The following is a 56,468-nucleotide window of genomic DNA, read 5'->3' as shown; positions in this document are numbered from 1 at the left end:
GGTGCGGTTGCTGCGAGCCGCTCCTTGAACCACGCCTCGACCTCGGCCAGCAGCTCGGCCTTTCGTGGTTCCGGGAGGAAAGCCGAACGGACGGAGTTGGACGCCAGCCGAGACAGCGTGGGGGAATCCAGGTCGAAGGTCGACGTCACACGATCCAGGTTGTCATCCAGGTAACCACCGAAATACGACGGGTCATCCGAGTGGATCGAGACGTTCAGCCCGGCCTCGAGCATCCGGGGCAGGGGGTGGGCGGCAAGGACGTCAACGGCCCGCAAGCGGACGTTGGAGAGCGGGCAGACGGTCATCGGGATCTGTTCGTCGACGAGGCGTCGGACCAGCTCGGGATCTTCCATGGCCCGGATGCCGTGGTCGATGCGGGCGACCTGGAGAACGTCCAGGGCCTCGCGGATGTAGCTGGGTGGGCCCTCTTCGCCCGCGTGTGCCACGCACTCCAGTCCGGCTGCACGGGCACGGTCGAAGACTGCGGCGAACTTCGCCGGCGGGTAGCCGACCTCGGCCGAATCGAGGCCGATGCCGATGATGGGCGCCCGCATGTCGATGAGATCCTCGAGTACGGACAGCGCCTCGTCCGCGGGCTGGTCCCGCAGGAACGCGGCGATCAAGGAGGTGGAGATGCCGAAATCGTCGAGGCTGGTCGCCAACGCTCGGGCCACACCCCCAATGCTGGTGGACAGGTCCACCCCGCGGGCCAGATGTGCCTGCGGGTCGATGAAGATCTCCGCGTGGCGGACGCCCGCAACTGCAGCGCGACGCAGGTAGGCGGTCGTCATCGCGGCGAAGTCGTCCTCGGTGACCAGCACTGCCATGTTGGCGTAGTACAGGTCCAGGAAGGACTGTAGGTCGGTGAACTCGTACCGGGCCCCCAGGTCCTCCACGTCGCGGTAGGGCAGGTCGATGCCGTTGCGCTCCGCCAGTTCGAAGATCAACTCCGGTTCCAGCGTCCCCTCGATGTGCAGGTGCAGCTCCGCCACCGGCAGCCGGGAGGACGAGGGCGACGGGACAGGTGAACCAGGCATGGGGGATCGGCCTTTCAGACGGGAAAAAGTCCTCCCATGATGCCAGAAGCCGGCGGGGCCCCACGCCCCGCCGGCTTCCCGGGAGGGGACGCCTACACCCGTTCGGTGGCTCCAAGGGCGTCCAGCGCGAAGGCGTAGTCCCAGGCGCGGTCCTTCCACGCCTCGTAGCGGCCCGAGGCCCCGCCGTGTCCGCCATCCATCTCGATCTTCAGCAGGATCGGTTCGGTTCCTGTGCTGACCTGGCGCAGCCGTTGGACCCATTTGGCCGGTTCGACGTAGAGCACGCGGGTGTCGTTCAGGCTCGTGACCGCGGCAATCCGCGGGTACGGAACCGCAGCGATGTTCTCGTACGGGGTGTAGGACTTCATGTATTCGTAGACGTCGGCGTCGGTGATCGGGTTGCCCCATTCCTCCCATTCCAGGGCCGACAGCGGCAGATCCGGGTCCAGGATGCTGGTCAGCGCGTCGACGAACGGCACCTGGGCGATGATCGCCGTGTAGAGCTGCGGGGCCAGGTTGGCGACGGCGCCCATGAGCAGGCCGCCTGCTGATCCGCCCATGGCAACCACGCGCTGCGGATCGGCCCACCCGGTGGTGACGACGTGTTCCGTAGCCGAGACGAAATCACTGAAGGAATTCTTCTTGGCCAGCTTCTTGCCGTCGTCGTACCAGTGGCGTCCGAGCTCCCCGCCGCCGCGCACATGCGCGATGACGAAGACGACGCCGCGGTCCAGCAGCGACAAGCGCGGGATCGAGAAGCCGGGGTCCATGCTCATCTCGTAGCTGCCGTACCCGTAGACGAGTGCCGGGTTGGAACCATCGCGTTCGACGCCGCGGCGGCGGATCACCGAGAGCGGGACGCGGGTGCCGTCGGCAGCGGTGGCCCACTCGCGCTCGGCCAGGTAGGCACCGGCGTCGTACCCTCCCTTGACCGGGGTCTCCTTGCGCAGCGACAGCTCGCCGGAGGCCAGCGTGTAGTCGTAGACGCGCGGGGGGATGAGGAAGCTGGTGTAGGCCAGCCGGATGACGGGGGAATCGTATTCGGCGCCGGCGAGCGAGCAGGTGTAGAGCTCCTCCTCGAAGACCGGTTCGGCGGCAGGTGCCTGGGCGTCGGTGCCCAGGCCCGCCAGCGGCAGGATCTGGATGCGCTCGATGGTGTCCTGGCGGACGGAGACCACGGCGTGCGTGGAGGTGACCGCGGTGCCCTCGATCTTCACGTCGTCCCGGTGGGGGAGGACCGTGGCCCAGTGCTGGTCGGCGAGCGGCTTGGTGAATTCGTCGGCGCGGACCAGGGAGACCATGTTGTTCACGGCGTCGCGGTTGTGGGTGAGCAGGTAGGCGCGCTCGCCGTCGACGGTGACCGGATCCATGCCATGCAGCAGGTGTGCCTCGCGGCCCAAAAGGAGCCGGGGTGCGGCCAGGGGGTCGATGAGATCCAGCGTGTGGGTCTCGGCGAACTCGGAGTTGCCGATGGAGATCATCAGTTCGCGGCGGTCCGGGGAGAGCTCGAAGCCCATCCACATGCCCGGATCGTCCTCCTGGAGGACGACGGCGTCCTGCGCCGGATCCTGCCCCAGGGTGTGGGACTTGATCTGGTTCGGACGCCAGGAATCGTCGACGACCGTGTAGAAGATGCGGGTGCCGTCGGGGGAGAAGGCCAATCCGTAGAAGACGTTCTCGATGACGTCCGGCAGTAGTTCGCCGGTCCGCAGGTCCTTGATGCGCAGGGTGAAGCGCTCGTCGCCGGCATTGTCCACGGCGTACGCGAGCAGGTTGCCATCCTCGGTGACGGCCATGCCGCCGACCGAGTAGAAGGGCTGGCCCTCGGCCTCGACGTTGCCGTCCAGCAGGACCTGTTCACCATCGAACGGCTTCCCGGGCTCGATGACCGGTGGCGTCCAATCGGCGACGAGGTCGCCCGTATCGCTGGCGGCGACCCGGCACTGGATGGGATATTGCTGGCCCTCGGCGGTGCGGGCGAAATACCACCAGCCGCGCTTGCGGGCGGGAACGGAGAGGTCGGTCTCCTCGGTGCGTTCCTTGATCTCGGCGAAGATCGTCTCCCGCAGTTCCTGCTGGTCGGCGGTCACGGCCTCGGTGTAGGAGTTCTCCGCCTCGAGGTGGGCGATGACCTCCGGGTTCTCCTTTTCGCGGAGCCACTCGTAGTCATCGACGAAGGTGTCGCCGTGGTGCGTTCGCTCCACGGGGCGCTGGGCGGCGACGGGCGGCTGCTGACGTGTGGGGGTTTGGCTCATGGGCACCATTCAACGCCATGTTCGTGCGGTGCCGGGCGGTGTTCGCCAGCGGCGTGTTGGGGGTGCGGTCAAGCGAGCGCCAGTCGGACCAGACTGACGACAGTGACCACGACCGCCCATGCACCGATGGCGTAGCCGATCGACAGCGCGGCCCGGGCCAGGCCGTGACCCCGTCCACCCCGCTCGCGCAACTGGCCGAGGGCGATGTGACCGGCACCCACCGCGAAAACCGCGAAAACGGAAACGCCGGTGAAGACCAATGCCGCGAGGCAGACGGCGGCCAGCACGGCCGAGGCCACCGCCCACTTGTTGACGGCCGTCGTCACCTGCGACGGTTCCTGCGAGACATGTGCGACCACGTGAATTCCCCCGATTGCCGTGTGCTCCCCGGAGCCTATCCGAGCCTTCAGGGCATGGCTAGGACGTCTGGAGCCCGCCATTGCTGTGCAGGAGCTGGCCATTGATCCATGAACCCGCGTCGGAGAACAGGAAGCGGACCAGATCCGCGGTGTCCTGCGGCTGGCCGAGCCGGCCGGCCGGGGTGGCCCGGGACATCTCCTCGCGGAGCCCAGCGTCCATCCACCCGGTGTCGATGGGACCCGGGTTGATGAGGTTGGAGCGGACGCCCCGGCCGGCAAGCTCGATGGCCGCGGCGATCACCAGCCGGTCCAACGCCCCCTTGCTGGCACCGTAGGGCAGGTTCTCCGCCGTGTGGTCGCTGGTCAACGCGACGATCCTGCCGTTGACCGTCCCGGTTGGGGCCGACTCGGGAAGTTGCTCGGCGAACGCTTTGATGAGCAGCCATGAGGCGCGGGCGTTGACGGCGAAATGCCGGTCCCAGCTCGCCACATCCGTAGTGAGGATCGAGCTGTCCACCGACTCGCAGTGGGAGAGCACCAGGCCCTCGACCCTGCGGCCGGCGGCGGTGGCCAGGAGTTGGCCGGGAACTGCTGGGTCGCTGAGGTCCCCGGGCGCCACCGTGACGTCGGCGCCCACGGCGCGGCATTCGTCGGCAATGGATCCGGGGTCGTCCGCACCACGATCGAGATCGAGCCGCTCGTCGTAGGGCTGCCAATGGTTCAGCACCAGATCCCAACCATCCTGGGCAAGCCCGGTCGCGATGCTGGCCGCGATGGAACGCTTCCGTCCGGCACCGGTGATGAGGACCAGGGGCTTGCTCGGGGAGGGTGACATGTGATTGAGGCTAGCCAATCAGAGTCGTGGCGTCACGCTTCGCCGTGCGAAGCTCCCTACCGCTGCGGCGTCAGCGTCCTGCTGTACTGCACCTTGCCGTTGGCGTTGATGAGTTTGACCGTGAACTCCGAGCCGTCGCCGGCGACATCGACATGGCCAAAGTACTGGTGCTCACCCGAACGCGGGGACCCCAGCGGCGGGCCGGCCTGCTGGAAGTCGACCTTCGGGCCAAACGTCAGGTCCAGCTCGTTCGGTCCGAACGACCCGGCGTTGATGGGACCGGCCACGAACTCCCAGAAGGGATTGAAATCGCGGAAGGCGGCGCGGTCGGGGGAGTAGTGGTGGGCGGCGCAATAGTGCACGTCCCCGGTCAGGAACACCACGTTCTTGATCCGGTGCTTCTTGATCGCCGAGAGCAGCCGGGCAAGTTCGAGCTCGCGGCCCAGCGGCTTGCCGTGATCGGCATTGGCGATCGACTCCTGCCCCTCGCCATCGGGCACGATCAACCCCAACGGCAGGTCGTTGCCGATGACCTTCCACGTGGCGCGCGAGGAGCGCAGCGAGCGGATCAGCCACTGCAGCTGCTCCTCGCCCAGGATGCGGGTCTGCTCCGCTTCCTTGCCGTCGGTGTTCGGCGACTTGTGCGAGCGCATGTCCAGCGCGAACAGGTCAAGATGCGGGCCGCGCTCGACGTGCCGGTAGATCCGGGTCGGCTCGAACCCGGTGCCCGGGCGCAGTGCCCGGCGATCGGCGATCGGCATGTATTCCTGCCAGGCGCGGCGTCCGCGGGCTGCGAGGGTGTCGACGTCGCGCACCGTGTACTGCGGGTCATCAAGGATCTCGCCGGGGTACCAGTTGTTGACGGTCTCGTGGTCATCCCACTGGGCGATCACCGGGACCTCGGCGTACATCGCCCGCAGGTTCGCATCCATCATGTTGTAGCGGTGGCGTCCCCGGTATTCGTTGAGGGTCTCGGCGACCTTGGAGACCTCCTCGGTGACGACATTGCGCCAGATGGTGCCGTCCGGCTCCTTCATCTGCGCGGAGATCGGCCCGTCGGCATAGATCGTGTCGCCCGAATGCAGGAAGAAATCGGGCCGCGTCGCGTGCATGGCGGCATAGCCACGCATCCCGCCGATCTCCTCGTTGATGCCGTACCCCTGCCCGGCGGTGTCGGCGGTCCACACGAAGCTCTGCGGCCCGGAATCGTCCCAGCGCCCATGCCCGCGCCCATGCCCGCGCGCCGGGGCCGTGCTGAAGGCCCCCCGCCCGATCTCGCTGCGGCGCCCGTGCTCATCCTCGAAATGGAGTTCGACGGCCAAGCGGGCTCCCGCTGGCAACCTCCGCGCGTCGATCTTGGCGGTGAAGTCCGTGGCTGCACTGGCCCGTGAACCGCGCAGGTGCAGGGTGCGTCCGTGGCGTCCGCGCAGTTCCCGGCCATCGGCATCGAGCAGCCGCAGCGCTGCGTGCAGCCGCCCCGGCCCCGAGGCGCGAGACCACAGCACTGCGGAGTCGCTGGAGACATCGCCCATCGAGATCCCCGAGGGCAGGGTCAACCGGCGGGCCGCCAACGGCACCGCGGCCGGGCGTCCCACAGCCAGGGCAGAAGGTGCGGACAGGGAGGTGGCAGCCAGCGCCGAGACGGCAGCCGCCCCCTTGAGCAGGGTGCGGCGAGCGGGCTGGGTGCTGTTCTGGTCCATGGTCAACAGCCAAGCGCACGCGGGCAACGGGCACGTGGCGGGCAGATGAACCGGGGCCGAACGGCCGCCGGGTGGCAGGATGGGCCCATGGCCACCGATGATGCTGACTTCGCCCCTGCCCACTCCGCCCATCCCGCGATCGCCGCCTGGACATCGGTCCTCGCGTACGCCCCGCGTTTCCTGGAGCACTTGCGCGGCGTCGAACGCCAGCCGGGATTCCAGGTCGCCGTTTCCGTGGACGGAACCCTCATCGGCACGTGCAGCGGCGGATTCTCCGACGTTGCCGCCCGCACCCCTATGGACGATGGCCACCAGTTCCGCATCGCCTCCCACTCCAAGATGTTCACCGCCACCGCCATCCTGCAGCTGGCCGAAGCCGGGCGGCTGACCCTCGAAGACGCGCTCGCCGACCACTTGCCCGACCTCGCAGGGACCGACGCTGCCGACGTCACGGTCGGGGAGCTGCTCTCCCATTCCTCGGGGCTGACCCGCGATGGCGACGACTCCGACTTCTGGGTCCTGGGCCGCCCCTTCCCCCACCGGGCCACCCTGCTGGAGACCGCTGCCCACGGGAAGGTCATCTCCCGGCACGAGCATTTCAAATACACGAACATCGGATATGGCCTGCTCGGCCTGGTCATCGAGGCAGCCAGTGGGCAGGATTACCGCGACTATGCCCGGGAGCACCTGGTCCAGCCGCTGGGACTCCAGGACACCGGGCCGGACCTGGAACCCGGCGCCGACCGGTTGGCCACCGGATACGGATCGATCGCCGTCGCCGGGGAGCCCTACACCCTGGAACGCCGCACGGTGATCGACCACATCGACACCGCGGCGTTGAGCTCGGCCACCGGCTTCTACTCCACGGCGACCGACGTGGTCCGCTTCCTGTCGGCGCTGCTCCCCGAAACCCACGATCGTCCGGCGGACGGCTCCCTGGTGGGTGAACATTCCAAACGCCGCATGCAGCGCCAGGTGGAGTCCGCCGGCGTGCCCGGACGGCACTACGGACTGGGCCTGATTCTGCAGGACGTGCACGGCCAGGCGACCTTCGGCCACAGCGGTGGCTACCCGGGGCACATCACCCGCAGCTGGGCGCTACCCGAAACCGGCGTGGCACTGAGCGTCCTGACCAATGCCATCGACGGCCCGGCGACCTCCTGGGGCGAGCAGCTCATCGGGCTGGCGACCCTGGCCGCCCGGGAGGCACCGGCGTCGTACTCCGGCCTGACACCGCAGGACCTGGCGCGGTACACCGGGCGGTTCGCGGGGCTGTGGGGCGTGCAGGACATCGTCGAACTCGGCGGCAAGCTGTACTCGTTCCAGCTGGGAAGCCCTCCGGACCCGGCGACGACCGAGCCGCTGGAAGTGCTCGACTCCTCGCGGCTGCGCTCGGGCGACCCCAACGGATTCTCCGGTTATGGCGAGGAACTCGTCTTCGAATTCGACGACGCCGGTGCTGCCGCGGTGCGCGGACCCGGGGGGATGCGCTTCGTGCGGCAGGCCGACTACGTGGTGCCGGCCCGACTGTCCCACCCAGCCAGCTGACACCGCCGGCAGCCCGCCAACGGGGGAGCAGGGCCGGATCTAACACGCGCGGCTGAACACTTCCTGTGAGCCGGGCCACGATGCTCTATTGTCTAAGGAAGTCAAAGTCCCGTAAACACGGGCCGCACCACCAGGGAATGGGGTATCGACCTTGCGTCACCAACAGAGAGCGGCCACTCCGGGCCGTCGCCGGACCGGGGCGGTGGTCGCGGCATTCCTGGCCGTGGCAGCCCTGCTGTTCGGTGCCTCCGGAGCCGCCGCCGACACTGCGTCATCCAGTTCGGCCGTCGAGGGCAAGACCTTCGTCATCGGTACCGACACCACGTTTGCACCTTTTGAATTCCGCGATTCCTCCGGTGAATTGACCGGTATCGACATGGATATCCTGCGGGCCATCGCCAAGGACCAGGGCTTCAAGGTGGAGATCCGCTCGCTCGGCTTCAACGCCGCCTTGCAGGCCCTGACCTCCGACCAGGTGGACGGCGTCATCGCCGGCATGTCCATCACGGACGAACGCAAGCAGGTCTACGACTTCTCCGAGCCCTACTTCGAATCCGGCGTCCAGATGGCCGTCGCGAAGAACGACGACGCCGTCAAGGGCTACGAGGACCTCAAGGGCAAGACCGTCACCGCCAAGACCGGCGCGGAGGGCGAGACCTACGCCAAATCCATCGCCAAGAAGTACGGTTTCACGGTCAAGTCGCTGGACCAGTCGGCCAGCATGTACGAACTGGTGAAGTCGGGCAACGCCGTCGCCGTGTTCGACGACTACCCGGTGCTGGCCTACGGCATTGCGCAGAACAACGGCCTGAAGACGGTCACCGACAAGGTGCCCGGCGGTTCCTACGGCTTCGCCGTGAACAAGGGCAAGAACGCTGATCTGCTGGCCGCCTTCAACGACGGCCTGGCCAAGATCAAGGCCAACGGCGACTACGACAAGATCGTCAACGGCTACCTCGCCGATCCGGCAGCCGCCCAGCCGACCACGTTCTGGCAACTGCTGGGACAGTCGCTGCCCGCACTGCTCAAGGGCCTGCAGAACACGCTGGTCGTCACGGGCATCTCCTTCGTCGTCGCCATGGTCATCGGACTGGCCGCGGGGTTCATGAAGATCGCCCGCAACATCGTCGTCCGGGGAATCTCCACCACCTTCGTGAACATCTTCCGCGGCACCCCGCTGCTGCTGTGGGCGTTCATGTTCTACTTCGGCATCCCCCAGTTGACGGGGTTGCCCATCAACATCTGGGTGGCCGCGGTCCTGACCCTGTCGCTGAACTCCGGTGCCTATGTCGCCGAGATCGTGCGCGGCGGCATCCAGTCGGTGGATCCGGGCCAGATGGAAGCCAGCCGGTCGCTGGGCCTGGGCTACGGCAAGTCCATGCAAAAGGTCGTCGTCCCCCAGGCGTTCAAGATCATGACCCCATCGCTGATCAACCAGCTGATCATCATGCTCAAGGATTCCTCGCTGCTGCTGGCCATCGGCTTCGCCGAACTGCTCTACCAGGGCCAGCAGATCTACGCGGCGAACTTCCGCGTCACCGAGACGCTGCTGATCGTCGGCGTCATCTACTTCGTCGCCGTCATGCTGCTGACGAAGCTCGCCAACTTCGCTGACCGGAGGTTCAACAAGTGAGCACATCGACTACGGAAACGGCCCGCAAGCCGATGATCGAGGTGAAGGGCCTGCGCAAGTCCTTCGGCTCCAACGAGGTCCTGCAGGGCATCGACGCCCAGGTCGCCGAGGGCGAAGTCGTCTGCGTCATCGGGCCCTCGGGCTCGGGCAAGTCGACCTTCCTGCGCTGCCTGAACAAGCTGGAGGACATCTCCGGCGGCACGGTGGTGGTCGACGGGTTCGACCTGACCGATCCCAAGGTGGACATCAACGAGGTCCGCCGCCACATCGGCATGGTGTTCCAGCACTTCAACCTCTTCCCCCACATGTCGGTGGTGGAGAACGTGATGCTGGCTCCCGTCGAGTCGAAGAAGGCCTCCAAGGCGGAGGCCCGGAAGAAGGCCATCGAGCTGCTGACCCGGGTGGGGCTGGCCGAGAAGGCCAACGCCCGCCCGGCGGCCCTGTCCGGTGGGCAGAAGCAGCGCGTCGCGATCGCCCGTGCGCTGGCCATGAACCCCGGCATCATGCTCTTCGACGAGGCCACCAGCGCCCTGGACCCGGAGATGGTCGGCGAGGTGTTGCAGGTCATCCGCGACCTGGCCACCTCCGGCATGACCCTGGTGCTGGTCACCCACGAGATGGGCTTTGCCCGCGAGGTGGGGGACCGGGTGATCTTCATGGCCGACGGCGTCGTCTGCGAGGAGGGCACCCCGGACCAGCTCTTCGGCAACCCGCAGCAGGAACGCACCCAGGAGTTCCTCTCCAAGGTCCTGTAGCGGACGGGGAGGCCTCCCCGGGCACGACGGCGGGAATCCGGTGATGCCGGATTCCCGCCGTCGTGTCATGTCAGGACCCCGGGCCCCTTGTCGCGGACGCGGCTGCGTGCCTACGGTGAATACGGAACCGTCCCTGCTTCCGCCGGGGGCGTCCGCGACGGCCTGCGCCGTCGTATCCAGGTACCGACCGAAGGAGCAACGCATGAGTTCCGCAGCCCCAGACCGCGACCCCGCCATGGAGCCGGTGCCCGACGCCGAATACGGACTTGATCCCGAGGAATCCAGCGGCGACCCGCTCGAGCCCGAGCCCCTGGACGGCCGGGACTCCCAGCCGGCGGAGGGCTCCTCCGACGACGCGGTGACCATGGCCGTCGACGACCCGCTGCGCGAGCCGGTCTTTATCGAGGAAGAGGACTCCGCCTACGTCGACGACGAGGTGGACCTGCTCGAGGACGAGGGGATGTTGAACGATCCCGAAGCCGACGCGCTGGCCAACGAGTCGATCGACGGCGGCCCGTCCGAGGGGCTGGGCGAGGACCCTGACTCCGCCGCCACCTAGGCGGACCCCGGGCCGCGGGTCAGCGGATGACGGCCTCGCCGATCACGCAGGCCACGGCGAACCCGGGCATCAGCAGATACGGGACCACACCCATCGCCCGGTGGATCCAGCCGGGACGCCGGGAGTCCGGCTGGCTGGGATCGACGATGTCATCCGGCCCATCCCGCAGGGCGTCGATGAGGGCCCACGCGCTGGCCGCCACCAGGACCGCGCCCGAGATGTCCGCCGCCCACCACGGGTTCCAGCTGGCCAGCGTGGCATGGCCGCGTTCCGGCGCGAAGAGCGCGCTGCACGTGGCGGCGAGGATCGACAGCACGAAGACGACGGCAAAGATCCAGGGGCGGGAGACCGCCGCGTTGAAATACGCCGGCAGCCCCACGACCGCGGCGACCGGGACCAGGAAGAGCAGCAGCTGCGGTAGGGAGATTTCCGCCGCGGTGCCGGCGAACACGGATTGGACGGCCGGGACGAACACCAGCAGTGCCAGCAGGGACACCGCCATTCCCATGATCGAGGGGTCCCCGGCGCGGAGCCGGGCAACGGTGGGCAGTTCGAGTTGTGCCGCGTAGCTACGCGGGTCACCGAACGCTTCCGTGGCGGTTTCGCCGGAATCGGCGAGGTGCTCGCGGACGACGGCGACCGCATCACCGATGGCATCTCCACGCACCGCGCGCAGCCGCAGGGCCAGGGTGAAATCGTCGATCCACGTGTCGTTGGTTCGTGTGGCGCTCATGATGCTGCTCCCTGGGTGTGGAGGGGGGATGGTCCGGTGGGTTGTCCTGGGTCCGGGGGCTGCTCGGGGGAATCCCCCAGATGGGCGCGGGTGGCCCCGGTGAAGTGGCCCCACGCCGTCCGCTGCTCGTCGAGCGCCCTCCGGCCGGCCGGGGTCAGTGAAAAGTACTTGCGTCCGGGCCCGGAGGTTCCGGCCCGCCATTCGGTGGTGACCCACCCCGCCGACTCGTAGCGGGTCAGCAGTGGATACAGCGTTCCGCCCTTGACCGTTCCGAGTCCCGACCGCTCCAGCTCGGCGATGATCGCATAGCCATAGGACGCGCCGGCCTCGAGCACCCTCAAGGTGCACAAGCCCAGCACGGCCCGCATCCAATCGGTCGGCCAGCCCTCATCCGGGGTGTCCTCGTGGCATCCTGCTGCTTCTTCCTGCATAGCTAGATTGTGAGTCTAACTAGATCGCCTGTCAAGCAATGCACTGTCTGCGGCAGACCTGTTGGCGCCGTGGGGCAATTGACGAATGGGTGATGGGCCACATATCCTGAACGAACGGTCAGTAATTCGAAACTTGTCACAGTGAGGTGAGCCCCATGGCTGCACGGAACGACCCGAAAGGGCCTTTGTCCGCGGTGTTGACGCCCGAGGAAGAGGCAGCGCAGGAGCACTTCGACGCGGTCATCGCCGATGACTCGCGCATCGAGCCCCGCGACTGGATGCCGGAGGGGTACCGCAAGACCCTCACCCGGCAGATCTCCCAGCACGCCCATTCCGAGATCATCGGCATGCAGCCCGAGGCCAACTGGATCACCCGGGCGCCGAGCCTGAAGCGCAAGTCCATCCTGATGGCCAAGGTCCAGGACGAGGCGGGCCACGGGCTCTACCTCTACTCCGCGGCCGAGACGCTGGGCACCCCGCGCCACGTGCTCAACGACCAGCTGCTCACCGGCAAAGCGAAGTACTCCTCGATCTTCAACTACCCGGCCCGCTCCTGGGCCGACATGGGCGCCATCGGCTGGCTCGTCGACGGTGCGGCGATCGTGAACCAGGTGCCGCTGTGCCGTGCCTCGTTCGGCCCCTACGGCCGCGCCATGGTCCGCGTGTGCAAGGAGGAGTCCTTCCACCAGCGCCAGGGCTTCGAGATCCTCATGGAACTGGCGGCCGGCACCGAGGCCCAGAAGCAGATGGCCCAGGACGCCATCAACCGCTTCTACGAGCCCTCGCTGATGATGTTCGGCCCGCCGGACGGCGATTCGCCCAACTCCCAGCAGTCCATGAAGTGGAAGATCAAGCGCTTCACCAACGACGATCTGCGCCAGCGCTTCGTCGGCATGATCGCCGAACAGGTCAAGGTCCTGGGCCTGACCCTGCCCGATCCGGAGCTGCGCTTCGACGAGGAAACCGGGAAGTGGCTCCACAAGGACCTGAACTGGGATGAGTTCAAGGCAGTGATCTCCGGCAACGGACCCTGCAATTCCCAGCGCCTGCAGCGCCGCCGCGATGCCCACGCCGACGGCGCCTGGGTCCGCGAAGCCGCAGCAGCCTATGCCGAGAAGATGGAACAGAAAGCCGAGGTGGCCTAGGTGGCCCAGGAAACCAACCAGCACGACGCCGGTACCCCCGCCACGCGCGAATGGCCCCTCTGGGAGGTCTTCGTCCGTTCCTCACGTGGACTCTCCCACGTGCACGCCGGATCCCTGCATGCCCCCGACGCCGAGATGGCCGTGCGCAATGCCCGCGACCTCTACACCCGCCGCAACGAAGGCGTGTCCCTGTGGGTCGTGGCTTCCGAGGACATCGTCACCTCCGACCCGGATGCCAAGGGCCAGTTCTTCGAGTCGCCGCAGGGCAAGGACTACCGCCACGCCACGTACTACAAGAAGAGCGAAGGCGTGAAGCACCTGTGAGCCACACCGAGACCCACGAAGCCGACAGCTACGGCGATTCCACCGCCTCGGCCACGCGCATCACCCCGGGCAACGCCCTGCGCCCGGAGGACATCCAGTTGCAAAAGGATGCCCCCTCCGAGCCGGTCGCCCAATATGCGCTGCGCCTGGGCGACGACTCCCTGATCCTGGCCCAGCGGTTGTCCCATTGGATCTCCCGCGGACCGGAGATCGAGGAGGACATTGCCCTGGGCAACATCGCCCTGGACGAGCTCGGCCACGCACGGTCCTTCCTCTCCTACGCAGGACTGGCGTGGGGCAAGAGCGAGGACGACCTGGCCTACTGGCGCGAGGAGTCCGAGTTCCGTTCGCTGCACCTCTTCGAACAGCCCAACGGCGACTTCGGCGTCACGATCGTGCGCCAGCTGGCCGTGGCCATCTACCAGCACCTGCTCTACACGGCGCTGCTGGACTCCTCCGATGCGACCATCGCGGCGATCAGCGCCAAGGCGGTCAAGGAGGTCGACTACCACCGCGACCACGCCATCATGTGGACGCGCCGGCTGGGCATCGGCACCGACGAATCCGCAGCCCGGATGCGCCACGCCCTGGAGGTCATCTGGCCCTACGTCGACGAGCTGTTCCTCGATGAGGACCTGCACGACGAGCTCGGCGACGCCGGCGTGCGCCCCTCCACCCTGCGCGAGCCGTGGCTGGCCGAATTCACCGCCGTCCTGGAATCCGCCGAGCTCGAGGTCCCGACCGTGCCCTTCGCGATGTGCAACGGCCGCGGCGGCGAGCATTCGGAGCACCTGGGCTATGTGCTGGCGGAGATGCAGGTGTTGGCCCGCCAACATCCCGGCGCCAGCTGGTAAGGAGCAACCCATGAGCAGCACCATGACCGATCTGCAGGCCATCGCGGCCCGCGTGACCGACCCGGAAATCCCGGTGTTGACCATCGAGGACCTGGGCATCCTGCGCGGTGTCCACCTCGATGACGACGGCGGGGTGCGGGTGGTCATCACCCCCACCTATTCGGGCTGCCCGGCCATGGATGCCATCCGCGAGGACCTCCAGCTGGCCTTCCGTGCCGAGGGCTACCGGGACGTCTCCGTGGACCTGGTGCTCTCACCTGCCTGGAGCACCGACTGGATGACCGAGGCCGGCAAGGCCAAGCTCGAGGAGTACGGGATCGCCCCGCCCACCGGAACCGGCCACCGCGGCACGGTGACATTGGGGATGGCGGTCAAGTGCCCGCGCTGCCACAGCCTGAAAACCAAGGAACTCTCCCGTTTCGGGTCCACCTCCTGCAAGGCGCTGTACCAGTGCCGGGAGTGCCTGGAACCCTTCGACTACTTCAAGGTGCTTTCATGACAGAGACGACCCAGACCCCCGATAGCGATGCCACGGGAGTTGCGCCCCGCCGTCGTGCCTCGTTCCACACGCTCACCGTCGGCGAGGTCCGCCGCCTGACCGCCGCGGCCATCGAGGTCACCTTCGAGGTGCCCGACGAGCTGATCGAGGACTACGATTACCTCCCGGGCCAATACGTGGCCCTGCGCAAGGAGTTGGAGGACGCGGACGGGAACGTGGCCGAGGTGCGCCGCAGCTACTCGATCTGCGCGGAGCCGAAACCGGGCGAAATCCGGGTGGCCATCAAGCGCGACCTGGGCGGCTTGTTCTCCACCTGGGCCAACGAGTCGCTGCAGGCCGGGGACACCATGGACGTGATGAGCCCCTCCGGTGCCTTCATCTCCAAGCACCAGATGACCGGGATGAACAACCCGGAGTCGATCGACACCACTACCAGCCACAACTTCGTGGCCGTCGCCGCCGGATCCGGCATCACCCCGGTCATGGCGATCGCCCGGACGGTGCTGGCCGCCAACCAGAACGTGCACTTCGACCTGGTCTACGCCAACCGCGCGGCCATGGACGTGATGTTCCTGGAGGAACTGGCCGACCTGAAGGACCGCTACCCCTCGCGCTTCGCGCTGCACCATGTGCTTTCGCGTGAACAGCGCATCTCCCCGCTGCTTTCGGGGCGGATCGACTCCGAGAAGCTCACCACGCTGCTCGGGTCGGTGATCCGCACCGACCAGATCGACGAGTGGTTCCTGTGTGGGCCGTTCGAGCTGGTCCAGCTGGTCCGCGACCACCTCGCCGAGCAGGGCGTTCCTGCCGAGAAGGTCAGGTACGAGCTTTTCACCACCGGCCAGCCGACCCGACCCGAGGGCCATAGCGGGCGCCCCGTCGTCGAAGACGAATCCGGGGACAACTACGAGATCGAGTTCAAGCTCGACGGGCTCCAGGGGCAGGTCAAGTCCCCGATGTCGGCGCGCGAGACGATCCTCAACGCCGCCCTGCGGGTCCGCCCCGACGTCCCCTTTGCATGCGCCGGCGGGGTCTGCGGTACCTGCCGCGCCAAGCTGGTAACGGGTACGGTCCAGATGGAGGAGAACTACGCGCTGGAGCCCGAGGAGATCGACGCCGGCTACGTGCTGACCTGCCAATCGCACCCGACCTCGGACGCCGTGTCCGTGGACTTCGACTCCTAGGAGCCACACCATGATCGACCTGCAGATCGCCGACGGCGTCGCCGAAGTCGTCCTGAACGCGCCGCAGAAGATGAACGCGCTGGACGCCGACGCGCTGCGTGAGCTGTCCCGGGTGTATGAGAACGCGGCGCACGCCGTGTCCACCGGCGAGGTCCGGGCCCTGCTGCTGCGCGGGGAGGGGCGGGGCTTCTGCGCCGGTCGCGACATCTCCGGGGTGGTTCCCGCGGAGGACGACGTCCAGGGCTACCTGGGTGGGCTGGTGGAACCCCTGATGCGCCAGATGGCCGACTTCCCGGCGCCCACCTTCGCCGCCGTGCAGGGTGCGTGCCTGGGCGTCGGCCTGGGCCTGGCGATTGCCACCGATGTGGTCTACGTGGCCGAGAACGCCAAGATCGGTTCCCCGTTCGCCAACCTGGGCGCCACCCTGGATTCCGGGGGGCACTGGCTGTTCACCGAACGCCTCGGCGCCCACCGCACCCTGGACATGGTCTACACCGCCGAGCTGATCTCCGGTGCCGAGGCCGTGCGCTCCGGGTTGTTCAGCCGCGCCATGCCTGCGGAGGAGCTGCAGGAAACCACCCGGGGGATTGTCGGCAAGGTCGCCCACGGGGCCACGCAGGCGTTCGTCGCCTCCAAGCAGCTGGTCGCCGAGGTCCGCGACCAGCGGCTGGGACTCTGGGAGTCCATGGCCAACGAGAACCGCGCGCAGGACGCGCTGTGTGCCACGGACGACTACGCCGAGGGGTTCAAGGCCTTCCAGGAGAAGCGCAAGCCCCAGTTCAAGGGCTGAAGCGCGAGACGGTCGCCCACTGGCTATTCGTTTCGAGGCGATCCGCATGAACAGCGCCGGGCCGTTCCAGCCCACTATGTCGCCGGGAGGGATCCGAACCTCCCGACCGGGGCCGCGGTGTAGTTACTCAGAAGAACCCAGGCGGAAATTATGAGTAACTCTCTCAGTCCTAAAGTCGGGATGGGCACTCCACGCGCACACTGCGGGATATGTTCCGGCGCAGCGCTGAGATCTTGGATTCCACCGGTCGTTTTGCCCAACGCGCCGGTCGATGGCAGAAGACCTAATCAGGCATCTTCACCGATTGCCAGGCAGCCCGCACTCCGGTGCAGACCAGCGGCAGCCCATCCAGCCTGGTCGGAGCGGCTACCGCGGGTCCTTTTCGCGGCCGTCCTGTTTCGTGGACGTCTCCCGGAACCGTTCCCACGCCGACTGGCGTGACATGCCGAGCGACTCCCCAATAGCCGCCCAGCTGATACCTCGCCGTCGTGCGGCATTCACCCACGTGCGCAGATGATGTTCGACGTCGTCCCGTGCGTGGGCGACCCGGGGGAGCTGGGCCAGCAGCTCGCGTTCGGTGAGTCGATCCCAGGGTGCCCCGGGGAAGTCCACTGGTTCCGGGGGTGCCGACCGGAGAAGTTCGAGGGCCGACTCCGAGCAGGAACGGCAAATGGACGCTGAGGGTGCGCCCACCAGCCAGCCGGTCTCGTCGCGCGGGCGGAGACAAAAGGAGCACATGAAGGGGTGGTCGGTATCGGCCGCGTCTTCAATCTGCATGTTTCCGCCTTTCCATGGAGCCAGCCTACGTTCTCTTGTTATGTCAGGGTTAACCTGACAGTCTGCCAGGAAATACCTGACACGATTTTGAGGATGATGATGACCGCCAAGGACTTGGAAGCCCACCGGACAACGCGCGGCACGGCTTTTTCCTTTCGCTATCTTCTGGCAACAGGAGCCGCCGAAGACTTTGGCGACACTTTGACCCGCACCATCCTGCCCATCCTGGCGGTCGCGGCGCTGGGCGCAGGAGCCGGGTTCGTCGGCGTGCTCAACGCCATCGGCCTGGGTGCCTTCTTGCTTGTGGGCATGCCGGTCGGACGGTTCGTCGACTCCCGCAGGGATCGACGCGAGGTCATGGCCTCGGCGACGTTGGTTCGTTGTTGCGTACTGGTGACATTGGCCCTGGCTTTTATGGGTGATTGGATCTCCACGCCTGTGCTGGCGGGAGGGGCGGTGCTCGTCGGGCTCGCCGACGTCGTCTTCACCACAGCGCACGGCACGGTGGTCCCCGCGCTGGTCCACCCCGAAGGACTCAAGGGCGCCTACGCGAGATTGGCCGTCGTTGGACAATGCACATCCATTGCAGCGGTGGTGGCTGGAAGTGCACTCTTGGCATCACCCGGGATCTTGGGGGTACTGGTCGTGGCGGCAAGTGCCTATGCGGCATCGGTTCTCTTGCAGAGGGGGATTGCGGTGGTCCCGGATGTCGTCGCTTCGAACCAGGTAGGGCGGCGACGGGCACGTCTGGTCGATGGGTTGCTCACACTTCGTCGTCTACCGGCACTGTGGAGGCTGACGCTTTCCGGAAGTCTGACAAACGCCGGGGCGATGGTTGGCAATACGGTCATGCCGGTCTTCGTCATGCGGGATTTGTCCATCGCCCCGGCGATGTTCGCCGCCTTGGGAATGGTCTCGGCCGTCGGGGCGATTGTCGGGGCGGCGGCCGGACCGCGGCTCACGAAGAAACTGGGGCTGCGTCGACTGCGGCTGGGGGCCGCCGCGCTGTCGATGCCCGTGGTTGCCGTGGCAGTGTTCTGTCAGCAGCTCGCCGGCCCGGATCTACTCTGGCTGGCGGTCGAATCCTTGGGCTGGGCGTTTCTGGTGTCCGCCGCCGCCGTCGCGGGAGCAGATGTCCTTCCGCGCAGCGTTGATCCATCCGAGCTGGCCTCGGTGGGGTCGGCCCAGCGCACGATGACACTCGGCGTCATGCCGGTCGCGGCACTGGCGGGCGGGGCAGCAGCGACCCTGGTGGGAAGCGTCCCGGTGCTCTGCCTCTGGGTTCTCTTGGCGGGTGCGGCGGCGATTCCCCTGCTGCGACGGGATTCCCTGGGTTCATTCTGACGGCCAACGGGCCGGTTCCGTGGGCCCGGATTGGGCAGGGTGGTTCGGCCTCGACGTTGGAGTTCAGCCGTTGGCTGGGTGCTGCGCTGCGGCGGGAGTTCGCAGGCGTCGAGCCGCGGATGCCATCGTGACGGTGAGGACGACGACGAGGGCCACGCACACCAGGATGCTGACGGCATCAGTTTGTACTGCGGAGCGAGGCGTGAAGATGAATCCGACGAAGTCGAATGTCGCGTGCAGGAGAATGGCTGGAAGGATACTGGCGGTCCAGGTCGTCATGAGCGCCGCGGCCACTCCGAACGCGAAGGCGAATACAACCGTCCGCGCGACCGTCGCCGCATTGGCATCGGGCGAGATTGCCGTGACGGTGTGGGCGAGGGCGAATGCGACCGCGGTTACCACCGTTGCTGGCACGACCCCTGACGGGGCGAATGCCCGGAGGAGGACTCCGCGGAAAAGGGTCTCCTCCACAAAGCCAACGAGGATGGCGAGGATCGCAAAGCCGATGATGGCGAAGGGGGAGATCTGCACTCCGGAGGACAAGGCGATTCCCCCTAGCGGAAGTAGCGCTGCCAGGACGATTGCACCCCAGGAGAGGGGGCGTCGGGGGGCGGTGAGCCCCAGTGCTGCCCAGCTGTGACGCACCGAAAGCGCTATTGCCAGCGCCGCCGCGATGGGCGCGAACGCGAGTCCGAGGGGCGCATAACCGGTGAGCCCTGCAAGATAGGCCACGGTGCCGGTGAGGCCCGTAACCACGATGAGCCCGAAAGTGATTCCCACCAGTAGTAGGTACCGGGTTGACGGACTTGTGCGGCCAAACCTCTTCATGACATCCTCAGTTCTGAATACGAGCGTATTCTCACTTTGGAGAATACGCTCGTATTCGGGAGTGTCAAGGGAGTAGTCGAGAGGGGCGAGGAGCGTAGATGTCTCGAGAGGATCGGGTGAGCGAGTTCGCCGACGCCGCCCTGCGCATCGTGGGGCGAGATGGGATGGTGGCCCTGTCCTTCCGTGCCGTCGCGGCAGAGGCCGGCTGGTCGCTGGGGGCGGTGCAGAAGGCCTTCGCCACAAAACAGGAGCTTCTCCTGGCGGCACTGGAGCGCGCGCAGGTCGCTGTCGTGAGTGAGGTGACCAGCCGGCCCGCCCGGCCCGATCTGCGCACCTGGCTCGGCGATCTGATCATGGAGACTCTTCCTTTCGACGACGCGCGGCGCGCCGCAGTCGTCGTGGGCATCGCCTTCTCGGACCGGGCACCTTTCGATGCGGAAATCGCGGCGATCCTTCAAGGGCAGTCCGCCGGGGTTCGCGAACAGCTGGTTCGACTGCTCGAGTGGCGTCGGGCCGACGGGGAACTTCGAGCAGCGCTCGACGATGCCGCCATTGCGCGCGCACTGCTCGCCTTTGCCGGCGGGCTGGCCGCTGAGCTGATCTACACGCCCGCTGATCCCGGCAGTATCGACAAGCTGGTGAGGGATACCGTCGACGCGCTCCTCAGGCCCTGACGGCATCGATAACGGGTTGCCAGCGACCCGGCACAGCCCGCGTGGGCAAAGCGGTGGTGCCCACAGGGCCCCGCTCGCACTGTCCGTGTCCTGTTGACGGGCTTCTTTCGGGGCGGAATGGTGCGCGATGCCGTGCCGCGTGCGTACTGCTTCACGTGGCTTGGCTGACGGCCCCAGACTGGTGGATGGACAGGATCATTCCAGAAGGGTGACCCTGCAGGAGGACTTCGGCCTCCTCAGCGGGTGTCGACATCCTCGAAGATCAGGAACGTCTGGGTGTCCAGGACGCCGGGCATCGACTGGATGTTCTCGAAGACCACCCGGCGCAGGTCCACGTTGTCCTTGGCGCGAACCAGCAGGATGACGTCGAAGTTCCCGCCGACGAGTCCGATGTGGTGCACCTCGGGCAGGGAGGCCAGTCGTTCGCGGAGCTCCCGCCACGAGTGTTGGCGCAGTTTCAGGGTCACGTAAGCCGAGGAACGCAGCCCGGCCTTCACGGGATCGACCACTGCCATGTAGCGGGTGATGACTCCCTCGTCTTGCAGCCGGTTGATCCGTGAGTAGGCATGGGCGCGGGAGACGTGGACGTTCTGCGCCACCGTCGTGACGGACTGCCGGCCGTCACGGGTCAACTCCGCCAGGATGCGGTGGTCGACATCGTCCAGCCGCACGGGGATCGAGTCCATGGGGTCCTCCCAGATCCGGGCGTCCACGGATCTTCGTGTAACGCCACTCACATTGACAATATGTCTTTGAGAATACGCTCCTTGTTCGCAATATTCCAAGCATTTTTGAGCAAGTGGATACGATCCGTTCGCAGTTCGCATACTTGAGTCACGAAGTGCTTTCGACGATGCATGCCTTCATGCGGTTCGTCGAGCGTCCGGGAGACTACAAAGGAGTACATCATGAGCGCCGAGCCGGGTGGGCATCACGCCGCCGAAGCCGCCGACCTCGACACCGTTTGCCGCCACTTCGGCATTTCCGTCGAGGACTACCTGCTGCCTTCGCGCGGCCAGATCCAGATCGTCGACGAGACCGGCAAGCTGCGTCCCCTGGAGGACCAGGGGACCGAACCGGGGCACGAGTATCCGCTCCCCGATGACGAAACCCTGATGAAGGCCTACGAGCAGCTGGTCATCGGCCGGCGCGTGAACGACCAGAACTCGGCGTTGGTGCGCCAGGGCCGCATGGCCGTCTACCCCTCCAGTCACGGGCAGGAAGCCTGCCAGGTGGCAGCCGCCCTCTGCCTGGGCGCGGACGACTGGATGTTCCCCACCTACCGGGATTCGGTGGCCGTCATGGCCAAGGGTGTGGATCCACTGGAAACGATGATCCTCTTCCGTGGCGACTGGCACGCGGGCTACGATCCCCGCCAGTACAAGGTCGGCATTCAGTCCACCCCGTTGACCACCCAGTTGCTCCACGCCGTCGGTGTGGCCCATGCGGCCAAGCTGCGCGGCGAGGACACCGTGGTGTTGGCCATGTGCGGCGACGGTGCCACCAGCGAGGGCGACTTCCACGAGGCGCTGAACTTCGCCGCAGTGTTCAACCTGCCGGTGATCTTCTTCGTGCAGAACAACCAGTACGCCATCTCCGTGCCGCTGGCCCAGCAGTCGGTCGCCCCGTCGTTGGCCCACAAGGCCGTCGGATACGGCATGGCCGGTGAGCGCGTGGACGGCAATGACCTGGTCGCACTCATGGCCGTCCTGGGACGGGCGGTTGAGCTGGCCCGCACCGGATCCGGCCCGCTGCTGGTGGAGGCGCACACCTACCGCATGCAGGCCCACACGAACGCCGACGACGCGACCCGGTACCGCCAGGACGCGGAAGTCCAGGCCTGGCAGGCGAAGGACCCGTTGAACCGGATGACGACCTACCTGCAGGACAAGGGGCTGCTCGACGACGCCGTCTCCGAACGCATCGCCGCCCACGCCGAGAACACCGCGAAGGCCCTGCGCGACGGATTGAACCAGGACCCCGAGGTCGACCCCCTCGAGTTGTTCGCCCACGTCTACGCCCACCAGACCCCGCAGCTCGCCGAACAGGCGGCGCTGCTGGCCGATGAACTCTCCCGGGAAGGAGACGCCAAGTGAGCCCGCACATCACCACCTCCTCCGAGGCCAACGGCAACGTCAGCGCCGCCACGGCCCAGGCCACCGTCCGCGCCGCCGAACGCGCCGAGGCCTCCGGGCCGAAGCCGGTCACGTTCGCCAAGGCCCTCAATACGGCACTGGCCGATGCCCTGGAAGCAGACAACGCCGTCGTGCTCTTCGGCGAGGACATAGGCACCCTCGGTGGGGTCTTCCGCATCACCGACGGACTGGCCGCGCGTTTTGGCGGGCAGCGCTGCTTCGACACCCCACTGGCCGAATCCGGCATCGCGGGCATGGCGATCGGCATGGCCATCAACGGGATGCGCCCGGTGATCGAGATGCAGTTCGATGCGTTCGCGTACCCGGCGTTCGAGCAGATCGCCTCGCACCTGGCCAAGATGCGCAACCGCACCCGCGGCGCCCTGGACATGCCAGTGGTCATCCGCATCCCGTATGCCGGGGGCATTGGCGGCGTGGAGCACCACTGCGATTCCTCCGAGGCGTACTACGCCCACACCCCGGGGCTGAAGGTCATGACGCCCTCGACGGTGGCCGATGCCTACACGATGATGCGTGAGGCGATCGACTCCGACGACCCGGTGGTTTTCCTGGAGCCGAAGAAGCTCTACTTCTCCAAGGAGCCGGTGGATCTGGATGCGCTGCGCACTGCGTATGACGCCGCGGTCTCCGCCGGCGAGCACCCGACCGAAGGGAAGGCCGCCATTGCCCGCCCGGGCACGGATGCGACGCTGATTGCCTACGGGCCGTCGGTCTCCACCGCGTTGGCCGCCGCCGAGGCCGCCGCGCAGGAGGGCCGCTCCCTGGAGGTCATCGATGTGCGCTCCATCGTCCCCTTCGACGACGAGACCGTCTGCGCCTCGGTGCGCAAGACCGGCCGTGCCGTGGTCATCGCCGAAGCGCCCGGGTTCGCCTCGGTGGCCTCGGAGATCACCGCCCGCGTGCAGGAACGCTGCTTCCACTCGCTGGCGGCCCCGGTATTGCGCGTGACCGGATTCGATGTCCCGTTCCCGTCGCCGAAGCTGGAACACTACTTCCTGCCCAGCGTCGACCGCATCCTGGACACCGTCGACCTGCTGCAGTGGGAGGACTAGACATGGCCATCAAGGTATTCCTGCTGCCCGACCTGGGTGAGGGCCTGACCGAGGCCGACCTGGTCAACTGGCTCGTGGCCGAAGGCGACTCCGTGGCCGTCGACCAGCCGATCGCCGAGGTTGAGACCGCCAAGTCCCTCGTCGAGGTGCCCAGCCCCTTCGCCGGAACCGTGCACCAGTTGCACGGAGCACCCGGTGACACGATGGACGTCGGCAAGCCGCTGGTTTCCGTGGAGGACGGCGCCGCTACTGCGTCGGCACCCGCAGCTCCAGCACCCGCCGAAGAGCGGGCCCAGTCCTACCGCGAGGAGGAGAAAGCCGGGGCCTCCGAGGGATCCGGGAACGTCCTGATCGGCTACGGGACCCCCGGCGGCGCCGGCTCCACCCGGCGTTCACGTGCGCCCCGAGGCTCCACGACGCCGCAGTCCACGGCCCAGGCCGCCGCCCTGCCAGCGGATGTCGGTGCGCCCACGGCCCCGGTCCGCACCACGGCACCCACGGTCATCTCGCCACTGGTCCGCAAACTGGCCCGCGACCACGGGATCGATGTGGCCACGCTGACGGGAAGCGGAACGCAGGGGCTGATCCTGCGCGCCGACGTGCAGGCAGCCATCGGCGGGGACTCCGGCACGTCAGCCGCGCGCCCGGATGCTGCCCCGGCAGCACCCCTGCGGACAGCAGCTCCCGGGGATGACGAGGACGCGCGCTCCGGTTTGGGGATTGCAGCCCGGACTCCGCTGAAGGGGGTCCGGAAGTCGATCGCCCAGGCCATGAGCACGTCACGCCGGGAAATTCCCGAGGCCACCGTGTGGGTCGATGTCGATGCCACCGAACTGGTGCAGATGCGCTCCAAGCTCAAGGCCAGCGATCCACAGAACACCCCCGGGCTGCTGGCATACATTGCCCGGTTCACCCTCGCCGGCCTGGTCAGGTACCCCGAGCTGAACACCCGGATCCAGGAATCGGCAGATGGCGGCCAGGAGATCCTCTCGTTCACGGGCGTCAACCTGGGCATCGCGGCGCAGACCGACCGCGGGCTGATGGTGCCGAGCATCGCCAACGCGCAGGGGATGAGTGCCCGGCAACTCGACGCCGAGGTCCGGCGGCTGGCCGGTGTGGCCCGGGAGGGCAAGTGCACGCCGGCCGAACTCACGCGCGGGACGTTCACCCTGAACAACTACGGGGTCTTCGGGGTCGACGGTTCGGCAGCGATTATCAACTATCCCGAGGTGGCGATCCTCGGGGTGGGCAGGATCATCGACCGTCCATGGGTCGTGGACGGGGAGCTGCAGGTCCGCAAGGTCACCGAACTGACCCTGACCTTCGACCACCGTGTCTGCGATGGCGGGACGGCCGGCGGATTCCTCCGCTACGTCGCCGACGCCATCGAAAACCCGGGATCGGTCCTCGCCGACCTGTAAACCCGGCAGGGCCCGGACAGTTGTCATGACAACGGTTCGGGCCCTGCGCTGTTCCGCAGTGCCCCGCGGATCTGCGATGTTGTCCGCGGGCCGGAGATCGACGAGCCAACGGGATGCACCCAGCCGGGGTTCTCCTCCGCGATGGTGGCGCCCTGGTCAGGCTTGTTGCAGCGCGCGCTGCCCCGTCCACCAGGCGACGGTGGAAGCGGCGCCGTCCTCAAGTGGCGTCGGTGTCAGTCCGAGCACTGCCTCGCTGTCGCTGGAATCCATGACGAAGGGCTTGTCGAACTGATAGGCCATTTCTGCCATCTCCCGGCTGCCGGGGTGAACCAAGCCGAGCACGCGGAGCAGCGGTGAGGGAATGCCGGTGATTTTCGGTGCCTGCAGGCCGGCGGCCCGTGCATAGGCGGCGGCCATGGCCTCCTGGGTGCTGGGCGGAGCTGTGGGGGCGTGGAGGACACGGTTCCACGCTTCGGGCAGGCCGGCGGCCCGGATCATCGCGGCCGCCAGGTCGGGGGCGTAGGTGAACGAGTGCGGCAAGCGGGGGTTTCCGAGGGCAAAGAGGCGTCGTCCGGCGAAAACCGCCTCGAGCATCCTGGAGCCGGCATGCGCAGTTTCGGCATGGGGCCCATAGAAATCCGATGCGACCACGCTGACGGTCGGGGTGGGTGAAGCTGCGCGGGCATCCAGCAGTTCGGCACGGATGCCACGCTTCCCACCGGTCGCCGTCCGCGGCGAACCCTCGCGCATGATCTGGTCCGGCCGCGAGTAGGCATAGAGGCTTTCCGGGAAAATGACGGGAATCCCGTGGACGCCCGCGGCGGCCAACACCACCTGTTCGGCCCGGGGAAGCGTGGCGCGCCACGCCTCCACGGTGTAGGCGGCATGGATGCAGTGGAAGACGGCCGCCGCCCCGTGGATCGCGGATTGAACCGCTGTGGGATCGGTGGCGTCCAGGCGAATGCGGGTGATGAGCGGGTGGGTGGGCCCCGAACCGGAGCGCGTGGCCAGCGTGACCGCGTGTCCGTCACCCGCCAATTGAAGCGCGATCGTGGTGCCGACCGGGCCCGACCCGGTGACGAGGAACTGCTGTGCCATGGTGTTCTCCAACGTAGATTCGTAAAATGAGAGCGGTGCTCTCGATATTGAGACTAGATCCGGAGCGCGACAGCGTCAAGAGCAGTGCTCTCTAAAGTTGACGGCGCTCGCACTCATGACCTTTGATGGGGGAATGAGCGAGACGAAGACACCGCGCCAGCGTGCCCGGGAACAGACCATGGCGGACATCCTGCGCATCGGCAGGGAGCACCTGACGAGCCAGGGTGCTGCGGCTGTGTCACTCCGTGCCGTGGCCCGTGACCTCGGTGTGGTCTCCTCCGCCGTCTACCGCTACGTGTCGAGCCGCGACGAATTGCTGACCTTGCTGATCGTCGACGCGTACAACGACCTCGGACATCGGGTCGACACCGTCATTGCCGAGGCCTCCGTGGATCCCTTCGCCCGGTTCGTCGCGTTGGCCGGCGCAGTCCGCAGCTGGGCGTTGGGGGAACCGGCGCGCTACGCGCTGCTGTTCGGCACTCCCGTGCCCGGTTACCAGGCTCCCGCCGAGCGAACGAACGACGCCGGCACCCGCGTCGTGGTGGCCCTGATGGCGATCATCGAGGACGCGTGGAAGACCGGCGATCTCAGCTGGCCGCCCGCCGAGGGAAACAGGGCGGTGGACCTGTCACCCCCGCTGGCCACCGACCTGGAAGCGATCCGGAACGAGTACGGGCTCACCGTGCCGGTCGAACTCGTCGCCCGGGGCATGGCCTGCTGGTCGGGCCTCTTCGGAGCCGTCAATTTCGAGGTGTTCGGTCATTACGGACCGTCGACGTTCACGGACGCTGGAGACCTGTTCCACCACACCACCGTCTTGTTGGCCGGGCAGGTGGGGCTGGCGCCGCGCGCCACGTGACGTCATCTTCCGGCGGAGTCCGCGCCCCGGATCCCGACACGGGCCACCGGCAGGCGTCGGGGGATTAGAGTCGGAACAACACTGCCGACACGATGCGGGCGCTGCCGTCTCCTCCGGGGGCTGGACGACGCCGGGACAGGGACGAACCATGCCAGAAGAGCAAGCCCCAGGACGTTGGATCCAGGCGGGGGAGCGCACGTGGTTCCTGCGGCTCGACGCGTTCGGGGTCAACGCCGGACTGGTGATCGGCGACGCACGCGCAGCGGTCATCGACTCGGGAGCCGGGCCCACGGAGGCCGCACAGCTCCATGCGGCAGTCCGCGAACTCACCGACCTGCCGCTGGTCCTGGTCAACACCCACGCCCACGGCGACCACTTCTTCGGCAATGCGTACTTCGCGGCCCACGGCGTCGAGGAGATCTGGGCCCACACGCGCGCAGCTGACACCATGGCCGCCACGGGGGAAGAGCAGCGAAGCCTCGTCCACGCAGCGGATCCGGCGATGGCCACCGCGCAGGGCGAGCACACCGCCGTCGTCCTCCCCAACCACCTCGTGGAGGCACAACCCGTGGACCTGGACCTGGGCGGACACTCCATCACCTTGTTCCACCTGGGCCTCGGGCACACCGACGGTGACCTGCTGGTGGGCTCGGGGACCGTCCTGTTCGCTGGCGACCTCGTGGAGGAGGGTGCGGATCCTTCCTTTTCCGATGCGTTCCCGCGTCAATGGGGCCAGACCCTGGGCAAGATCATCGCCATCGACGAGCTCTACCCCGCGATCGTCCCGGGCCACGGCCGAATGGTCGACATGGACTTCGTGCGCACCCAGCTCCAACAACTGCGCCAGGGCATCCGCATGTGTGCCTCGGCGATCAGCGAATCCTCGGCGGACGCCACGAAGGCCATCCCGATCCTGCCCTACAACCCCCTGCAATCGCGCTACCTGGTCGAGCGGATGAGGGACACCGCGGGCTCGTCGGGGGCCTAGGGCCATCGCCACCGCAGGATCCCCCCAGGACAGAGGCCGGATGGGGGCCATGGTGTTCCGCGTCTACGCGCCGTCGCTGCTCTATGCCGTCGGCCAGGGATGCATCCTGCCCGTCATCGCCCTCAGCGCCCGCGGCCTGGGGGCCAGCGTGGCGCAGGCGGCACTGGTCATCACCCTGATCGGCATCGGATCGCTGGTGACCAACGTCCCCGCCTCGCTGCTGGTGGCCCGCCTGGGGGAGCGCATCGCGATGATCGGTGCGGCCACCTGGGCCACCGCCGGGATGGCCGCCTGCCTCGCCGCGGGAAGCCTCTGGATCTTCGCCGCCGGCGTGCTGATGATCGGGATGGCAGGTTCGGTCTTCAACCTGGCCCGGCAGAGCTACCTCACCGATGCCGTGCCGCTGAGCCACCGCGCCCGCGCCATGTCGGGCCTGGGCGGGACCCTGCGCATCGGATTGTTCATCGGCCCCTTTGCCGGTGCCGCGGCGATGCATGGGCTCGGCCTGGCCGGTGCCTACTGGACCGGGCTGGGTGCCATGGTCGCGGCCACCCTGGTGTGCATCCAGATCCCCGAGCTCGAAGGTCACGGGAACGCCGGCCGGCGGGGAACGGCCACGGGGGAGTCCGCCACACCACGGCACGACGCCGGCGCCGTCACCTTGCGCGGCATCATCGCCGCCCACTGGCGCATCTACGCCACCGTGGGCCTGGGCATCGTGATGATCTCCGCCGTCCGGGCCACCCGGCAAGCGGTCATCCCGCTCTGGGCCGAGCAGCTGGGAATGGACGCCTCGGCGACGTCACTCGTCTACGGGGTCTCCGGCGCGGTGGACATGCTGGTGTTCTATCCCGCCGGCAAGGTGATGGACCGCAAGGGCAGGACCTGGGTTGCGGTGCCGTGCATGCTGGTCATGGGCGTCGCCCTGGCGCTGATGCCGCTGACCGGTGGGCCGTGGACCCTCCTGTTGGTCGCCATGCTCCTGGGGTTCGGCAACGGCATCGGCTCCGGGATCGTCATGACGCTGGGGGCCGACCATTCCCCGGCCGTTGGCCGTCCCCAGTTCCTGGGGTTCTGGCGTTTGATCGCCGACGCCGGTGTCATGGGCGGGCCGGTCCTGCTCTCCGCCGTCACGGCGGTGGCGACCCTGGGCACCGGCGTGCTGGCCGTCGCCGCCGTCTCGTTCGCCGGGGCGGGTCTGTTCGCCTCTTTCATCCCGCGGATGGCGCCGCCGGGGAGCCTGGACGAACGCCGACCGCGCCGGTCCGGCTAGAGAGCGCTCAGCGCCACCGGCCGCGGCGCCGCGTCTGGTGGGAGAAGACTCCCGAGAGCAGTCCGAACAGGCACCCCGCGGCGCCGATGACCAGCAGGGCCCCGGAGACCAGGAACCAGTTCTGCTCGGTGGTTCCCGCAGTCGGCCCCAGCTGGGCGACGAAGAAGTAGATGCCGGCCGCACCGATGAACCCCACGACCCCGGGGAACCACAACAGCGTCGGCCACGTCCCCGAGGAGGCCCAGAAGGAGTCGGGCCCGTCCCAGCAGTTCCAGGACGGCTGCCGGCGCAGGATGATGAGCCCGGCCAGCAGGCCCCAGAAACCGGCCACCAGGTATGCGGCCACGATGTCTGAGGGGCGATGCCAGCCCAGCGCGAACGTCGAGATGCCGGTGACCGCTGCATAGAGGCCACCGCAGGTGGCGATCAGCGGCCGCCATCGGGGCGAGGTCACCAGGAAGACGGCGATCAACGCTGAGGTCGCCACGGTCGTGTGGCCGGAGGGGAACGAATTCACCGTCGCCTCGGAGATACCCATGTCGGGGCGGTTGAGCACCAGATGCTTCAGGAGCTGGGTGCTGCCCGCCGCCGCACCGAAGGACAAGGCCGCGACCAGCGGGGCATGGAGGTTGCGCCGCACGATCGCCGCGATCACCAGTGATACCAGGGCGATCACCCCGGACAGGAGGGGGAGTTCGTTCAGGAAGGACAAGGCCGCCGAGCGCGTGCGTCCCTCGTTGACGAAGGAAATGGCCCCGCGCAGGGCCTGGTCGTCGGCCTGCTGCCCGGTGGGGGTGAGCACGAACGCCCAGTACGCCACCGCGAACAAACCGAGCAACACCAGCATGGCCAGGATCCAGAGCCCCGGGTTGCGGGCAGCCCGATGGGAGCCGCCTCCCACCACCGGTATTTCCCTGGTCTCGTCCATGTGCCTATAGCGTCCCACAATCGCCCTCCTCCTCGGCGGAGCCGACGCCGATACGATGTGTTGATGGTTATCCCGCACAACGTCCCCGCCCCCGACGCCGTTCCCGGGCGGGCCCCCGGCGAGATGAAGGCCACGTCCCCCGCCGGGCCGACCATCGAGGAACTGGTCTCCGCCGCCCACGTGGTCTCGTTGCCGATGCGGGTGCGCTTCCGCGGGGTCACCCACCGTGAGGTGCTGCTGTTGCAGGGCCCCGCCGGGTGGTCCGAGTTCTCCCCGTTCCTCGAATACGGCGACAGCGAAGCAGCGCCCTGGCTCCGCTGCGCCATCGAAGCCGGCTGGCAGGGCTTCCCCGCTCCGGTACGCACCACGGTGCCGGTCAACGCCACGGTCCCCGCGGTTCCGGCGGCCTCCGTCGAGCCGGTGCTGGCCTCCTTCGACGCCGCCCACACCGTGAAGATCAAGGTCGCCGAAAAGGGCCAGACCCTGCACGACGACGTGGCCCGGGTCGCCGAGGTCCGTCGCCTGCTGCCCGGTGCCGCACTGCGGGTGGACGCCAACGCCGGCTGGACGCACGACCAGGCCCTGGCAGGGCTGGAGGCGCTCGCCGGATTCGACCTCCAATACGCCGAACAGCCGGTGGACGGCATCGGGGGACTGGGCCGGCTGCGCGCCGAGGTCATCCGCCGCGGCCTGGGGATACGGATTGCCGCCGACGAATCGGTGCGCAAGGAATCCGACCCGCTGGCCGTCGCCCGCGCCGGAGCCGCCGACCTGATCATCGTCAAGGCCCAGCCGCTGGGCGGCATCCGCCGCGCCCTGTCCATCGTCGCCGAAGCCGGGCTCCCCGCCGTCGTGTCCTCGGCACTGGACTCCTCGATCGGGATCCGCACCGGTGCCGCCCTGGCAGCTGCACTGCCCGAGCTGCCCTACGCCTGTGGCCTGGGCACGGTGTCCCTCCTCGAGGCCGATGTCTGTGTCGACCGCTACGAGGCCCGTGAGGGCGTCCTGGACCTGAGGACCGTGGAAGCGGACCCCGATCTGCTGCGCCGCCAGGCGGCACCGGCGGACCGGCGGCACTGGTGGATCGATCGACTGCGCCGTTGCGCCCGGCTGTTGGGAACCGAGCCGTCCTAGGATGGTTCCCATGACCTCGCCCGAAGCACAGCTGACCTCGTTCGACGCCGCACGCTCGGCGGTCAGGACCCTGTCGGATGACGGGGTACGTGAAGTGGTGCTGTGCCCCGGATCGCGCAGCGCCCCGCTGGCCTACGCGCTCGCCGAGGCCGAACAAGCCGGCGTGCTGCGCGTCCACGTGAGGATCGACGAACGTGATGCCGGGTTCACCGCACTGGGGCTGTCCCTGGCCACCAGCCGCCCCGTCGCCATCGTCACCACCTCGGGCACCGCGGTGGGCGAGCTGCTCCCGGCCGTCATGGAAGCCAACCACGCGGCAGTTCCCCTGGTGGTTCTCTCCGCCGACCGTCCCGCGGAACTGCGCGGCACCGGAGCGAACCAGACCACCCGGCAGGCGGGGCTCTTCGGCACCCACGTGCGCTGCAGCGTCGACATCGAGGCGGGCCTGGACCCGGCGGCTGACATCCGCCGCGCCCTGCTGGCCAGCGAGGGCATGACGCTCACCGGCGGCGACGCGGACCTGAACCCGTTGGCCGCTGGCACCAACACCCCGCCGCCGGCAACACAGCACACCCATCTCCAGCAGTCGGTCCGCGGGCCAGTGCAGGTCAACCTCGCCTTCCGCGACCCCCTGGTCCCCGGGGACGACGACGGCGATGCCCCGCCCCTGTCAGTGCCGATCCCCGGGGGCGCCGCCGGAACCGGCGGCGATACCAGCCTCATCGACCTGGTTCGCGAGGCGGAATTGCCGGAGCGGCGCACCGTGGTGGTGGCCGGCCATGACGCCACCGCCCTGGCCGAGCGGTTCGCCCGGGCGCTGGGCCTGCCCCTGCTCGCCGAACCGAGTTCCAACGCACGCTTCGGCCCGCAGGCCATCGGGCCCTACCGCGTGCTGTTGCAGGAGTTCGACGCCCGGATCGAGCGCGTGGTCGTCTTCGGCCGCCCGACCCTCAGCCGTCCGGTCGCCCGGCTGCTGGCCCAGCGCGAGCACCCCTCGGCGCTCTACGTCCCGGAACCGGTCGCCTGGTTCGAGCCCGGGCGCCGAGCCGACCGGGTCATCACCGAACTGACGGAACTCGCGGCGTTCGCCGGCCGGGCACCCGCGGGATGGATCGATGCGTGGAAGGCCGCGGCGGTGCGTGCCACCGACATCATCGACACGGCCATCGCCGGGGAGGAGCCGACCGGCCTGGAACTGGCCCGGCTGGTATGGGACGCCGACACCGGGCCCCTGGTCCTGGGCTCCTCCAACGCGATCCGCGACGCCGACCTGGCGGCAGTGCCCGGGACGACGGGGCGCCCCGTCTACGCCAACCGTGGGCTCGCCGGGATCGACGGGACGTTGGCGACCGCCACGGGGATCGCGCTGGGCTCAGCGGATCACCGGGGGGAGCGCACCACCGTCCTTCTGGGCGATGTGACGTTCCTGCACGACGTCGGCGGCCTGTTCCTCGGGGCCGGCGAAAACGTGCCGCCCATGGATCTGGTGGTCCTGAACGACGGCGGAGGGGCCATCTTCTCCACGCTCGAACACGGCGCCCTGGCCGAACAGCAGGTGTATGCGGGGACCGTCGAACGCTATTTCGGGACCCCGCAGACCGTGGACCTGCGGGCCCTGGCCGCCGCCTACGGGCTCGACTACGTCCGGGTCGGGGAAGCCCGGGCGCTGGGCCCTGTCCTGGCTGCCGGACCGACGGTCGATGCGGAAACGCGCCGGCGCATCGTGGACGTGCGGATCGACAGCAGCGGCATCCGCGCCCTGCACCAGGGCATCAACGCCCGGGTCACCGCGACAGCATGAAAACGGCGTGGCCCCCGCAGTAGCGGGGACCACGCCGTCGTCCTGTCGGAGCTGAGGGCTCAGAGGACCTTGGAGAGGAACGACTGGGTGCGTTCGTGCTGCGGGTTGCCCAGTACATCTGCCGGCTTGCCTTGCTCGACGACGACTCCGCCGTCCATGAACACCACCCGGTCACCCACTTCGCGGGCAAAGCCCATCTCGTGGGTCACGACCATCATGGTCATGCCCTCGTCGGCCAGGCGGCGCATGACGGCCAGCACGTCGCCGACGAGTTCGGGGTCCAGCGCCGAGGTCGGTTCGTCGAAGAGCATCATGTCGGGGTCCATCGACAGGGCACGGGCAATGGCCACCCGCTGCTGCTGGCCACCGGAAAGCTGCGACGGGAAGGCGTCGCCGCGGTCGCCCAGTCCGACCTTCTCCAGGTTCCCCTGCGCGATCCTGCGGGCCTCCGCCTTGCCACGCTTCTTGGCCCGGCGCTGGGCCAGCGTCAGGTTGTCCAGCACATTCAGATGCGGGAAGAGATTGAACTGCTGGAACACCATGCCGATCCGGGTCCGGACCTTGTCCAGATCCGTCTCCGGGTCGGTGATGTCGATGCCCTCGACGAGGATCGTGCCCTGGGTGGGCTCCTCGAGCCGGTTGACGCAGCGCAGCAACGTCGACTTGCCCGACCCGGAGGGGCCGATCACGCAGACCACTTCGCCCTGGCCGACATGGAAGTCGATGCCGGTGAGGACTTCCTTGTCGCCGAAGCTCTTGTGCAGGCCGCGGACCTCGATGGCCGGGCGACTCTGATCGGGAATGACCGCACTCATGATCGTTACCGTCCTCTGTTTTGGTGGCGTTCGAGCTTGGCCACGAGCTGGGTGAGCGGCAGCGTGATGACCAGATACATCAGACCCGCCACGATCAGCGGCGTCGAGTTCGCCGTCTGGGATGACATATCGCGGGCAAAGGTGGTCAGGTCCTTGTCACCCATGGCCATGCCGGCGATGAAGAGCAATGAGGTGTCCTTGATGATGATGACCAGCTCATTGGTCAGCGGCGGAGTGATGATGCGGAAAGCCTGCGGCAGCACCACAGACACCATCGTCCAGGCCGGGGCCATCCCCAGCGAGCGTGCAGCCTCGGTCTGTCCCGGTGGAACTGCCTGGATTCCCGCACGGATCGTCTCCGCGATGTAGGCGCCGGATACGAGGATGAGCCCGATCAGGCCCGCGCTGACGGCGCCACCGGGAGGCCGCCAGGAAAAGGCCAGCGGAACGGCGAAAGCCATGCCGAAGATGACCAGCAGGGCGGGTAGCCCCCGGAAAAGTTCGATGTAGGCGGTGGCGATCCAGCGGTAGGGGCCGATCGGAGCAAGCTTCATCAACGCCAGGATCAAGCCCAGTATGAGGCCGCCAACGAAGGCGATGACCGTATAGATGACGGTGTTCTTCGCCGCCGTGGTGATGATCGAGGGGAACTGCTCCCGCGCGACCTCGAGGTCGAGGAAGTTGAACTTGATCGCCTTCCAGTCGGCAACGAACAGCAGGGCCGCAACGGCGACGACGAGGATGACATACAGGCTGCCCCGGAAGAGGCGCCTACGGGTGGAGGGTTTCAACGGTGTGGCCTTCCGGACGGTGTCAGGGGTTCGCCCCGGGGATCAACCCCGGGGCGAACCCGTCTGGACTACTTCGTGGAGAAGTACTTGTCGTAGATTTCCTGGTACTTGCCGTTGTCCTTGAGCTCGGCGAGCTTGGCGTCGAGTTCCTTCAGAAGCGCCTCGGTGCCCTCCTTCTTGACCGCGAAGCCGTACTGCTCGTCGGTCTTGTACTTCGCGACGATCTCGAACTTTCCATCCTGGGTGTGCTCCAAGTTGACCGGAAGGTCCTGCAATACGGCGTCCACGCCCTTGGACTGCAAGGCCGGGAAGAGCTCGGCATCCGAGGGGTAGTCCTGGATCTTGGTGTCGGAGGGGACGTGTTCCGTGGCGTACTTCTTGCCCGTGGTGCCCTGCTGCACTCCGACGGTCTTGCCGGCGAGGTCGTCGATCGACTTGATGTCCGAGCCCTTCGGCACCAAGAGCGACTGCTCCGAGTCGTAGTAGCCGTCGGTGAAGCCCAGGTGCTTCTTGCGGTCATCGGTGATGGTCATGGCACTGGCCCCCATGTCGCACTGGCCGGAGGCCAGCACCACACCGGACTGCAGGCCATCAAAGCCCACGTCCTTGACCTCGAGCTTCAGGCCCATGGAATCGGCCATGGCGCCGACCAGGTCCATGTCGAAGCCGGTGTACTTGCCGGCTTCTTCGTATTCGAAGGGCTTGTACGGGATGTCCGAGCAGACCGTGAGCGTTCCGGCTTGGACGAGTCCCAGGTCCTTGCCGCCGGCGGAACCTGAGCTGGCCGCTCCGCTGTCAGAGCCGCCACAGGCCGTCAGGGACAGCAAGGCGACGGCAGAAACTGCCAGGGCCTTGGTAAAGGTGGAGTGAATCCGCATCTGTATTTCCTTCTCGAGTGATCCGGCGGACAACCGCGCCGGAATTGACATTCTAGACCGGAATATCCCGGGATGAGATGTTCATCACAGGCTACAGGGGTGTTTTGCAAGTAAACAAGTGGTTTGAGTGACAAAAACTTTACAAGTTGAGGGCCTCGCGCATGGGGCGCATCTTGGCCCAGGACTCGGCCAATTCGGCGGCCGGATCGGAAGCGGCCACGATCCCGCACCCCGCATACAGGCGGACCCGGGTCGGGGATTCGACGACCCCGCCCCGCAGGGCGATGCCGAATTCCCCGTTGCCCGTCGTATCGACCCATCCGACGGGGCCTGCGTAGGGGCCGCGGTCCATGCCCTCAAGCTGGAGGATGAGTGCATCGGCCACCGTGGTGGGGGTGCCGCAGACCGCCGCCGTGGGGTGGAGGACCTCGGCGAGGTCGAGTGCGGAAGGCGACGTGCCGTCGTCGTGCACCCGCAGTTGTGCCTCGACATCGGAGGCCAGATGCCAGACATTGGGCAGTTCCAGGACGAACGGTTCCTCCGGGGCGACCATCCCGCTGACCAGCGGACCCAGCTCTGCGGTGAGTGAATCGATGGCCAGGCGGTGTTCGTGGCGTTGCTTTTCGCTGCCCGAGAGCATCCGTGCGGCGTAGTCCTCGTCCCCGGCAGGCGCCGTGGCGCGATCCAGGGTCCCGGCCAGGACGCGCGCGCGGGCCGTGTCGCCGGTGACCTTGACGAGCATTTCGGGGGTGGAGCCGATGAGCCCGTCGACGGAATAGGTCCAGCAGTCCGCATAGCGCAGCGCCAGTTCGCGCAGGACCTGGGACACGGCGATGTCCGCGCCCAGCTCGGCCACGGCGTCACGGGCGAGGACGAGCTTGGTCAGGTCGCCGGAGCCGATGGCCCGGACTCCGGCGCGGACCGATTCCTCATACTGCGTTTCGGAGACCTGCCCGGGAACCAGCCGGTCCTCACCCGGGACCAGGTCGCGCTCGGGGGAACGATCCTCGAGGAGGTCGGCCAGCAGCTGCTCGGCGACCGCCGCGCTGAGCTCGGCCTCCGGATCGGCGGTGGTCAGGGTGATCCACCCGGTGTCACCGTTGCGGCCGACCACCAGACGGGGGACGACCAGGCGCGAGGCGTAGGCGCTGGTGGCGGAGAACGCTATCGCGGAGAAGGCGATGGGGCCGGTGCCCGGGAGGTCAACGGCGTCCTGCACGGAGGCTGCGGCGGAGACGTCGGACCACCAGCGGCGCAGGGTGGCGAATCGATCGGTTCCGGTGGCGGTGAACCGTGCCACTTCGCCGAACCCCACCAGGCCCTCGCCGCGACGGCCCCATACGAGGGCGTCGTCCCGGACCAGCAGGTCCTGGAAGCCGTTGTCCTGCACTGCGGCCCGGCGGAAGGTGATGCTCCGCAGGGTGGGGAGGGGGGAGTCCACCGCCGTCGGCGTGCCGCTTTTCGGCACGGTGGAGCCGGGAAAGTCAATGTTCATGATGGCACCAGCCTACCCGCGGCCACGGCGGGCCTTTTCGCCCTCGCGTCGAACTTTGAGACACTGGGTAGGTGAGCCGTGCATCGCTGGAAAAGCGTCCCGAAGAAGTCCAAGCCATGTTTGACGACGTCGCGCCCCGGTACGACCTGGTCAACGACATCCTCTCGATGGGCCAGACGCGCCTGTGGCGCAAGGTCGTGGTCGACGCGATGGGGGTAGAACCCGGGCAGCGGGTGCTCGATTTGGCGGCCGGTACCGGCACGTCATCGGAGCCCTACGCCGATGCCGGCATCGAGGTCGTGGCCTGCGACTTCTCGCTGGGCATGCTGCGCGTGGGCAAGCGCCGTCGCCCCGACATCGACTTCGTTGCCGGGGACGCCACGAACCTGCCCTTCGCGGACGAGAGTTTCGATGCCACCACCATCAGCTTCGGGCTGCGCAACGTGGGTGACCCCCGGAAGGGGCTCGCCGAGATGCTGCGGGTGACCAAACCCGGAGGCACCCTGGTGGTCTGCGAGTTCTCCCACCCCACGTTCGCCCCTTGGCGCACTGTCTACACCGAATACCTGATGCGCGCGCTGCCGCCCATCGCCCGCAAGGTCGCCTCCAACCCGGCGGCCTACGTCTACCTGGCCGAGTCCATCCGGGCCTGGCCGGACCAGGACGGGCTGGCCGCCTGGATCGCCGACGCCGGCTGGGAATCGTGCAGGTACCGCAACCTCTCGGGTGGCATCGTCGCTGTCCACCGCGCCACCAAGCCGCTCGACGCCGATTCCGCCACGGCCGCAGAACGGCAGGCCAAGGCCTCCGAGTACCTGCGCCACCGTGCCTCCCGGCCCACGCTCTAACCGCATCCGACAAGGAACCACGTGTCTGTACTGATCGTTGGGGCCGGTCCTGCCGGTTCGACCGCCGCCAGCTACCTGGCCCGCGCCGGGGTGGAAGTCACCGTTCTGGAAAAGACCGCTTTCCCCCGGGAGAAGGTCTGCGGCGATGCCCTGACCCCGCGCGCCGTCCGTGAACTGGCGCGTCTGGGCGTGGACCATGCCGACACCGGCATCTGGCGCAGGAACCAGGGTCTGCGGTTGGTCGCCGGCGGCCGGTCGATGGAGATCCCGTGGCCCGAACTCGGCGATTTCCCGGACTACGGGCTGATCCGCACCCGGCACGGCTTCGACGAGGCCCTGGCCCGTCACGCCCAGGCGGACGGCGCCCGGCTGCTGGAACGCCATGCGGTCACCGATGTCATCCGCGACACCACCGGCCGGGTGGTCGGCGCCGTCGCGAACATCCTGGACGAACGCGGGCGCAAGACCGGGGAGACCCGCGAATTCCGTGCCGACATCGTCCTCGCCGCCGACGGGAACTCGACGCGCACCGCAGTCAGCGCCGGGTTGCACAAGCGCGATGACCGCCCGCTGGGCGTGGCCTACCGGACCTATTTCACCTCCCCGCGGCACGAGGACGACTGGATGGAAGGCTGGCTGGAGCTCCCCGACAAGGCGGGCCGCCCCCTGCCCGGTTACGGCTGGGTTTTCGGCGTCGGCGATGGCACCTCCAACGTCGGCCTGGGCATCCTGAATTCCACCCGCGAGTTCGGCAAGCTCGACTACCGCCAGGTCCTGCGCGACTGGACCGCCGCGATGCCCGGTGAATGGGGGTTCACCGCGGAGAACCAGGTCGGCCCCATCCGCGGAGCCGCCTTGCCCATGGGCTTCAACCGGACCCCGCACTACACCCCGGGGCTCCTGCTGCTGGGCGACTCCGGCGGCATGGTCTCGCCCTTCAACGGCGAGGGCATCAGCTACGCCATGGAGTCGGCGCGCATGGCCGCCGAGATCATCCTCGACGCCCGCTCCGGCCTGCACGGCACGACGCCGGGATCCCGGGAAGCGCTGCTGGCCTCCTACCCGGACGTGGTCCGCCAGGCCTGGGGCAGCCACTTCACGCTGGGGCGCGTCTTTGCCCGGCTGATCGGCAACCCCCAGGTGATGAAGCTCGCCCTGCGGACCGGCATGAGCACCCCCGTCCTCATGCGCTTCGTCGTGCGGATGCTCGCCAACCTCACCGACGACGGCGGAAAGGGGTTTGAGGATAGAGTGATCCATGTGCTCGAACGCCTGGCACCACCCACGGAGAACCGCCGGCCACCCCGGGCGCGACCCGAGAATCAATCCACACCGATGACAAGCAGGTCCCAGAACCGTGAATGATTCCCCGACCAACTGGACGACCGCCGGCCACGGCGTGCCGGACTCCGTTGACCTGTTCGCGGAAACCTCGGCACTCGCCGCCGGCATCAACCTGCCTCCCGGCTTCCGGGCCGTCGCCGAGGACCCCGACTTCGGGCCGGCGATTTCCCAGGGGATGGCCAAGGTCGAGAAGGTCCTGCGCGCAGCCGTGGCGAATTCCGATCCGCTCATCGATGCCACCAGCCGGCACCTCGTCGAAGCCGGTGGCAAGCGGGTCCGCCCGCTGCTGGTCATCCTCACCGCCCTGCTGGCCGATGGCGTCACGCCAGAGGTCATCAAGGCTGCTGCCATCGTCGAGCTGACCCACCTGGCCACGCTGTACCATGACGACGTCATGGATTCGGCGCCCTACCGCCGCGGAGCGCCCACGGCACACGAAGTCTGGGGAAACTCCACGGCGATCCTCACCGGGGACCTGATTTTCGCGCGCGCATCGGTCCTGGGCTCGGAGCTCGGAGCCCAGGCCGTCCAGCTGCAGGCCAGGACCTTCGAGCGCCTCTGCCTCGGGCAATTGCACGAAACCGTTGGACCCCGGGACGGTGAAGACCCCGTCGCGCACTACCTGGACGTGATCGCCGACAAGACCGCCTCGCTGATTTCGACCTCGGGTGTCTTCGGCGCACTGTTCGGCGGATCGCCCGAACACGTCGAGGTCATGCGCGACTACGGTGAAAAGGTAGGCGTGGCGTTCCAGCTGGCCGACGACGTCATCGACGTCACCGGAGCCAAGGTCAACTCGGGCAAGACCCCGGGAACCGATCTGCGTGAAGGCGTCCCGACCCTTCCTGTCCTGCTGCTGCGCGAGGCCTCGGCGGCAGGAGACGCCTCGGCCACCGAGGTGCTGGCGCTGGTGGACGGGGACCTGTCCTCCGATGAGGACCTGGCCCGCACCGTGGCGGCGCTGGCCGCCCACCCGGTCACCCACACGTCGTGGGAAGTGGCCCGCCAATGGTCAGCCGACGCCATCGAAGCACTGGAGCCGCTGCCCGAAGGCCCGGTCAAGGCGTCCCTGGCGGCATTCGCCCACGCCGTCGTCACCCGCGAAAACTAGCAGGGCAACTCCTGGTCAGCCCAGGCGTTCCAACGCCTGGGCCAAGTCGCGGGCCTTTCGCGCCCGCACCTCGACGGGGACCCGGTGCCGTAGCTGACGGTAGAGGTCGTCGTCGGCATAGCGCGGGAAAACATGCTGGTGGTAGTGCCAGACGTGTTGGTTCCCGGCCGGCTCGTTGTGCTGGCGGGTCGAGGTGCCCTCCGGGTCCCAGGCCAGCTTCATGGCCAGCGCAACTTTGCGGGTCATGATCATGATCTCCGCGGCCACTTCGTCGTCCAGGTCGTAGAGCGACTCCAGATGGGCCGTCGGGATCACCATGGCATGGCCGCCGTAGTTGCCGAAGCCGTCACAGGCCATGATGACCGCCACGAGCTGTTCGCGGTGGACCAGATCGGTGGGTGAGCAGAGGTTGCCGGGGGACAGCGGCCCGCCAGACAGGAGCTCGCAAAAGGGGCACTCGTATCCCGGCGGCTCATGCGAGGGGTGGGCAGGAGCCGGCATCCGCGTTAGTCCTCCAGTTCAGGTTCCAGCTCCTCGAAGACCCACTCGAACATGTCGAGCACGTATTCGCTGAAGGTCCCCTCTTCGCTCTCCCATTTTCCGCTGTCGTTGTGACGTCGGTGGACGATGGGGTCGGGGATGTTCAACTGGTCAGCGCGGAAGCCCCAGACGTACTGCTCGTCCTCGTCTTCCATGAACAGCAGGTAGCCGTCCTCGACTTCGAGTTCGTCGGGGTCGAAGAAGAAGTAGTACGCCTCCATGAGGTCATCGCAGGCGCCGATGGCCAGGTAGAACTCGCCGAGGACCTGGGGGATGTCGACCCCGGCATCTTCCAGCTGTTCGCGGAGCTCTTGGGGGGTCAACCCGTCCTCGGATACCCACTGGTCATCGAGGTATTTGGGGACCAGGGAACGGAACTTCTCCACGAACATTTCAGACATGCCTAAATACTATCGGTCCCCGGGTCAGTAAACGTCGCGCGCCGAGAGCGCCAGCCATAATTGGACGCGATCCGGGGTGTTCGAGGGGTCGAATCCGCTCAAATCGGCGATCTGCTGCAGGCGGTAGCGGACAGTGTTCCGGTGCAGGCCCAGATCCTCGGCCACCGTGCCCATGCTGCCGTTGAGTTCCAGGAACCGGCGCAGGGTCACCATGAGTTCGGCGCCGTGGGCCGCATCGAAGTCAGCCAGCGGTTCCAGGGCCTCGGCTGCCAGGGCCTGGAGTGGCACGTCGTGGGCAGCCAACAACAACGACGTCAGCGAAATCCTCGAGGGGTGGTTGACCAGCCCGCCGTGGCGCAAGGCCTCCACGGCCTCGAAGTAGCTCCACCGCAATCCCGTGACCTGGGCGTAGGAGCCCCCATACGAGACCCGGGCAGGTACCCCTGCGCCCGAGAGGTAGGCGGCGAATTCCGCTGCGGCCGACTCTCCGTCCCCGGCGTCCAGGACGACGGCGAGCCGGTCCTCGACCATGGCCGAGACACATTTCTCCCGGCCGGGCGGCAGCGGCAAGGTCGGGATGGATCTCGACGTGGGACCCACGGGGTCCACGAGCAGGATCGTATGCGCTGCGTTGGGGGAAATCCCGACGGACTGCAGGCGCAACGCCGCGTCCTGTCCCTCGATGACCCCCCGGGTCAGGTCAGTCAGGACCTGGCCGCTGACCGTCCGCCGCGATTCACGCAACCGGGCACGGTTGGCCAGTTCGACGCTGATCAGCGACTGCGCATATTCGACCAGTCCGCCGCCGGTGTCAGTGCCCTCGACAAATAGGGTGCAGCGGTCCTGGAGCCCGGTCGGGATGGGCACCGTCAGCCAGCCCTCGGCGGCCGGTGCCGGTCCATGGATCCTGGCCCCGTACTGGCTCAGGGAGACCGGACGCTGCAATTGGGCGCCGAGTTCGCGCAACAGCCCGTGCAGCCCCCCGCCACCGAGCAGGGCAGAAGCGAGCCGCTGGTGGCCCTTGAGCAGGCGCTCCATCCGGGCGACATTGTCGGCCGCCAACGCTTCTGCCACGATCCGGGTGATGGCCACGAAGGGTGTCTCGTAGGGAACCTCGAACAGGGGAAGGCCGACTTCGCCGGCTCGGCGGACGACGGCGGCAGGCACCTTGGCATGCGTCAGGCCGGTGCCGTAGCCCAAGGCCAGCACCCCCGCACGGATGGCATGATCGACGAAGCCGGTTTGGGCGGCCACTGTCTTTTGCCGCACCCCAGTGGTCAGCAGCACTTCGCCGCCGGCCAGGAACGGTGTGGGATCGGCCAGCTCGGTCACCGCTGCCCAGGAGATGGGGGCGTCGCCGGTGTCATCGGGGTGGGTCAGCGCGGTGAGCCGCAGGGAGGTAGTGGCCAGCAGGCCGGAGAGCGTCATCGCCATGGAAGGCATTCTACCCGGCAACTGTGCATCGGCCCCATGAGCGTCGTCAAAATTGGATGAAGTGACGAACGCACCGTGAGCAGTCTTTGTGACGTGTTCAACAGCCGTCTACGGTATAGGGCATGACCACTCCACCGAATGGCGGGGCCGCGACAGCCTCGACTCTAAAACGAGAAACTTTCTCGACCCGAAAACTATTCATTCTGTCGGCGATTGGCTCCGCTGTGGGCCTGGGGAACATCTGGCGTTTCCCCTACGTCGCCTACGAGAACGGCGGCGGCGCCTTCTTGATCCCGTACCTGTGCGCGTTGTTGACCGCCGGTATTCCGCTGCTGTTCCTTGACTACTCCATTGGCCACAAGTTCCGCGGCTCGGCCCCGCTGGCCTACCGCCGCATGCACCGTGCCGCCGAGCCCCTGGGCTGGTGGCAGGTCCTGGTTTGCTTCATCATCGCCATCTACTACGCGGTGATCATTGCCTGGGCCGCCATGTACACGTTCTTCTCGATCAGCAAGGCCTGGGGGGATGACGCAGGAACGTTCTTCCAAAAGGACTTCCTGCAAGTGGCCAAGGTCCCGACGCTCGGCTTCGACTACGTTCCCAGCGTCTTCTGGCCCCTGCTGGTGACTTGGATCGTCGTCATCGGCATCATGATCGCCGGGGTTAACAAGGGCATTTCCCGCGCCAACGCCGTGTTCCTGCCGCTGCTTATCGTCATGTTCATCCTGCTGGTGGTCGCCTCGCTGTTCCTGCCGGGCGCAGCTGACGGGCTGAATGCCTTCTTCACCCCGAACTGGGAAGCCCTGGGCGACCCGGGCGTCTGGGCGGCTGCCTATGGCCACATCTTCTTCTCGCTGTCCGTGGCGTTCGGCATCATGATCACCTACTCCTCCTACCTCAAGCGCAAGACCGACCTCACCGGCGCCGGCATGGTCGTCGGGTTCGCGAACTCGGCCTTCGAGATCCTCGCCGGCATCGGCGTTTTTGCCGCCCTGGGCTTCATGGCCCAGGCCTCCGGCGGAGACATCAACGAGGTAGTCGATGCAGGCATCGGCCTGGCGTTCGTGGCCTTCCCGACCATCGTGTCCCAGGCGCCGGTCGGCGCATTGCTCGGGGTCCTGTTCTTCGGGTCGCTGGTCTTCGCCGGCATCACCTCGTTGATTTCCATCCTCGAGGTCATCGTCGCTGCGATCCAGGACAAGATGGGGTGGCCCCGGGTGAAGTCGGCGCTGGCCGTCGTGGTCCCCGTGGGACTGATCTCCATCGTCCTGTTCCCGACCACCACCGGGCTGTATCTGCTGGACACCTTCGACGCCTTTGTGAACAGCTTCGGCATCATGCTTGGAGCCCTGGTGGCAGTCGTCGTCGTGGCATGGTTCCTGCGCAAGCTGCCGCTGCTCTCGCGCCACCTGAACCGGTTCGCCAGCATCAAGATGAAGAGCGTCTGGATGATCCTGGTTGCCGTGGTGGCCCCGCTGGCTTTGGGGTACATGCTGATCAATGAATTCATCACCAAGATCCAGACGCCGTACGAGGGCTACCCCGTGTGGTTCCTCGGTGTCTTCGGCTGGGGGATGGCCGGGGCGTTGGTCGTGGTGGCCATCATCCTCACGTTCATTCCCTGGAGCCGGAAATCCAAGGCCAATCACGACCCCGAGTACGACGCCGTCAAGGCCGATGAAGATGCAGAAGAAGGGGCCATCCGATGACACCCGTAGCGATCACCATGATGATCATCGCCATCCTGACCGTGTGGGGAGGGCTGGGTCTGGCCTTGGTCAACCTGTCACGCCATCCCGAGGAGCCGGAAGATGACCTGGAGGAATTCGTCCCCCAGGACTCCTGACCTCGGATTTCCCTGCAAATGAGTGGCGGTCCCCTCCCTCGGGTGGGACCGCCACTGTGCTGTGCGGATGCATAACGTCCAGCGAATTGCCCTGTGCCAAGCACCCTAGCGTGGGCGGGGCGTGGAACCGTAGGCTCGGTGTCGACGCATGGCGCCCCAACGAGCGGCGTCAGGACACCGATAGGAAGGAAGCCGTCGTGGAGATCCAGTACCGGCTCGAACAGAAGCGCAACATCACCGGGGCATTCCCCGGCCCCGTCTCCCAGGCCCTGGCCGAACGCCGCTCCGCCGCTGTCGCTGCCGGCGTTGCCTCGTCGGTTCCCGTCTTTGCGGCCGATGCCGATGGCGGTGTCATCCTCGACGTAGACGGAAACACCTTCACTGATCTCGGCTCCGGAATCGCCGTGACCACGGTGGGTGCCTCGAACGCGAAGGTCGCCGCCGCCGTTGCCGAGCAGACCTCACGCTTCAACCACACCTGCTTCATGGTCACCCCGTACGAGGGCTACGTGGAGCTGGCCGAAAAACTGGCAGAGCTCACCCCCGGCGAGCATGCCAAGAAGAGTGTCTTCTTCAATTCCGGGGCCGAGGCCGTGGAAAACGCCGTCAAGGTGGCTCGCGTGGCGACCGGGCGCTCGGCTGTCGTCGCCTTCGACCATGCCTACCACGGTCGCACCAACCTCACGATGGGCTTGACCGCCAAGGCCGCGCCGTACAAGCGCGGATTCGGTCCACTGGCTTCGGAGATCTACCGGATGCCGATGAGCTACCCGTTCCGGGAAGAGAACCCCAACATCTCCGGCAAGGAAGCCGCCGAGCGCGCGATCCTTTCCATGGAGAAGCAGATCGGCGGCGACCAGATCGCCGCGATCATCATCGAGCCCATCCAGGGTGAAGGCGGGTTCATCGTCCCCGCCGACGGCTTCCTGCCGCGCATCGCCGAATGGGCGAAGGAACAGGGCATCGTCTTCATCGCCGACGAGGTCCAGTCGGGATTCTGCCGCACCGGTGACTGGTTCGCGGTGAACCACGAAGGCGTCGTGCCGGACATCATCACCCTCGCCAAGGGCATCGCCGGGGGACTGCCACTCTCCGGCATCATCGGGCGTGCAGAACTTCTCGACGCAGTCCACCCCGGCGGACTGGGCGGGACGTATGGAGGCAACCCTGTAGCCGTCGCCGCAGCCCTGGCCGCAGTGGACTACATGGCCGAAGCGGATCTGAACTCCCGAGCACGGGCCATCGAGGAGAAGTTCTACGCGCGCATGCGGCCGCTGCAGCAGGAGCTGCCGGCCATCGGCGACCTGCGTGGACGCGGGGCCATGCTGGCCATCGAGTTCGTCAAGGCGGGAGGCAAGGAGCCGGATGCGGACCTGACGAAGAAGATCGCCGCTGACTGCTTGGCCAACGGCGTGATCATCCTGACCTGCGGAACCTACGGCAATGTCGTGCGTCTGCTGCCGCCGCTGGTCATCTCCGATGAGCTGTTGGCCGATGCCTTTGACGTCCTCGAGGAAGCCATCCGCAAGAACGCCTGATTGGCACAACGCCTGCGGCGGTGCGTCGGTCCCCCGGGGGCCAACGCACCGCCGCAGGCGTTTCCGGGCCCAAGGGCTAGGAGGTCGTCGGCTCGGAGGCCGCGGTTTCGGCAGTTGTCGTGGCCTTTCCTGCAGGGACAGCGGCCCGGACGCGCGGGCGCCGGAGCATGTCGATGGCCAGCAGGACGATGGCAACCCAGACCAGGGCGAATCCGGCCAGCCGCTCGACCGGCATGTCCTCGTGGAAGATCGCCACCGCGATGATGAACTGCATCACCGGGGTCAGGAATTGCAAGGTGCCGACTGTGCTCAACGGCAGTCGACGTGCGGCACCGGCAAAGAGCAGCAGGGGAACTGCGGTGACGACGCCGCTCGCGGCCATGAGCCAGAAGTGACCGGCACCGTGCGTGAGAACCGTGGCCTGGCCGTGGAACATCAGCCATGCCATGTAGGCCAACGCCGGCAGCGTCAGGAACGCCGTTTCGACGGTGAGGCTCGTTGCGGCGGTCGCAGTGCGTCCGACCCGGTTCTTCACGAAGCCGTAAAGCCCGAACGAGAAGGCCAGCGTCAAGGCGATCACCGGGATCGAGCCGTAGGCGAAGGTCAGCACCGCAACGGCGGCCAGTCCGAACCCCAAAGCGGTCCACTGGAGCCGCGACAGCTTCTCCTTCAGGAACACCACACCCAACGCCGCCGATACCAGCGGGTTGATGAAGTAGCCCAGGGAAGCCTCCACCGTGTGGCCGTGCAGCACCGCGTAGGCGTATGTCACCCAGTTCACGGTGATCAGAACTGCGGCGACCGCCAGACGTCTCATCGCGGCGTGGTCTCGGACCAGGGTGCGGAGTTCGCCCCACGACCGGGTGACGGCGATGAGGATGATGCAAAAGACCAGGCTGAACACGATGCGGTTGGCCACGATCTCGGTCGCCGAGGCGACCGAGATCGTCATGAAGTACAACGGCAGGACGCCCCAGAGGACGTAGGCACCGAGCCCTTGGGTCAGCCCGGCACGACTCGGCATCGTCGCCCCGGAAGCAGCTTGAGTCTTGGCGGGGACGGTCTCGGTATCACGGGGCATACCCATGCCAACCGGGCGCTGGCCCCGCCTATTCCGTCTCGGGGTTCAGATACGTCTGGACCGTCTGGAGTGGGCGCCCGGTTTGCACCAGCTGGCCACGGCCCGGTGGGAGGGGCCTGGCCCGGATGTTGTTGATGAGCCCGCCCTCGGAGCGGTCCCCACTCATGATCAACGCCGCGGTACCGGCGTCGCGCAAGGTGGAGAAAAATGACTCGTACATGCCGCGGCTGGCGCTGCGGACTTTGCGCGTGAGGATCACGTGCAGGTCCAGCTCGTCGGCCATCGGCAGGTAATTGGTGAGGCGGCCGAGCGGCGATGACCCGCTAGCCGTCAGCACGTCGTAATCGTCGGCGATGACGACGAGCTTGGCCTTGCTGGGGCGGTGTTCCTCGTCGCCGCCCGTGGTTCGGAGTTGCAATTCGGCAGCCAGGGCGCCTGAGAGCTGTTCGCCCACGATCGCACTCCCGGCGTACCCCCCGAGGTAATCGTCGGGCACGACATCGTCGAGTCCCTTGCGCGGGTCGTACACGCCGAAGAGCAGCTCGTCCGGGGTGTGCTGGGAGACCAGGGTGGCAATGACGTTGCGCAGGATGTTCGACTTTCCGCACTCCTCATCGCCCAGGACGATCAGGTGGCGGTCCTTCGATTGCAGGTCCAGCACATGATCGCCCAGATCTGTTTCGCGCAGGCCCAGCGGGACATGACCGGGGCTGCGTGTCTGAGGTGCCTTCTCCCAGCCGACGGCGCCCGGCAGGACACGGACCTTCATGGCAGTTTCATGGGTGTGTTCGGCGACCTGCGTGACCAGATCGCGGAGGCCATCGGACATGTCCTCGGCGTCGTCGATGCCATCGATCCGTGGAAGGGCCACATGGCCGATGAGCTTGCGGTCCGACAGCGCCCGGCCAGGTGCCTCCGGGTTGACCCCGGGGGCGATCTTCCGGTCAATCTGCGAATCCGAGGGTTCCGCCAGCGCCGTCTCGATCTTGTTTCCGAAGAAGCCCTGCTGGGCCATCCGCAGCTCGGCGTTGCGGTTCAGCGTGGTCACGACGTGCATTCCGTAGCCGCCGCCACGCATGATCAGTGCGTTGACGCTTTCGCGGATTTCCTCGAAATCGTCGGCGATCTGCCCATAGCCGTCGATGACCAGGAAGATGTCGGCGCTGGGCAGCTCCGGCAGCTGGCCTTGGGCGTGCATGCGCCGCATGGTGGCCTGGGAATCGATCTGGTGGTTCTCGAACGCCCTCTCGCGGACCAGGAGCATGCCCATGAGCTCTTCCACGGTGCGCCGGACGACCTCGCGGTTGGTCCGGATGGCCGTCCCGCCCACATGCGGCAGGCCATTGAGCGGCAGCAAGGCCGAACCGAGTAGGTCGATGCAGTAGACGCCGACCTCCTTCGGGGAATGCGTCAAGGCCATCGAGGCGACCACCGTGCGCAGGAGGGTGCTCTTGCCCGATTGCGGACCGCCCGTGATCATGAGGTTTCCGCCGCCTGCCGTGAAATCGATCTCCCAGAGGCCCTGCCATTGCTTGGCCGGATCATCGAGTAAACCGATGGGCACGCGCAGCTTGCCCCCGGCGCCCAGGGCGAGTCCGTGCTCGGATGGGTGGACTCCGCCGGTGGCTGCGTCAAGGGAGATGGCCGCCGGCAACGGCGGCAACCAGATCTCCTGGACCGAGCGGGGGAAGGAACGCAGGGTGTCCATGAGCGTGGACATCACCGTGGGTCCGGTGGTGCGTTTCGCCGCCTCATCCTTCGGGCCAACCGCCGTCGCGCCGTCGTTCCCGACGGTGGATTCCCCGGCATAGCGGGGGATCGGAAGGACGTCGGGAATATCCAGGCTGGGCTGGTCGTCGGGGTCGTCCTCCTGGACGTCTTCCAGCGGGCCCGAGACGTAGCCGGCCTTGAACCGCGTGTACACGGTGGTGTCGACCTTGAGGTACCCATAGCCGGGAACCGGGGGCAGGTGGAACGCATCCGGGGTGTCCAACACCGTGCGGGATTCGGACTCCGAGAGCGTGCGCAGACCGAGCCGGTAGGACAGGTAGGTTTCCAGGCCCTTGAGCTTGCCCGATTCGACACGTTGGCTGCTCAACAGCAGATGGACACCAATGGACCGACCGATGCGTCCGATCGACAGGAACAGGTCGATGAAGTCGGGTCGGGCTGTGAGCAGCTCGCCGAACTCGTCGATGATCACCACGAGGTGCGGTAGCGGTGCCATGTCCTCGCCTCGGGCCAGACGCTCGTTGCGGTGCACTTGGTAGTCGGTGATGTTCGCGATGTTTCCGGCCGCCTTGAGGACTTCCTGGCGGCGCAGGATCTCGCCATTGAGGCTGGCATAGACGCGTTCGACCAGTGAGAGGTCGTCGGAGAGGTTGGTGATGATGCCGGTGACCTGGGGGGCACCTTCGAAGGGGGCAAACGTGGCACCGCCCTTGAAGTCGACCAGGACCATGGCCAGCATGTCGGGGGAGTGGGTGGCGAGCAGGCCGAAGACGAGCGAGCGCAGCATTTCCGACTTGCCAGAGCCGGTGGCCCCCACGCACAGCCCATGAGGGCCCATGCCGAACTGGGCGGATTCCTTCAGGTCCAGGACCGTCGGGCGGCCGGAATCGTCGGGCCCCAGGGGGATGCGCAGGAATTCGGCATCACCGCGTGGTTTCCACGTTCGCTCGATGTCGGCACGGCTGAGCTCCGGGGAGAGGCCGAGCATGCCCAGGAAACTCTGGGCGCCTTCGCCGGAGCCACCGTGCTCCAGGGAGTCCGAGGAGAGCCGCAGAGGGGCCAACTCGTGGGCCAGGGCATCGGCGGTTGCGACAGACAGCGGATCCAGCGTCCCGGTCGATACCACCGGATGCACGGCATCAGAACGGTAATCCTGGACCTGGAAACCGTCGGCGGTTTGGGTGATGCGCAGCGTGACGTCGCTGGGTTCTTCGCTGCGGTCGTGGACCAGATGAAGGATCGTCAGCCCGACGTCTGCCGGGGAGAGGAAACGGTCGGATAGGGGCAGTTCCTGCGACTGGGAACCGTGGGAATCGGAGACGACCACCAACCGGGCCAGCGGTTGTGTGGCGTTCAATCCGACTTTCTTGGCCTCGACGGCGATCTTGGCACGGCGTTGCAGATCGGCGCTCATGGCTTCCGTCAGGGAAGTGAGATCGGGGGCAATCCGACGTGTCAGTTCAACGCCCGACGTCTGGGACTGGTCTGCCAGATGTGGCAGCCACGTCGTCCACTGCCAGTCATCCCGGAAGTGCTCAGGCGTACCGATGCCCAGGCCCAGATCCTCGGGGGAGTGAAACGCGCAGGCGGAAACGATGAGGTTTCGTGTGGCTGCCAGGACAAACTCCCGGTCGCCGATGATGCTGACATTGCCGACGGAGTCCAAAGGGATCGTGACAGGCATGTCCGGGCTCGTGGAGAAACGGCGTTTCAGGATTTCTGCTTCGGCAGCCATGAAGGCGTCGGTCTGCTGGGTGGCGCCAGCGAAATCGCTAACGGCAATATCCCGGCAGGGGCGCTCGCCGTATCCCATCCGCACGTCGAGGAAATCCTGGTTTCCACGCCTGCGCTCCCAGAGGCGCATCGGCGTGCGAACGATGTCGAAGAGGGCTTCGGGCGGCGGCGCACTCTCGCGGGCCACCGCCAGGGCCTCGAGCTCATCGGAACGCATCTTCACCCGGGACCGCTCCAGATAGCGCATGTAGTTGTCCCGGGCCAGGGTCCGGGTCCGGACTGCCTTGCCCCGGTTGGAGAACATCATGAAGATGCCGATCACCACGGTCAGGATCATCATCATGGCGCCGATGGCAGCGAACGGCGAGTTGCGGAACATCATCATGGCCGTCATGGAGACGGCGCCGCCCAACATCGGGACGATCGTCATCAGGTTCAGGCCCGGAGCCTCGCCGTCGACGGGCGGAGGCCCATCGAGGTGGAAGGGGCGGAAGTCCCGCAGGGGAGTCGAGGTGCGCGCGGGGCGGTGGATGATTCGCTGGGACATCGACTACCGGACCTCGTTTGCGCGGGAGAGGATGCGCCCGGCCAACGCGGTAGCGGCCTCACGATGGGTGGGCAGCAGCAAGGGCAGTGAGATCGCGGCCCCGGCTGCCAAATGGCGGTCGTAGCCGATGGCATGCGCATCGAACCCGAGTCTGGACAACCGTCCCGCCTGGTCCAGCGCATCCAAGGCCGATGACCGGTCCTGTTGCATGACCAACACTGTCAGGGGGATGGCGGCAACTGCCGACCACGTCTGCCACCTGGCCAGGGCCGCCAAGGCATTGTCCATGCCTGAAAGGTTCGCAGGGACGACGAAGACGGCCCCGTGGCAGTCGGCCAGTGCGGCCTGGGTTTCCGTGGAGTCCAAGCCGGTGGGGCAGTCAAGAAGGGTGACGGGAAAATAGCGGGAGACCGTCGACGTGGCTTGACGCAATTCGGTGCCAGAGGACCGCGTGGGTGCCGTAGCCCGGGGGCCGGTGGCGAACAGGCCGTCGGAAGCCTGGCCGAGCATCTCCGCCAGGTGGGAGGCTCCCGGCTGCGCGCCGCCGGTCAAAGCGGGAACGAGGGAGTCGAGGGCGGGCGCGTGCTCCAGGCCAAGACGGAGTGAGAGGCTTCCATGCCCGGGATCCACGTCAAGGACGCAGGTGCTGTCCGGCCGCAGCGCGGAATAGACACTCGCCAAGAGAGCCGCGACCGTGCTCTTACCTGCGCCCCCGCGGGTCGATACGACGGCGATGCGACGACCGGTGATCACTGGGATCTGGACGCTGGCAGCCTGCGTGCCGGCGACCGTTGCGGGGTGGCGGCCCCCGAAAAGTGCAGCAAGGGTGCGCGGCAACGAGCCGCCGGTGGCCTTGACGCGCGAGAGACGACGACGGTCGTGTTCCAGCGGTGATCCAAGGGAGTCGGGGACAGTGCCCACGGTCTGGGGGGCACCGGGCCGGGACCCGGTGCTTGGAGACTGGCGGCGGTCGCGGCGGGACGGCGTGGGTGTTCCCCATGGATCGTTGACGGGGTGTCCCCATGGATCGACGTTCTGGCCCTCGACGGCCGGGCCCTGGTTGTGTGATGAGCTCATGAAAGGTCCTCCGGGCTAGAACGTGGCCAGCATTTGGGTGTACACGCCGAAATACCCGACGAGCAGCGGGAGCGTGGCGAGAATTGCCACCATTTCGAGCCGTTCGCAGATCTGGCGGATCCGCGCTTCAACGTGGTCCGGCAAATCGACGGCCAGTCCGAGTCCGGTCAGGATGGCGATGACGAAGATAGCCAGCCCCACGATCCAGACCGTGTCCGGGTTCAATCGGGTGAGAGCGCCGGCACCAGCGGCAACGCCGACTGCGGTCGCCGCATACAGTGCATACCTTTCGATGGCCAGAGGAAAGGCGCGTGAGCGCAGCAAGGTTGCCAAGGCCAACGCCAACAGCAGGGGAAGCGTCCATTTGGGGCTCCGGTCGTCGGAGGCGACGAGCCACAATCCGACGGCCGTGGAGGCAGCGGCCGCCACCGTGGCCAGCGTCAAACCGGAATGTGCCGATCGAATGGCCGCCAGGGCATCGCGCCTCCAGATCGAGGAGCCATTGGCCCGCCGATCGTCCAGGGCAGCCAAACCGGACAACGAGAGGGCCAACGAGGGCAGCATGCCCAGCGCCAGAATCGAACAGATGGCGGCGATGGCGCCGGCCCCCACGATCAGATCGGCGTCGGCAACGCCCGAAGCCCACCGGGCCAGGGGCACCGCGCCAGCCCAGACGCCCGTCAGGACAGCGAGCACGCCGGCACCGAGCAGCACGGCGCGTGGATGGCGCAAGACAGTTGCCAGGCAGGCGACGAACACGGCTGTTCCTGCAGCAGCCAGCATCAGCCGCAGCGGTGCATCGGCCGGCCAATGGGCCAGACCGATCATCCCGGCACCCCAGCCCGCGCCCATCAGGGCGGAAGCCACTGGGCGCGAACCGGCGGAGACGGCAGCACCTAGCGCCAGCAGCCCGGCACCCACAGCGAGCAGGATCCACCAGCGGGCATCCGGCAGGTAGCGTCCGAGGACCAGATCCAAGGACAGCCACAGGCCCAACGCAGCGAAGATGCCCGAAGCAGTGACCAGATGGGTCCGGCTCCAGGCGCCACCTACCTCGCGGGTCTGCTCCACCACGGTGTCCGAGATGTCATAGACGACCGCAGGCGGCGGCGCCTCGCTGTTGCTGACCAGGGTGAGCCGGGCTCCGTCGTGCACTTGTGCCTGGGCCAGCGAATCCTGGGACGCAATCGGTTCGCCGGAAGCGGTCAGCAACACCTTGGCGGAGACTCCGTCGCCGGGGGTGTCCCCGAGCAAGTCGAGGATCTGCGGCATCAGTGTGCCCACCGCCTCGGAGGCGGGAAGGAGGAGATCGGCATTGCGGCGGTCACCCACGAGGGTCACGCGTGTGTAGGGCTGGGCCATGGTGGGCTAGATCCCCATCTTTCCGGAGTTCGGGACGTGGTGCAGCCCCCTGAAGCCGTCGGGCAGCTCGAGGGCATGGATCGATCGCTTCTGCAGCTGCTCCTGCTGTTGGCGTTTTTGCTCGGCCTGGGTGGCCAACAGGTTGGATACGAACGAGACGCCGATGCAGACCGCAGTGATCAGGGCAGCGGCGACGAGGCTGAAGAGGAACTGCTTCGTCGTGGCCTTCCAACGACGTTCGGTGGGGTTGTCCCCATAGAGCAGTGCGTCCGTGACCCGGTTTCGGCGGACGGCGACCGACTCGATGAGTTGGCTGTCGAATTCTGTCGCCACGTGGTCCTCCCAGTCGGCTGCATGGCTGTTGTGAGTCCATCATGTCAGGTGGATGGATGAAAAGTGTTCGATCTGGCCGGGGATGGGGAGTTCTCCCCATGCCGGACGCTTGACCGCGTTTGGCGCAGTGGCGTTAGCTGGATATCAGCACGGGGGATACGGGAAATACGGTTCCCACATCGACGAAAGGAAGAGCACATGGGCTTCAAGGGAAAGATGGACACTAACGCCATTGGGGACGCGGCGGAGCAGGCGAGCGGTTCGGGTGACGAACTGGTGCGTTTGGTCGAGGAACTGGTCGACGGTGTGGAGGATCTGCGTACGACTTTCACAGGTGCCGGCGGTGTTTCCTACCAGAACTTCATGGTGGAGGCGCAGCGGGTCCAGGGCGACCTGATCACCGCGCTGAGCGGTATTTCGCAGGGCCAGGCCCAGTCGGCGAAGGAATACATCACCATGGACGACACCATGGAATCGGGCGGCAAGAAGGCCGAGGGTGTCGCAGCGGGCGCCAAGGGCTCGGGTTTCAAGTTCGGCGCACAGTAGCGCTTTTCGGGGACCTCGCCACGGACGAGTCCCCACCGCGCGATAGCGCACCACACCACGACTGGCCTCCTGGGCCCCACGGAAGGATTTGAAAATGGGAAAAAACGACGACGTCATTGGATTCGACAGCGATCACGCCTCGCGTATCGAGGGTGACATCATCCGTATTGCAGGCCGCATCGAGAGCATCATCGGGGATCGCGAAACCCAGGTGAAGTTCGTCAAGGACAACTGGGATGACAACAACGCCGGCGATACCTACTCCAGCGTGGAGAAGGATTGGAAGGACGCCGCCGACGAGACGCTGCAGCTCGTGCACGATGCCCGCAGGCTCCTGGGCGACAACTCCGTCACCGCCACCGATGCCAGCGGCAAGGTCGTCGGCATCTGGTCCTGATCTCCTGATCGCGGGATACGTCGACGGCGGTCCGCGCGACCGCTAAAGGGGCGGATGACCACCATGGCCATCCGCCCCTTTCGTGTGTTCGCACCCACAGGAATGCGCCGTGCGCTCGCCGTGCAATTAGACTAGGTGGCTGTGCGTTAATTCCCGTTCGGGTGGCGCACCCCGTGGAGTTCCGCCGAAAGGATTACCAGTGTCCAACCCAGCTGCAGACCGACCGCTGCGCGTCGCCATCATCGGAGCCGGCCCAGCTGGTGTGTATGCCGCGGACATCCTGACCAAGGCCGAGCGCGAGTTCGAGGTCAGCATCGACCTGTTCGACGGCTACCCGGCGCCCTATGGGTTGATCCGCTACGGCGTGGCCCCGGACCACCCGCGTATCAAGGGCATCGTCAAGGCGCTGCACAAGGTCCTGGACCGTGGCGACATCCGCTTCCTGGGAAACATCACCTACGGCCGCGACATCACCCTGGGCGACATCCGCGATATGTATGACGCGGTCATCTTCGCCACCGGCGCGATCAAGGACGCCGACCTCGCCATCCCGGGCATGGACCTGGACGGTTCCTACGGGGCTGCGGACTTTGTTTCCTGGTACGACGGGCACCCCGATGTGCCGCGCGAATGGCCGCTTCAGGCGAAGGAAATCGCCGTCATCGGCAACGGCAACGTCGCCCTGGACGTCGCCCGGGTGCTCTCCAAGCACGCCGATGACCTCCTGGTCACCGAAATCCCCGACAACGTCCATGCCGGTCTTGCCGCCTCGCCGGTCACGGACGTGCACATCTTCGGCCGTCGCGGCCCGGCCCAGGTGAAGTTCACCCCCTTGGAATTGCGCGAGCTCAGCCACTCCCGCGACGTGGACATCGTGCTCTACCCGGAGGACTTCGAATTCGACGAGGCCTCGGACGAGACGATCAAGACCAACAACCAGGCCAAGACCATGGTCAATACCCTGACCAACTGGCTCGTGGAGCAGGAGGACCGTGAGGAGCAGGAGGAGGCCGGAAAGCGCACCCCCGCCTCGCGTCGTCTCCACCTGCACTTCCTGCACACCCCCGTGGAAATCACCGGCACCGACGGGGCCGTGGACGGGATCCGTTTCGAACGCCAGGAGCTCGACGGGACCGGGAATGTGCGCGGCACCGGCGAACTGGTGGACTACCCGGTGCAGGCCGTCTACCGGGCCATCGGCTACTTCGGTTCCGAACTCGCCGAGGTCGGGTTCGATCCACGCCGCGGTGTCATCCCCAATGATGGCGGACGTGTGCTCGACGACGAGGGCAAGCATGTGCCGGGGTTGTACGCCACCGGATGGATCAAGCGCGGCCCCGTGGGCCTCATCGGACACACCAAGGGCGATGCCCTCGAGACCATCGGGAACCTGCTCGAAGACCGGTTGGAACTCCCCGCCGCTGCCCACCCCGATGAACAGGCCATCCTCGACCTGTTGAACGAACGGGGGGTCGCCTACACAACCTGGGAAGGCTGGATCGCCCTGGACGCCCACGAGCGCGCTCTCGGGGAAGCTGCAGGCACGATCCAGACCGCCGCCGGTGAGATCACGCGCGAACGCATCAAGGTCGTCGAACGCGAGGACATGGTTAAGATTTCCCAGCAGTAGCTCCCGGAAACACCA

53 protein-coding genes (1 of these 53 cut by a window edge) are annotated in these 56,468 nt (G+C 67.1%); 29 read left to right on the top strand and 24 right to left on the bottom strand.

Translation table 11 applies throughout. The features are described 5' to 3' along the window. The 5 genes from ABD088_RS03860 to ABD088_RS03840 form a co-directional block, all read right to left on the bottom strand. Positions 1-1,037: the 5' portion of an adenosine deaminase gene (locus ABD088_RS03860; protein WP_343900193.1), read on the bottom strand. 4 nt of this gene lie to the left of the window's left edge; only the first 1,037 of its 1,041 coding nucleotides appear in the window; the start codon lies at positions 1,035-1,037; the stop codon falls past the left edge of the window. A gap of 92 nt (positions 1,038-1,129) precedes the next feature. Further along, positions 1,130-3,292, bottom strand: coding sequence for a S9 family peptidase (locus tag ABD088_RS03855; RefSeq protein ID WP_343900191.1), 2,163 nt, complete (start codon positions 3,290-3,292; stop codon positions 1,130-1,132). 68 nt (positions 3,293-3,360) lie between these two features. Continuing rightward, positions 3,361-3,651 (bottom strand): hypothetical protein, encoded by a 291-nt coding sequence (locus tag ABD088_RS03850; RefSeq protein WP_343900190.1) that lies wholly within the window; start codon positions 3,649-3,651, stop codon positions 3,361-3,363. A gap of 58 nt (positions 3,652-3,709) precedes the next feature. Then, positions 3,710-4,486: an SDR family oxidoreductase gene (locus ABD088_RS03845; RefSeq protein ID WP_343900189.1), complete on the bottom strand. Its 777-nt coding sequence runs from the start codon at positions 4,484-4,486 to the stop codon at positions 3,710-3,712. Between the two features lie 56 nt (positions 4,487-4,542). Next, positions 4,543-6,186, bottom strand: coding sequence for an alkaline phosphatase D family protein (locus ABD088_RS03840; RefSeq protein WP_343900188.1), 1,644 nt, complete (start codon positions 6,184-6,186; stop codon positions 4,543-4,545). 87 nt (positions 6,187-6,273) lie between these two features. Between ABD088_RS03840 and ABD088_RS03835 the strand changes: the two genes are divergently transcribed. The 4 genes from ABD088_RS03835 (at position 6,274) to ABD088_RS03820 (ending at position 10,681) form a co-directional block, all read left to right on the top strand. Next, positions 6,274-7,734 carry a serine hydrolase domain-containing protein gene (locus ABD088_RS03835; RefSeq protein WP_343900187.1) on the top strand — a complete coding sequence of 487 codons (1,461 nt, stop codon included), beginning with the start codon at positions 6,274-6,276 and terminating at the stop codon, positions 7,732-7,734. Between the two features lie 202 nt (positions 7,735-7,936). Continuing rightward, positions 7,937-9,367 (top strand): amino acid ABC transporter substrate-binding protein/permease, encoded by a 1,431-nt coding sequence (locus tag ABD088_RS03830; protein WP_343900185.1) that lies wholly within the window; start codon positions 7,937-7,939, stop codon positions 9,365-9,367. 32 nt (positions 9,368-9,399) lie between these two features. Further along, positions 9,400-10,122: an amino acid ABC transporter ATP-binding protein gene (locus tag ABD088_RS03825; RefSeq protein WP_343900383.1), complete on the top strand. Its 723-nt coding sequence runs from the start codon at positions 9,400-9,402 to the stop codon at positions 10,120-10,122. Positions 10,123-10,324: 202 nt separating this feature from the next. Next, positions 10,325-10,681, top strand: a complete 357-nt coding sequence (locus tag ABD088_RS03820; protein ID WP_343900183.1) for a hypothetical protein — start codon at positions 10,325-10,327, stop codon at positions 10,679-10,681. 19 nt (positions 10,682-10,700) lie between these two features. On the opposite strand, the gene ABD088_RS03815 is transcribed toward ABD088_RS03820, so the two are convergent. Both ABD088_RS03815 and ABD088_RS03810 read right to left on the bottom strand, forming a co-directional pair. Next, positions 10,701-11,414 (bottom strand): hypothetical protein, encoded by a 714-nt coding sequence (locus ABD088_RS03815; protein ID WP_343900182.1) that lies wholly within the window; start codon positions 11,412-11,414, stop codon positions 10,701-10,703. Then, complete coding sequence (locus tag ABD088_RS03810) at positions 11,411-11,845, bottom strand: PadR family transcriptional regulator (protein WP_343900180.1); 435 nt, start codon at positions 11,843-11,845, stop codon at positions 11,411-11,413. Before ABD088_RS03810 ends, ABD088_RS03815 begins: the two co-directional genes overlap by 4 nt. Before the next feature lie 155 nt (positions 11,846-12,000). On the opposite strand from ABD088_RS03810, the gene paaA reads away from it, so the two are divergent. Genes paaA through ABD088_RS03780 form a run of 6 tightly spaced genes read left to right on the top strand, consistent with a single transcriptional unit; the run spans position 12,001 to position 16,641 of the window. Beyond that, positions 12,001-12,990 carry a 1,2-phenylacetyl-CoA epoxidase subunit PaaA gene (paaA, locus tag ABD088_RS03805; protein ID WP_343900178.1) on the top strand — a complete coding sequence of 330 codons (990 nt, stop codon included), beginning with the start codon at positions 12,001-12,003 and terminating at the stop codon, positions 12,988-12,990. Then, positions 12,991-13,314: a 1,2-phenylacetyl-CoA epoxidase subunit PaaB gene (gene paaB, locus ABD088_RS03800; RefSeq protein ID WP_343900176.1), complete on the top strand. Its 324-nt coding sequence runs from the start codon at positions 12,991-12,993 to the stop codon at positions 13,312-13,314. Beyond that, positions 13,311-14,168, top strand: a complete 858-nt coding sequence (gene paaC / locus ABD088_RS03795; protein WP_343900174.1) for a 1,2-phenylacetyl-CoA epoxidase subunit PaaC — start codon at positions 13,311-13,313, stop codon at positions 14,166-14,168. The genes paaB and paaC overlap by 4 nt, the downstream gene beginning before the upstream one ends. A gap of 10 nt (positions 14,169-14,178) precedes the next feature. Next, positions 14,179-14,667 (top strand): 1,2-phenylacetyl-CoA epoxidase subunit PaaD, encoded by a 489-nt coding sequence (gene paaD, locus ABD088_RS03790; RefSeq protein ID WP_343900172.1) that lies wholly within the window; start codon positions 14,179-14,181, stop codon positions 14,665-14,667. After that, complete coding sequence (paaE, locus tag ABD088_RS03785) at positions 14,664-15,851, top strand: 1,2-phenylacetyl-CoA epoxidase subunit PaaE (RefSeq protein ID WP_343900170.1); 1,188 nt, start codon at positions 14,664-14,666, stop codon at positions 15,849-15,851. The genes paaD and paaE overlap by 4 nt, the downstream gene beginning before the upstream one ends. A gap of 10 nt (positions 15,852-15,861) precedes the next feature. Further along, entirely contained in the window at positions 15,862-16,641 is a 780-nt protein-coding gene (locus tag ABD088_RS03780; RefSeq protein ID WP_343900169.1) for an enoyl-CoA hydratase/isomerase family protein, read from the top strand. Positions 16,642-17,007: 366 nt separating this feature from the next. On the opposite strand, the gene ABD088_RS03775 is transcribed toward ABD088_RS03780, so the two are convergent. Then, the gene (locus ABD088_RS03775; RefSeq protein ID WP_343900168.1) at positions 17,008-17,418 is read right to left on the bottom strand and encodes a ClpX C4-type zinc finger protein; all 411 of its coding nucleotides are present in this window, start codon (positions 17,416-17,418) and stop codon (positions 17,008-17,010) included. On the opposite strand from ABD088_RS03775, the gene ABD088_RS03770 reads away from it, so the two are divergent. Then, on the top strand, positions 17,386-18,762 hold the full coding sequence (locus ABD088_RS03770; protein ID WP_343900167.1) for an MFS transporter: 1,377 nt from the start codon (positions 17,386-17,388) through the stop codon (positions 18,760-18,762). The genes ABD088_RS03775 and ABD088_RS03770 overlap by 33 nt on opposite strands. Positions 18,763-18,825: 63 nt before the next feature. On the opposite strand, the gene ABD088_RS03765 is transcribed toward ABD088_RS03770, so the two are convergent. Beyond that, entirely contained in the window at positions 18,826-19,542 is a 717-nt protein-coding gene (locus ABD088_RS03765; protein ID WP_343900166.1) for a CPBP family glutamic-type intramembrane protease, read from the bottom strand. A 164-nt stretch (positions 19,543-19,706) separates the two neighbouring features. On the opposite strand from ABD088_RS03765, the gene ABD088_RS03760 reads away from it, so the two are divergent. Next, the gene (locus ABD088_RS03760; protein WP_343900164.1) at positions 19,707-20,264 is read left to right on the top strand and encodes a TetR/AcrR family transcriptional regulator; all 558 of its coding nucleotides are present in this window, start codon (positions 19,707-19,709) and stop codon (positions 20,262-20,264) included. Between the two features lie 236 nt (positions 20,265-20,500). Here the strand turns inward: ABD088_RS03760 and ABD088_RS03755 are convergent, their stop codons facing one another. Continuing rightward, complete coding sequence (locus ABD088_RS03755) at positions 20,501-20,950, bottom strand: Lrp/AsnC family transcriptional regulator (protein WP_343900163.1); 450 nt, start codon at positions 20,948-20,950, stop codon at positions 20,501-20,503. A gap of 222 nt (positions 20,951-21,172) precedes the next feature. On the opposite strand from ABD088_RS03755, the gene pdhA reads away from it, so the two are divergent. The 3 genes from pdhA to ABD088_RS03740 are packed head-to-tail and all read left to right on the top strand — an operon-like array spanning position 21,173 to position 24,893. Beyond that, complete coding sequence (pdhA, locus tag ABD088_RS03750; protein WP_343900162.1) at positions 21,173-22,360, top strand: pyruvate dehydrogenase (acetyl-transferring) E1 component subunit alpha; 1,188 nt, start codon at positions 21,173-21,175, stop codon at positions 22,358-22,360. Then, positions 22,357-23,472 carry an alpha-ketoacid dehydrogenase subunit beta gene (locus tag ABD088_RS03745; RefSeq protein WP_343900160.1) on the top strand — a complete coding sequence of 372 codons (1,116 nt, stop codon included), beginning with the start codon at positions 22,357-22,359 and terminating at the stop codon, positions 23,470-23,472. Before pdhA ends, ABD088_RS03745 begins: the two co-directional genes overlap by 4 nt. A gap of 2 nt (positions 23,473-23,474) precedes the next feature. Further along, positions 23,475-24,893, top strand: coding sequence for a dihydrolipoamide acetyltransferase family protein (locus ABD088_RS03740; RefSeq protein ID WP_343900159.1), 1,419 nt, complete (start codon positions 23,475-23,477; stop codon positions 24,891-24,893). Between the two features lie 156 nt (positions 24,894-25,049). On the opposite strand, the gene ABD088_RS03735 is transcribed toward ABD088_RS03740, so the two are convergent. Continuing rightward, positions 25,050-25,991 (bottom strand): NAD-dependent epimerase/dehydratase family protein, encoded by a 942-nt coding sequence (locus ABD088_RS03735; RefSeq protein WP_343900158.1) that lies wholly within the window; start codon positions 25,989-25,991, stop codon positions 25,050-25,052. A gap of 133 nt (positions 25,992-26,124) precedes the next feature. Here ABD088_RS03735 and ABD088_RS03730 point away from each other — a divergent pair, with 133 nt between their 5' ends. The 3 genes from ABD088_RS03730 (at position 26,125) to ABD088_RS03720 (ending at position 29,111) form a co-directional block, all read left to right on the top strand. Beyond that, positions 26,125-26,850, top strand: a complete 726-nt coding sequence (locus ABD088_RS03730; RefSeq protein ID WP_343900157.1) for a TetR/AcrR family transcriptional regulator — start codon at positions 26,125-26,127, stop codon at positions 26,848-26,850. Positions 26,851-26,998: 148 nt separating this feature from the next. Continuing rightward, positions 26,999-27,838: an MBL fold metallo-hydrolase gene (locus tag ABD088_RS03725; RefSeq protein WP_343900156.1), complete on the top strand. Its 840-nt coding sequence runs from the start codon at positions 26,999-27,001 to the stop codon at positions 27,836-27,838. Positions 27,839-27,878: 40 nt separating this feature from the next. Further along, positions 27,879-29,111 carry an MFS transporter gene (locus ABD088_RS03720; RefSeq protein ID WP_343900155.1) on the top strand — a complete coding sequence of 411 codons (1,233 nt, stop codon included), beginning with the start codon at positions 27,879-27,881 and terminating at the stop codon, positions 29,109-29,111. A gap of 7 nt (positions 29,112-29,118) precedes the next feature. Here the strand turns inward: ABD088_RS03720 and ABD088_RS03715 are convergent, their stop codons facing one another. Then, the gene (locus ABD088_RS03715) at positions 29,119-30,039 is read right to left on the bottom strand and encodes a phosphatase PAP2 family protein (RefSeq protein ID WP_343900154.1); all 921 of its coding nucleotides are present in this window, start codon (positions 30,037-30,039) and stop codon (positions 29,119-29,121) included. A 123-nt stretch (positions 30,040-30,162) separates the two neighbouring features. On the opposite strand from ABD088_RS03715, the gene ABD088_RS03710 reads away from it, so the two are divergent. Then, positions 30,163-31,173 (top strand): o-succinylbenzoate synthase, encoded by a 1,011-nt coding sequence (locus ABD088_RS03710; protein WP_343900381.1) that lies wholly within the window; start codon positions 30,163-30,165, stop codon positions 31,171-31,173. A gap of 10 nt (positions 31,174-31,183) precedes the next feature. Further along, positions 31,184-32,974: a 2-succinyl-5-enolpyruvyl-6-hydroxy-3-cyclohexene-1-carboxylate synthase gene (gene menD, locus ABD088_RS03705; protein WP_343900153.1), complete on the top strand. Its 1,791-nt coding sequence runs from the start codon at positions 31,184-31,186 to the stop codon at positions 32,972-32,974. Between the two features lie 59 nt (positions 32,975-33,033). On the opposite strand, the gene ABD088_RS03700 is transcribed toward menD, so the two are convergent. From ABD088_RS03700 to ABD088_RS03685, 4 genes are all read right to left on the bottom strand, one after another. After that, positions 33,034-33,789, bottom strand: coding sequence for an amino acid ABC transporter ATP-binding protein (locus ABD088_RS03700; RefSeq protein ID WP_343900152.1), 756 nt, complete (start codon positions 33,787-33,789; stop codon positions 33,034-33,036). A 5-nt stretch (positions 33,790-33,794) separates the two neighbouring features. Next, positions 33,795-34,580 carry an amino acid ABC transporter permease gene (locus tag ABD088_RS03695; RefSeq protein WP_343900151.1) on the bottom strand — a complete coding sequence of 262 codons (786 nt, stop codon included), beginning with the start codon at positions 34,578-34,580 and terminating at the stop codon, positions 33,795-33,797. A gap of 68 nt (positions 34,581-34,648) precedes the next feature. Next, positions 34,649-35,458 (bottom strand): basic amino acid ABC transporter substrate-binding protein, encoded by an 810-nt coding sequence (locus ABD088_RS03690; protein ID WP_343900150.1) that lies wholly within the window; start codon positions 35,456-35,458, stop codon positions 34,649-34,651. Between the two features lie 139 nt (positions 35,459-35,597). Next, on the bottom strand, positions 35,598-36,953 hold the full coding sequence (locus ABD088_RS03685) for an isochorismate synthase (protein ID WP_343900148.1): 1,356 nt from the start codon (positions 36,951-36,953) through the stop codon (positions 35,598-35,600). Between the two features lie 71 nt (positions 36,954-37,024). Here ABD088_RS03685 and ABD088_RS03680 point away from each other — a divergent pair, with 71 nt between their 5' ends. From ABD088_RS03680 to ABD088_RS03670, 3 genes are read left to right on the top strand one after another with little or no spacing between them, the layout of a single operon-like run. Further along, positions 37,025-37,801, top strand: a complete 777-nt coding sequence (locus tag ABD088_RS03680) for a demethylmenaquinone methyltransferase (RefSeq protein ID WP_343900147.1) — start codon at positions 37,025-37,027, stop codon at positions 37,799-37,801. 21 nt (positions 37,802-37,822) lie between these two features. Next, a complete protein-coding gene (locus ABD088_RS03675; protein ID WP_343900145.1) occupies positions 37,823-39,166 on the top strand; it encodes a geranylgeranyl reductase family protein in 1,344 nt (447 codons plus the stop codon). Then, positions 39,159-40,256: a polyprenyl synthetase family protein gene (locus ABD088_RS03670; RefSeq protein ID WP_343900143.1), complete on the top strand. Its 1,098-nt coding sequence runs from the start codon at positions 39,159-39,161 to the stop codon at positions 40,254-40,256. Before ABD088_RS03675 ends, ABD088_RS03670 begins: the two co-directional genes overlap by 8 nt. Positions 40,257-40,271: 15 nt before the next feature. Here the strand turns inward: ABD088_RS03670 and ABD088_RS03665 are convergent, their stop codons facing one another. From ABD088_RS03665 to ABD088_RS03655, 3 genes are read right to left on the bottom strand one after another with little or no spacing between them, the layout of a single operon-like run. After that, positions 40,272-40,757: an HIT family protein gene (locus ABD088_RS03665; protein ID WP_343900141.1), complete on the bottom strand. Its 486-nt coding sequence runs from the start codon at positions 40,755-40,757 to the stop codon at positions 40,272-40,274. A 5-nt stretch (positions 40,758-40,762) separates the two neighbouring features. Further along, complete coding sequence (locus ABD088_RS03660; protein ID WP_343900139.1) at positions 40,763-41,197, bottom strand: hypothetical protein; 435 nt, start codon at positions 41,195-41,197, stop codon at positions 40,763-40,765. Between the two features lie 24 nt (positions 41,198-41,221). Continuing rightward, a complete protein-coding gene (locus tag ABD088_RS03655) occupies positions 41,222-42,631 on the bottom strand; it encodes a PucR family transcriptional regulator (RefSeq protein ID WP_343900137.1) in 1,410 nt (469 codons plus the stop codon). A gap of 122 nt (positions 42,632-42,753) precedes the next feature. Between ABD088_RS03655 and ABD088_RS03650 the strand changes: the two genes are divergently transcribed. From ABD088_RS03650 to gabT, 3 genes are all read left to right on the top strand, one after another. Next, the gene (locus tag ABD088_RS03650; RefSeq protein WP_343900136.1) at positions 42,754-44,340 is read left to right on the top strand and encodes a sodium-dependent transporter; all 1,587 of its coding nucleotides are present in this window, start codon (positions 42,754-42,756) and stop codon (positions 44,338-44,340) included. Continuing rightward, positions 44,337-44,477 carry a methionine/alanine import family NSS transporter small subunit gene (locus ABD088_RS03645; protein WP_343900135.1) on the top strand — a complete coding sequence of 47 codons (141 nt, stop codon included), beginning with the start codon at positions 44,337-44,339 and terminating at the stop codon, positions 44,475-44,477. Before ABD088_RS03650 ends, ABD088_RS03645 begins: the two co-directional genes overlap by 4 nt. A gap of 197 nt (positions 44,478-44,674) precedes the next feature. Next, positions 44,675-46,015, top strand: a complete 1,341-nt coding sequence (gabT, locus tag ABD088_RS03640; protein ID WP_343900134.1) for a 4-aminobutyrate--2-oxoglutarate transaminase — start codon at positions 44,675-44,677, stop codon at positions 46,013-46,015. 76 nt (positions 46,016-46,091) lie between these two features. Here gabT and rarD read toward each other — a convergent pair whose 3' ends face one another. From rarD to ABD088_RS03615, 5 genes are read right to left on the bottom strand one after another with little or no spacing between them, the layout of a single operon-like run. After that, positions 46,092-47,096 (bottom strand): EamA family transporter RarD, encoded by a 1,005-nt coding sequence (gene rarD / locus ABD088_RS03635; protein WP_343900132.1) that lies wholly within the window; start codon positions 47,094-47,096, stop codon positions 46,092-46,094. Positions 47,097-47,124: 28 nt separating this feature from the next. Then, positions 47,125-51,108, bottom strand: coding sequence for a type VII secretion protein EccCa (gene eccCa / locus ABD088_RS03630; protein ID WP_343900131.1), 3,984 nt, complete (start codon positions 51,106-51,108; stop codon positions 47,125-47,127). Between the two features lie 3 nt (positions 51,109-51,111). Then, positions 51,112-52,185 (bottom strand): nucleotide-binding protein, encoded by a 1,074-nt coding sequence (locus tag ABD088_RS03625; RefSeq protein ID WP_343900130.1) that lies wholly within the window; start codon positions 52,183-52,185, stop codon positions 51,112-51,114. A 15-nt stretch (positions 52,186-52,200) separates the two neighbouring features. Next, complete coding sequence (eccD, locus tag ABD088_RS03620) at positions 52,201-53,547, bottom strand: type VII secretion integral membrane protein EccD (RefSeq protein WP_343900129.1); 1,347 nt, start codon at positions 53,545-53,547, stop codon at positions 52,201-52,203. Positions 53,548-53,553: 6 nt separating this feature from the next. Continuing rightward, entirely contained in the window at positions 53,554-53,880 is a 327-nt protein-coding gene (locus tag ABD088_RS03615; RefSeq protein ID WP_343900128.1) for a hypothetical protein, read from the bottom strand. Positions 53,881-54,078: 198 nt separating this feature from the next. Between ABD088_RS03615 and ABD088_RS03610 the strand changes: the two genes are divergently transcribed. The 3 genes from ABD088_RS03610 to ABD088_RS03600 all read left to right on the top strand — a co-directional run bounded on the left by ABD088_RS03610 (position 54,079) and on the right by ABD088_RS03600 (position 56,453). Further along, positions 54,079-54,426, top strand: coding sequence for a WXG100 family type VII secretion target (locus tag ABD088_RS03610; RefSeq protein WP_343900127.1), 348 nt, complete (start codon positions 54,079-54,081; stop codon positions 54,424-54,426). A 94-nt stretch (positions 54,427-54,520) separates the two neighbouring features. Next, on the top strand, positions 54,521-54,823 hold the full coding sequence (locus tag ABD088_RS03605; protein ID WP_343900126.1) for a hypothetical protein: 303 nt from the start codon (positions 54,521-54,523) through the stop codon (positions 54,821-54,823). Positions 54,824-55,022: 199 nt separating this feature from the next. Beyond that, entirely contained in the window at positions 55,023-56,453 is a 1,431-nt protein-coding gene (locus tag ABD088_RS03600; protein ID WP_343900125.1) for an FAD-dependent oxidoreductase, read from the top strand. The last annotated feature ends 15 nt before the right edge of the window (positions 56,454-56,468 follow it).

This window comes from Arthrobacter rhombi, from assembly GCF_039526245.1.
Lineage (GTDB): Bacteria > Actinomycetota > Actinomycetes > Actinomycetales > Micrococcaceae > Arthrobacter_H > Arthrobacter_H rhombi.
The sequence above is the reverse complement of the archived record's forward strand: the minus strand, read 5'-3'. Positions and strand labels throughout refer to the sequence as shown.

What these genes read in the sequence shown, in the direction of transcription:
- ABD088_RS03700 (WP_343900152.1), bottom strand. Translation starts at nt 33,789, where the DNA reads ATGAGTGCGGTCATTCCCGATCAGAGTCGCCCGGCCATCGAGGTCCGC.
- ABD088_RS03825 (WP_343900383.1), top strand. Translation starts at nt 9,400, where the DNA reads ATGATCGAGGTGAAGGGCCTGCGCAAGTCCTTCGGCTCCAACGAGGTC.
- ABD088_RS03625 (WP_343900130.1), bottom strand. Translation starts at nt 52,185, where the DNA reads ATGAGCTCATCACACAACCAGGGCCCGGCCGTCGAGGGCCAGAACGTC.
- ABD088_RS03840 (WP_343900188.1), bottom strand. Translation starts at nt 6,186, where the DNA reads ATGGACCAGAACAGCACCCAGCCCGCTCGCCGCACCCTGCTCAAGGGG.
- menD (WP_343900153.1), top strand. Translation starts at nt 31,184, where the DNA reads ATGACCTCGCCCGAAGCACAGCTGACCTCGTTCGACGCCGCACGCTCG.
- ABD088_RS03730 (WP_343900157.1), top strand. Translation starts at nt 26,125, where the DNA reads ATGAGCGAGACGAAGACACCGCGCCAGCGTGCCCGGGAACAGACCATG.
- ABD088_RS03815 (WP_343900182.1), bottom strand. Translation starts at nt 11,414, where the DNA reads ATGAGCGCCACACGAACCAACGACACGTGGATCGACGATTTCACCCTG.
- ABD088_RS03820 (WP_343900183.1), top strand. Translation starts at nt 10,325, where the DNA reads ATGAGTTCCGCAGCCCCAGACCGCGACCCCGCCATGGAGCCGGTGCCC.
- ABD088_RS03775 (WP_343900168.1), bottom strand. Translation starts at nt 17,418, where the DNA reads ATGCAGATTGAAGACGCGGCCGATACCGACCACCCCTTCATGTGCTCC.
- ABD088_RS03855 (WP_343900191.1), bottom strand. Translation starts at nt 3,292, where the DNA reads ATGAGCCAAACCCCCACACGTCAGCAGCCGCCCGTCGCCGCCCAGCGC.
- eccD (WP_343900129.1), bottom strand. Translation starts at nt 53,547, where the DNA reads ATGGCCCAGCCCTACACACGCGTGACCCTCGTGGGTGACCGCCGCAAT.
- paaE (WP_343900170.1), top strand. Translation starts at nt 14,664, where the DNA reads ATGACAGAGACGACCCAGACCCCCGATAGCGATGCCACGGGAGTTGCG.
- eccCa (WP_343900131.1), bottom strand. Translation starts at nt 51,108, where the DNA reads ATGTCCCAGCGAATCATCCACCGCCCCGCGCGCACCTCGACTCCCCTG.
- ABD088_RS03835 (WP_343900187.1), top strand. Translation starts at nt 6,274, where the DNA reads ATGGCCACCGATGATGCTGACTTCGCCCCTGCCCACTCCGCCCATCCC.
- ABD088_RS03715 (WP_343900154.1), bottom strand. Translation starts at nt 30,039, where the DNA reads ATGGACGAGACCAGGGAAATACCGGTGGTGGGAGGCGGCTCCCATCGG.
- ABD088_RS03720 (WP_343900155.1), top strand. Translation starts at nt 27,879, where the DNA reads ATGGGGGCCATGGTGTTCCGCGTCTACGCGCCGTCGCTGCTCTATGCC.
- ABD088_RS03755 (WP_343900163.1), bottom strand. Translation starts at nt 20,950, where the DNA reads ATGGACTCGATCCCCGTGCGGCTGGACGATGTCGACCACCGCATCCTG.
- ABD088_RS03725 (WP_343900156.1), top strand. Translation starts at nt 26,999, where the DNA reads ATGCCAGAAGAGCAAGCCCCAGGACGTTGGATCCAGGCGGGGGAGCGC.
- ABD088_RS03650 (WP_343900136.1), top strand. Translation starts at nt 42,754, where the DNA reads ATGACCACTCCACCGAATGGCGGGGCCGCGACAGCCTCGACTCTAAAA.
- ABD088_RS03780 (WP_343900169.1), top strand. Translation starts at nt 15,862, where the DNA reads ATGATCGACCTGCAGATCGCCGACGGCGTCGCCGAAGTCGTCCTGAAC.
- rarD (WP_343900132.1), bottom strand. Translation starts at nt 47,096, where the DNA reads ATGCCCCGTGATACCGAGACCGTCCCCGCCAAGACTCAAGCTGCTTCC.
- ABD088_RS03735 (WP_343900158.1), bottom strand. Translation starts at nt 25,991, where the DNA reads ATGGCACAGCAGTTCCTCGTCACCGGGTCGGGCCCGGTCGGCACCACG.
- ABD088_RS03655 (WP_343900137.1), bottom strand. Translation starts at nt 42,631, where the DNA reads ATGGCGATGACGCTCTCCGGCCTGCTGGCCACTACCTCCCTGCGGCTC.
- ABD088_RS03845 (WP_343900189.1), bottom strand. Translation starts at nt 4,486, where the DNA reads ATGTCACCCTCCCCGAGCAAGCCCCTGGTCCTCATCACCGGTGCCGGA.
- ABD088_RS03610 (WP_343900127.1), top strand. Translation starts at nt 54,079, where the DNA reads ATGGGCTTCAAGGGAAAGATGGACACTAACGCCATTGGGGACGCGGCG.
- ABD088_RS03665 (WP_343900141.1), bottom strand. Translation starts at nt 40,757, where the DNA reads ATGCCGGCTCCTGCCCACCCCTCGCATGAGCCGCCGGGATACGAGTGC.
- ABD088_RS03605 (WP_343900126.1), top strand. Translation starts at nt 54,521, where the DNA reads ATGGGAAAAAACGACGACGTCATTGGATTCGACAGCGATCACGCCTCG.
- ABD088_RS03660 (WP_343900139.1), bottom strand. Translation starts at nt 41,197, where the DNA reads ATGTCTGAAATGTTCGTGGAGAAGTTCCGTTCCCTGGTCCCCAAATAC.
- paaA (WP_343900178.1), top strand. Translation starts at nt 12,001, where the DNA reads ATGGCTGCACGGAACGACCCGAAAGGGCCTTTGTCCGCGGTGTTGACG.
- ABD088_RS03685 (WP_343900148.1), bottom strand. Translation starts at nt 36,953, where the DNA reads ATGAACATTGACTTTCCCGGCTCCACCGTGCCGAAAAGCGGCACGCCG.
- ABD088_RS03740 (WP_343900159.1), top strand. Translation starts at nt 23,475, where the DNA reads ATGGCCATCAAGGTATTCCTGCTGCCCGACCTGGGTGAGGGCCTGACC.
- ABD088_RS03710 (WP_343900381.1), top strand. Translation starts at nt 30,163, where the DNA reads ATGAAGGCCACGTCCCCCGCCGGGCCGACCATCGAGGAACTGGTCTCC.
- ABD088_RS03645 (WP_343900135.1), top strand. Translation starts at nt 44,337, where the DNA reads ATGACACCCGTAGCGATCACCATGATGATCATCGCCATCCTGACCGTG.
- ABD088_RS03690 (WP_343900150.1), bottom strand. Translation starts at nt 35,458, where the DNA reads ATGCGGATTCACTCCACCTTTACCAAGGCCCTGGCAGTTTCTGCCGTC.
- paaD (WP_343900172.1), top strand. Translation starts at nt 14,179, where the DNA reads ATGAGCAGCACCATGACCGATCTGCAGGCCATCGCGGCCCGCGTGACC.
- ABD088_RS03810 (WP_343900180.1), bottom strand. Translation starts at nt 11,845, where the DNA reads ATGCAGGAAGAAGCAGCAGGATGCCACGAGGACACCCCGGATGAGGGC.
- pdhA (WP_343900162.1), top strand. Translation starts at nt 21,173, where the DNA reads ATGAGCGCCGAGCCGGGTGGGCATCACGCCGCCGAAGCCGCCGACCTC.